This window comes from Sediminicola arcticus, from assembly GCF_040566695.1.
Lineage (GTDB): Bacteria > Bacteroidota > Bacteroidia > Flavobacteriales > Flavobacteriaceae > Sediminicola > Sediminicola arcticus.
In genome coordinates, this window is record NZ_JBEXAE010000001.1 from 1 (window position 1) to 57,671 (window position 57,671).

Consider the following 57,671-nt stretch of genomic DNA (forward strand, 5'->3'; position numbering starts at 1 on the left):
GCAGTGTAGCTGTCGTTGTCTGTGATTGTTACCGTCGCAGTGTTCGGAGTACCCAACGCATAGCCCGTGCCCGAAGCAAGGGTCAGGATCACCGTCTCATTACCCTCCACCAACGCATCGTCGACAGGGGTAACCGGTATCGTATTGGTCTGTTGCCCATCGGCTATCGATACACTCGTGCCAAGGGTTGTATAATCTGTAGTATTGGTAGCGTTCGAACCACCGGTAGAGATCGCATAGTTCACCACTATAGCACTACCCGTGGTATTCACCGTACCTAGGTCGACCGTGAATTCACCCGCCGTGGTCCCGGCCTCAGTGGCAGTAGCAACCGTCGCAGAGATAGAAGCAGTGTAGCTGTCGTTGTCTGTGATTGTTACCGTCGCAGTGTTCGGAGTACCCAGATCATATGCGGCATCAGCTGTAAGTTCCACAATAACCGTTTCATCCCCTTCAACTAAAACATCATCTAAAACATCAACGGCAATATTTGAAGAACCCCCTGATGTAGTGGTGTACACAACTGTTACCGTACCTGATAAAGCAGTATAATCCGACCCAGAAGTTGCCGTACTAGATCCTAAGACTGAATAATTTACATCAACTATTCCATCAGTTCCAGCTCCGGAAGCTACAGTAACTGTAAAACTTGAAGATAATGGACCCGTCTCAAAACCATTGCCATTTTGAGCAATAGTAACGGAAGGAAGCTGTCCAAACCCCTGAAATCCTAAAATTAAAAATGCTCCCACTAAAAGAGCTCTTTTTAAAATGTTTCCATTAAGACTACTCGTAAGGAAACTATATACTTTTTTTAATATCATAACCCTGTTCAATAAATTCATCAAAATTAAAGCCACGGCATAGCGGCATTATTTCGAAAAATAAAGAATGTAATATTACGAAAAAAGGAGCCTATCCTCTAACTATCAGGGTTAAATAAGAAAATATTAGATAACTAGCAGGAATTATCGTTCAGCCCGTTTTTAAGACAGTTCCGCAGACTTAGTTTCCGCTTCTGAATGAATTTTTTTAACCAACCCTTGCAAAACTTTTCCAGGGCCTACCTCCGTAAACAAAATAGCCCCATCTTTTACCATGTTTTGCACGCTTTGGGTCCATTTTACGGGAGCCGTCAACTGGGATATTAGGTTCTTTTTAATTTCCTCGGCACTGGTTACGGCCGTAGTGGTTACATTCTGATAAATTGGACAGGTAGGCGCACTAAAGGTGGTGTTTTCAATGGCAGCGGCCAATTCTTCCCTCGCAGGCTCCATCAATGGGGAATGAAAAGCACCACCCACAGGTAATACAAAGGCCCGTTTTGCACCAGCTTCTTTCAATTTATCACAAGCCATAGTAATCGCTTCTACTTCTCCGGAAATTACCAATTGTCCTGGGCAATTATAATTGGCAGGAACTACTACCCCTTCAATTTCTGAACATATTTTCTCTACTACAGCATCGTCCAATCCCAAAACTGCTGCCATGGTACTTGGCTGAAAATCGCAGGCCTTTTGCATGGCCATGGCTCGTTGTGAAACCAATTTCAATCCATCTTCAAAGGTCAAAACCCCATTGGCCACTAATGCAGAGAACTCTCCCAAAGAATGCCCCGCCACCATATCTGGTTTAAAGCTATCCCCCATCACCTTGCTTAAAATTACCGAGTGTAAAAATATTGCTGGCTGTGTTACTTTGGTCTCCTTTAAATCCTCGGGACTCCCTTGGAACATAATATCCGTAATGGAAAACCCTAAAATAGCATTGGCTTTTTCAAAGAGCTCTTGGGCTAGGGGATACTTTTCATAAAGATCTAACCCCATTCCTACAAATTGTGCTCCCTGACCTGGAAATATATATGCGTTCATTTTGTCTAAAGTTTAAGTTGTGGCAAAAATAAGATTATTTGAATTAATGAGAAGTATTTGCGCCGAGGTTATGGACATCAATTAATCCTTTAGCTAAAACAATTAATTGACTACTCTATACCCGATATGGATTCCTATTTAGGAGGCGTGACCTCAACAACTATGCTGAACTCAACACCACATTTGGAAGTGAAAAAATGGCCTATTCCTCCTTGTACCAACCAGAGTATTTCACGTACGCCTCCGCGATCCTATCGATCTCACCTGCACTCAATTCCGGACTGATATCTTTTATTTTTTTTGCAGGCATTCCCGCAAAAATTGTTCCCGCCGGTACATGCGTCCCTTTAGTAAGAACCGCTCCTGCTGCAATAATACTATTGCTCTCTACCACACAATCATCCATTACAATACTCCCCATCCCAATAAGCACATTATCGTGAATTGTGCATCCGTGGACCAGAGCGTTGTGCCCTATGGATACATTGTTCCCTATGGTAGTAGAAGCCTTTAAATACGTACAGTGTATAACTGCCCCATCCTGTACATTTACCTTGTTCCCCATTTTTATAAAGTTTACATCCCCCCTTAAAACGGCATTGAACCATATACTGCACTGGCTGCCCATGGTGACATCTCCTACTATGACCGCATTATCGGCGATAAAGCAATCTTCACCTATTATTGGTGTTTTTCCTCTTATAGTTTTTATGATCATGATTTTATAGTATTAGTGCTAATTTTTATGACCTATCTTAAGAGTTTAGGGCATATTCATTATTGGTCGTTACAAAAATAGGCTCAAAAGTCCAATCGGACAATTCAATCCACAGTGAAATATCCCAATATATAGATTCACAATGAGGGAAAGAGACAAAATTCAAAAAGAAATTCAGGAACTCAATACCAAGCGCGAAGTATATTTGGCCAAAAACCAAAAGAATGCTTTTAAAGGAGAATTGGAGAATGCCCTATTGTAGGGAATCCAAAAACAGGCACTAAAGAAAAATTATACTTGGAAATATGATAGGCTACAAGCGTATTGTATATATGTACCAAGCTTGCTATTTAATTGACGGCAGGACATTTACAGTCGTACCGCTTTTCTGTCTGACCAAAGTCGTACCCTAAAGTAATCTGATGAAAACCACCATTATCAAATCTAATATCACCCATCTGATAGGAATAGTTATAAGACACCAAAAACTGTCCTATATTGGCACCAACGATTGGGGTTACCAATTGTAAACGCTGTTCTCCAAAGGTCCCATTGGTCTGAAATTGTGCCCCATCAAAACTTCTTCGGTAGGAGAGTCCGCCCCAAATTGTACCAAAAGGAACACTCTTGTATACCTTTGCATTGATATCCATAGTTTTTTCTTTAGTAAAATCGGTCATCTGAAATAATACTGATGGTTCCAATTGTATTTCTCCTTTTCCGAAAACATAGCCTACAGAAAGCAAATATCTCCTCAGGTTATCAAACTCATTGGCGGTGTACAAATCCCTGCCACTACCTAAGGCGTTCAATACTGCTGTGTGCGCATAGAATTCTAAAAAGTTGTAGGAAAATCCTAAATCCACATTAAAGTAGGCTGCCGTATTTTTGACTCCTGTAATTACCGGATCTGGAATAATGGACCTAAACTCTGTTTCATCCAAACTACTTAAAATTACTCCAATACTTGTGCCAAAGGACAATTGGTTTAAAAAGCGTTCATCACCTCCTAATTTCAAATGATGTGCATAGGTTCCCTTAAAGCCTGTTTGCGAATGATACCCGTTAGCGTCATTGAACAAAATAAAACCCAAACCACTGTTTTCACCAACCCTAAAATTGGCGTTGAAGGTCTGCAGACTTGGTGCCTCTTCCACATTAAACCACTGCTTTCTTGCGGTTAGTCGTATTTTACCCCCATCACTAATACCGGCCATAGATGGGTACACTAAATAATAATTATCCGCTAGGTAATCAAAATAAACTGGAATACCTTCCTGTGCAGCGGCTGGCGTACTAAATGCAAATAGAGCCATTAAAGCCAAAAGAAGTCGTTTCATCTAAAATATGGGGTAAAAATTTCTAAACCTTTTAAATATAAAATATAACGGATGAAATACTACATTAGTATAAAGTGGGTTAAATAGGAATTCCTTCGTACTTTTGCACAAAATATTATTCCCATGAAAGAATATACAATCACCATATACGAAACTACCAATCCAAACATACTTAAATTTGAAACTAATCATTTCATAACCAAGAACAACAATTACGAATTTAAGGATATAGATCAGGCCAAAAATTCTCCTTTGGCACAACAACTTTTCTACCTTCCGTTTGTAAAAACTGTTTATATCTCTGGTAATTTTATTGCTTTAGAACGCTATGATATCGTAGAATGGTCCGATGTTAGGGATGACGTGGCTCAGCAAATTGTAGAGTACTTGAACACTGGGGGTCCAATCGTCCATGAAGAACTAGATCAGAAGAAAGTACCTGCTACGGTTTACGCGGAAAACACGCCAAATCCGGCAGCAATGCGTTTTGTAGCAAATAAATTATTAGTGCCTACAGCTTTTGAATTCAAAAACATTGACGAAGCTAAGGATTCAGCTTTGGCCACAGACCTATTTAAATTTCCTTTTGTAAAAGAAGTATTTTTTGATGAGAACTATGTGTCTGTTACCAAATATGAAGTTGCTGATTGGAATGATATTACCTTTGAAATAAGGGAATTTATTAGAAATTTCATTGCAGATGGTAAAGAAGTGGTCTCTGCCAATAGTGTGGCCAAGCAAAAGGCGGAAGCACCATCTAGCCAAGTGCATTCCGATAGCCTAGATGATACTTCAAAAAAAATTATAGATATTTTGGAAGAATACGTTAAGCCAGCTGTTGCCAGTGATGGTGGTAATATTCTTTTCAAATCCTATGATGAAGAAAGCAAAACGGTAAACGTTATACTTCAGGGAGCTTGTAGCGGCTGTCCTTCCTCTACCTTTACATTAAAAAATGGTATTGAGAACATGTTAAAAGAAATGATGGGCGATAAGATCAACCAAGTTGTTGCCCTTAACGGTTAGTCTAAGGAAAGTTCCTAAACCAAAAGATAATCTCAAAAGCTCCCATTAAGGGAGCTTTTTTTATGCTGGATAAATACCTCTTTTGTACCTTCATAAACTCAAAGAAGTTACAATCCTTATTATATTCTATAAATTTCAAACATGACCCACAAACATACCAATAGCCTAATACATGAGAGCAGTCCTTATCTTTTACAGCATGCCCATAACCCTGTTAACTGGGAAGCGTGGAGCTCAGGACTCATGGAACGTGCAAAAAAGGAAAACAAATTGATCTTGGTAAGTATAGGCTATGCTGCATGCCACTGGTGTCATGTTATGGAACACGAATGTTTTGAGGATGAAGCTGTAGCTGCAGTAATGAATGCTCATTTTATCTGTGTTAAGATAGACAGAGAAGAACGCCCAGATATTGACCATATTTATATGGATGCCCTACAAATGATGACAGGTAGTGGCGGGTGGCCCTTAAATGTAGTAACTCTCCCCGATGGGAGGCCTTTTTGGGGCGCCACCTACGTAAAAAAACAGGATTGGATGACCGTGCTCCAACAACTTTCCGACCTATATAGCAAGGATTCAAAAAAGGTTATTGAATACGCTGAAAATTTGGCTGAAGGAATCCGGAGTATCAATTTGGTGGAAAAGAACGAAAAATCCCCCCTATTTTCGATGGCGCAATTAGATGAATCCATAGTGCACTGGTCTTCTTATTTTGATACCTTTTTAGGCGGACACAAACGGGCTCCAAAATTTATGATGCCATGTAACCTAGATTTTCTATTGCACTACGGCACCGTAAAAAATGACCAAGCCATTAACGACTATGTGAATGTCACCTTGACCCGCATGGCCTATGGGGGAATTTTTGATCATGTCGGCGGTGGATTTTCCAGATATGCCGTAGACACTAAATGGCATGTTCCCCATTTTGAAAAAATGCTCTACGATAATGGGCAAATGGTAAGTTTATATGCCAAAGCATTTGCCACCACAAAAAATAGCCTTTACAAAAAGACGGTAGAAGAAACGATAACCTTTGTGGCCAAAGAACTTATGGCAGAAAACTATGGATTTTATTCTTCCTTGGACGCTGATAGTCTAGATGCGGAAGGCAACTTGGAGGAAGGAGTCTATTATGTTTGGACGGTTAGTGAATTACAGAAATTATTGGGAGACCATTACTCCATTTTTAAAGACTATTATAATATAAACGATTATGGACATTGGGAGCATGGAAACTATGTCTTAATTATGGACGCCTCTAACACGGAAATTGCGACTAAACATACCATGACCAATTTGGAATTGAGCGCTATCATAGACGACTGTAAACATATTTTAAAAACGGAAAGGGAGAAAAGAAACCGACCCAGGCTAGATGATAAGATATTGACTTCATGGAACGGATTGATGCTAAAAGGATTGGTAGATGCCCATAGATATCTTAAGAATGATGGCTACTTGGATTTAGCCATCAAAAACGCCAATTTCATTTTGACCCATTTAACTACTCAAGAAGGAGGATTGTTCCACAACCACAAAAATGGAACAAGTAATATAAACGGATTCTTGGAAGATTATGCCACGGTGATAGAGGCTCTTCATGCACTCTATGAGGTTACCTTTGATGAGAATTGGCTGTTAAAAGCAAAGGAGCTACTGGACTTTTGTATCAATAACTTTTATGATGAGGAAAGTACCTTATTCTTTTTTACGTCGAAAAGTGATGACTTCATAATTCGTAGGACCATAGAGGTGTCCGATAATGTAATACCGGCATCCAATAGTATCATGGCGCATTGTTTGTTAAAGTTTGGGAAACTCTACCCAAATGAAAGCTATAGTGATAAAGCCCAACAAATGATCCTGAATGTTCAGGAAAATTTTATCAAAAATGCCCAAGGATATGCCAACTGGTTACATTTGGTTCCGTACCACCAACTTGCCTTTTATGAAATCGCGATTGTTGGTGATGATGCCAAGGCCAAAGCAAAAAAAATGAACTCCCAGTATTTACCCCAGACGGTCATTACAGGGAGTGATAAAAAATCTAGCACCCTCTCTTTGGCGCAAAATAGGTACATAGAAAACAGGACCCCAATTTATATTTGTAAAGAAGGTAGTTGTAATTTACCTGTTGACACCAATGAGGAGGCGCTGGTTCAAATGGGCGTCCTAGTTGAGGATTAACACTTATTTATGCAGATAAACTTGAAAAGTGACTCTATTTTTTGTTTTTTTGTGTTACTATTTACAAAAGCATATGATAGAGATAGACCAAGTCGAGAAATATGTAAGTGATATGGCCCAATGGGCCTTGGATTCTTTACCAAGCATAATAGCAGCGATACTGATCCTATTTATAGGTTTATGGGTGGTTAAAATGATCAACAAACTGGTCCATAAATTCTTTGAAAGACAAGATTTTGATTTGGCCTTGGAATCCTTCCTACAAAGTTTTATTAGCCTTGCCTTAAAATTTCTATTATTTGTGCTTGTCATTACCCAATTGGGCGTAAAATCGTCCTCATTGGTAGCTATAGTGGGTGCTGCCGGACTTGCCGTCGGTTTGGCCCTACAAGGTTCTTTGGCGAATTTCGCTGGTGGGGTACTGATACTGATCTTTAAGCCTTTTAAAGTAGGGGATTGGATTTCTGCCCAAGGGGTTGATGGTACGGTTACGGATATTTCTATATTCAACACTAAACTGATCACCTTTGGAAATCAGGTTGCCATTATTCCAAATGGGCAACTCTCCAACAACAACATCATCAATTATAATGCACAGGACACCAGGAGGGATAAGATTACCTTGGGTATAGGGTACGGATCCAACATTAAGGAAGCAAGGGATATATTGCTGGAGATCTGCAAGGAAAATGAGGAAATTCTTAAGGATCCAGCACCGGTAGTCTATGTAGATGCCTTGGCCGACAGCTCCGTAAACCTATCTCTTCGTTTTTGGGCGAACAATCCAGATTTCTGGGAAGCCCATTTTTATGTTATGGAAGAAGCTAAAAATAGATTTGATGCGGCAGGAATTGAAATACCTTTTCCACAAAGGGTTATACACAACGCCTAAGTCTTTTTATTCTGCAGAATAAAATTCTTTAAATAGAAGGGTTCGAAGTAGGCAATATTTTCAAAATCGCTTGCTTCGAATTTTTTTTGGGATAAATGCGCCATTTCCCTCGCCGAAGGGACTACTGCTGTATCGAAAATCACGTTGGGGTGATCTAAAACTCCCCTACACTTTTCTGCTCCACTCCCTATTACATGTACTGTATTCGTGGCTATGTAGCTTTGGAAAGAAACCTCAGTGATGATTTCTGCCTCTGTAGATCGTATCTCTTGCCAATCCCTGTCATAGACTGCAGAGTAAACCTCCATTCTTCGAGCATCTAGTACTGGAATGATAAGGTGTTCCTGCGGCACATTCAGTTGACGGGCCATACTCTCTAGTGTAGGAATGGAAATAAGCCGTACATCCAAGGAAAAACATAACCCCTTAGCTGCTGAAACCCCAATACGAAGTCCCGTATAAGACCCTGGACCCTTACTTACCGCCACGGCAGCAATATCCTGTAATGAAAAGGAAGCCTCTCTCAAGACTTCCTTAATATAATTATGCAACTGTTCCGCATGGGAATAATTGGCACTGTCGAATTCTTTGATAGAAATTACCTTCCCATCTTTTGCCAAACTAACCGAACAATTTGTTGTTGCGGTCTCTAAATTTAATATCAAAGCCATAATGGCTACAAATATACTTTAGTTTACGGTTATAGGAATGCCAAAATAGAACTCTAATACCTTCAATCTGAAAATGTAGTCATATTTGGTCCGTATCAAATCTGCCTCTGCATTATCCACCCTAGATTGTGACTGGCTAAAATCAAAGGCATTGAGTAAACCAACCTCAAAACGGTCCCTAGAATACTGATACGCCAAACGCCTGGCTTCCAAACTCTTTTGAGCTGCTTCATAAGCCTTATAAGAACTTTTGACATCTACATAAACTTGGTTGACATTGGCTTCCAAAGCCAATTTGTCCTGTTCTAACTGAAGTCTTGATTTATCAACATTGATTTCTGACCGTTTAATGTTATTTTTTACACTAAAGCCATTGAAGATGGGAATGCTTAATTGTGCACCGTAGGAAATACCATCATTCATCCATAGTTGATCCCCAAAACTTGTGGTCATAAAAGTATTGGTGGTGGGATCAAAAGAAGGTTGATCTGAATATCGGGTATTGTAATTAAAAAATCCTCTTAGGGTAGGATAAAGGGCTCCTTTTGCGATATCTAGATCTTTTTCCGCAACATCTACATTGGATTCGGATAATTTAATATCATTCCTGAAAGTAAGTGCCTTATCAAAAATAGTCTTGGGCGAATTATCTAAAATAGTAGATGGTGGAACCATAAATTTTTGGTCTACAATATCAAAATTATCATAATCCGTGATCTGAAGCAATTGCGCTAAATTGATACGGGAAATAAACACAAGGTTCTCCGCGTTTACAATCTGTTGCTCCTGAGTTGCGGCAGTAGCTTCTACCTCTAATAAGTCCCCTTTTGGTACTACCCCAGAATCTACCAATTCTTTAGTGCGTTTTAAGTCCTGTTCTGTTACTGCATACTGTGCTTTGAACACAACCAGAGATTCCTTGTTTAATAAAATCTGCAAATAACCATTAGCCACTGCCAATCCTATATCATCCTTTAAATCATCCAATCTATATTGACTTGCCAAGGCCGATAGTTTGGCCCTATTCAGTCTATGGATGTTTCTAAGTCCGTCAAAAAGAACTACAGAAGATGACAATCCACCAGAGGCCGTAAGTATGGTTGTGGTTACAGGCTGGTTGTTGGTAGGATCAAAGGACAATCCAGTATTTCCAGATATTGTTGAAGATGCACTAAAACTTGGCAGTAAACCCCCAATGGCATCAGATTTATCAAGCTTTACGCTTTCCAAATCCAACTCAAACTGCTCAATACTTAAATTATTCTCATAGGCATATTCCACACACTCTTGTAATGTCCATTTCTTCATTTGTGCCGTAACCGATCCTATTGAAAAAAGAACCAGCACTATAATAAACTTAATTTTCATTGGTTACTGTTTTTGATGATTGAACTAGTTTAGTTTTTCTCTTTCTCTTCTTCAGTTCCAACTTTTATTGGTTCTGTCTTATTCCAAATCTTTACCTTATCGTCCTTGGTAAGTCCTTCTAAAATTTCTACGTTCACTCCGTCCGAAATTCCGATTTTAATATCCTTACGCTCAAATTTCTGATCTCCTGTTGACACTTCCACATAAGGCTCATCGGTTGTTTTATCAAACTGCAACAAGGCCTCTGGAATAACCAATACATTGTCTTTTTTATCCAGAACAAGAGAGGCATTGGCGCTGTAACCTGCTCGGATCAAAAACTCATCTTCAACGGTTACATCCCCTTCTATCTTAAACTGTACAGCTCCAGACTCTTCTATCCCTTTAGGCGCAATGAACCTTAGTTTGGCATCAAATTCTTTATCGCTTATAGCGCCCAAACTAATCTTTAACGGCATTCCCAATTGCAACTTTCCAACTTCCCCTTCATCTACCTTTCCTTCAAAGATCATGACACTTAAATCGGCAATGGTGGCGATCGTAGTCCCATCATTAAAATTGTTACTTTGGATCACTTGGTCTCCTTCCTTTACAGGAATCTCCAAAATGGTCCCTGCAACCAAGGCTCTAATATTGGTGTTGGCCGTTGAAGAGCCTCCGGCTGATCCCACACGGATGATCTGATAATCGGATTGTGCATTCTGAAGTTCTAATTTAGCCTGGTCGTACTGCAATTGTTGCGTGTTGAAATTCTGACTAGATACTACCCCTTTGTCAAATAGTATTTTATTCCTGTCATATTCAATTTTGGTATTGTTCAATGCTATTTCAGCATTTTTTACTCGCCCTTTAGCTTGGTTCAAGGCTTGCTCATTGGGAACCACCTTAATTTTTGCAATCAGATCGCCAGCCTTTACCTTGGCACCTTCTTTTAGATATATCTTATCTATAATTCCTGATACTTGAGGCTTTATCTGCACCTCATCCTCTGGCACCACTTTCCCTGTAGCCACAGTTTTCTTTTCTATACTGGCCGTAAAAGGGTTTTTTGTTTCGTATGTAATGGCGGATTTACTGTTCGATTTTATGAAAAATGCTGCAGCCCATAATGCTCCCAACACTACGACTCCTATCAATACGTATTTTAAAATTTTGTTCATTTTGATCGTCTTTATTTAATGATATAGTTTAGTTTATTCTTCTCTTAATGCGTCTATTGGTTTTATGCTTACCGCACGTTGTGCAGGAATTAATCCTATTAAAGTACCTAGAATGACCATAATGGCCAAGGCCCCCAATACATAAGGAATAGGCACTGTTGGGTTGGCATAGGGAAAATCGACATCCTTTGTGAGATAATTGATTAGACTTAACACACCTGCGCCCAGTATGATCCCTATAACTCCTGCTATCATGGTCAGTAGCACCGACTCTAGAATGATTAGAGCTCGCACCTCCCTTGGCGTTGCCCCAAGAGCACGTCTAACCCCCAATTCTTTGGTTCTTTCCTTAACAGAGATTAAAAGGATATTCCCGATTCCGATGACCCCAGCCAGAATAGTTGCTATTCCCACTACCAGGGACAAAAATGTCAATCCTTGGGCAAAACCAACAATCCTATTGAAAATCTCACCAAGGTTGAAGGACCCAAAGGCCCTTTCATCTTTGGGGTTTACATTATGAATAGTTTTCAAGAGGGTCTTAACATCTTCTTCCACCTTTATTACGTCTGCATCGTCATAAGCTGCAATGGTCAACCAAGAAACGTCTTCTCCGGTATTGTATAATTTTCTATAAGTACTAAACGGGATATAGATATCTGAATCGCTTTCAAATCCTCCCCCAGGCGTGAATTTATGAACCCCTACTACTTGAAAGAACACATTATCGATCCGAATATAACCTCCTATTGGATCCTCCCCTTTTTCAAATATCTCTTTTTGGGTACGTTCTCCAATGACACAGACCTTTCTTGTCTGGTCTATGTCTTCGTCATTGATGAACCTACCTCCATCAAATATCTTCTTAGTGGCTATTTTTGTCAATACCGGATAATCCCCATAGACCGCGTAATTACCAGATTTAGATCCTCTTATGATCTGAGCGGGAGAACTGCCAAAAATTCCCTTTACGTTTCTTGGGGCAATATATTGTATCTCGGGTATCCTATTTTGCAATACCGTGACATCCCCTAAGGTAAGCTGTAGTTGTCTTCCTGTTTTAAATCCTTTATAAGGCATAGAGGTGCTTTGTGCCCAGGCGAACATGCTGTTCATTGCTACATTTTCAAATTGTTTTTCAAAACCATTGTCCAATCCCTTTGCCGCACCGGACAGAACGATATAAATGAAAATCCCCCAGAAAACCCCAATCACCGTAATGATCGTGCGGGTCTTGTTCTTACTTATAGAACCGTATATTTCCTGCCACGTATTTCTGTCAAATAAAAATCGCATGTTATTCGTCTCTTAAAGCTACAATTGGTTTTATATCGGCCGCTTTTTTTGCAGGTAAATATCCTGCGAGTGCGCCAAAGAAAATCAATACAATAGTGGCTGATATCGCCATGGTTAAATTGATATATGGATTGGTAATAAAGTAATCTTTTAAGGTGTCGCCAAGGGATCCCAAAATGGCAATTCCCAGAATCATTCCTATAAAACCCGATACCGTAGTAATAAATACCGACTCCAACAAAATGGTGCCAATAACTGACTTAGGGGTAGCTCCCAGGGCTTTTCTGATCCCAAGCTCTTTCGTGCGTTCCTTGACCACAAACACCATGATATTACTGATTCCTATGATCCCGGCAATAATGGTCCCAAAGGCCACAAAAGCAACAATAAGCTGTAAAACCCTAGCGAACTGTTGGTTTTGCTGTAACTGATCGGCAATATTTCTTATAAAAACACCACTCTCATCATCGGGGCTAATATTTTTCTTGTCCTTTATAAACCTTGTCAAACTCCTGTCAAAAGCCATGGCTCCCGCGTACCCGATTTCTGGTCTAAAGCCAACTACAAGCTGGTCTATCTTATCAGTATTCTTTTCAATCAACTGTCTTGTGGTATAAGGGATGTAAATGGTCCTTTCCTCATTATCCCCACCTTCATCCTGAAATACTCCAATAACCATGAATGCACTTCCACCTATGTCAATATAACTACCCACAGAGTTTTCTATGCCAAATAAATCTCTTTCTACCAATCTCCCGATGACTGCATATTTAGTTTTATCGGCAATATCAGCTTCATTGATATATCTACCCTTCATCATTATAGTCTTCTCTGCATACTGATTGGCCGGACCAACAGCTCTATTGGAATAACTATTGGATTCGTTCTTATATTTTACAAGGCTACTCCTAGAAATTCTTGGCGTGGTGTACTCCAAAAACATAGGAAAATTCTTTTCTATATCCTCTAAATCGCTGTTTTCAAATTCTATTTGTCTATTGGCTTTATATCCTTTGTAAGGCTTGGTGGTCCTCCCTGGGAATATAAAAAACACATTGGTAGCATCATCCCCAAAAAAATCCTCAAAGGTGTTGATCAGTCCGTTTCCAAAACCGAAAAGAACCACAAAGATGAAGATTCCCAAGGCAACGGTAAAACCGGACAAAAAAGTCCTTAGTTTATTCTTTTGAATGGTCTGGAAAATCTCTTTCCAATTATCCCTACTAAACATATTGCGAAGCCCTTACCTGTTCAACCTTTTTATCTTCAATAATAACTCCATCCTTCAAATGAACAATACGCTTGCACATATTTGCAATGTCGGGTTCGTGAGTGACGATCAAAATAGTATTTCCCTTATCGTTTATTTTTTGAATCAGGTCCATTACCTCATAAGAGGTAGTACTATCCAAAGCACCAGTAGGTTCATCTGCCAACAATACTTTTGGTTCCGCTGCCATGGCTCTAGCAATTGCCACCCTTTGTTTTTGACCCCCAGACAGTTCACTTGGAAGGTGGCCGGCCCATTCTTTTAAGCCTACCTGTTCTAAATATTTCAACGCTTTTTCTTGTCTTTCCTTTCTACCCACTTTTTGATAATAAAGAGGTAACGCCACATTTTCCATTGCCGTCTTATAATTGATTAGGTTAAAGGATTGAAAAACAAAACCCAAAAACTTGTTTCTATAATTCGCTGCTTTGGTTTCATTAAGATTTATAATCGGGACTCCATCCAACGTATAAGAACCTTCATCAAGTTCATCCAACATTCCCAAAATATTCAGAAGCGTAGATTTACCAGAACCTGAAGATCCCATTATGGCGACTAATTCCCCTTCTTCCACTGAAAAATTGATTCCTTTAAGAACGTGAAGGGAATTGCTCCCCATTTTATAAGATTTATGAAGATCTTTAATTTCAATCATAACTAGTTCAATTGATGGATTACTTTACACTACGGCTATAAGACTTAATCATTCCTAAATTGTTACAGTTAAGAAGCACAAAATTTTTATAAATTAATAAGCAACTTAGTACAAACCAGTTAAGAAAAAAATATAGGTTAAAGCAAAAAAAGAACCTCTAGGATTAGAAGCTCTTTATCAGTATAATAGTGATTATAGTGTAGGTTTGTTCTGCTTTTTAGGCCCTCATTTTTCTGTAAATGACGTAAAACAGACCTGCAACAAGAATATAGGGGACAGCCATGAGGTAGATAATCCCGTTGTTGATTCCTTCTGCAGCAGAAGTATCGGCCTCGCTCTCCAAGACAGCTCTGCACATAGCACATTGGGCTTCCAACAATTGTGGAAGAAAAACCATTAAGAGCGTTAAAACAACAAGGATACTTTTATTTTTCAAAATGCCTACTTTAAATTATTAAATATAGTAAGGTGATATCATAAAATAAACCACGACACCTGTTACAGCAACGTAGAGCCATATTGGAAAGGTAATCTTTGCCAATTTTCTATGGGATTCAAATTTTTTTACATAGGCCCTTGCATACGTCTTTAATACCAAAGGAATTATAGCTATAGATAAAACAATATGTGTGAACAGTATAAAATAATACACCCATTTTATCCACCCTACGCCTCCGAATGCAGTAGAATCCGAGGTCATGTGATAGGCCACATACATAACTAAGAACGCCAAGGATAGTGCAATACAAGTGGTCATTACATTCTGGTGTAACTTGCGCTTACCATTTTTTATAGCCCAGACAGCCACGATCAACAATAGGGCGGTAAGTCCGTTGGTAGCGGCATAAATAGGAGGCAGAAAGGAAAGTGGCTCCACATTTGGCAATTTCACTCTAAACAAAATAGCAACAACTACAGGGATCACTATGGACACCAAGGTAATTAACTTATTAAATTTCTTCTCTTTTAAAGCAATAGCATCCATCTTATTCTTCCAATAATTTTTTAATATCTTCTTTCAAAATAGCAATCTGTTCCTTTTCTCCCTGATCGTTCTGACCTTCAGATTCTGAAATGGTCCCCCTATAATAAATAATTGGATTCCCAAATTGATCAACGCGAGATCGGATAAATCCTTTTTTATCAACCAAAGCAAAAAGACCTGAATGTTCAAAACCTCCTGGAGCATTTGGAATTTGGGCTGCAAAAATATTGAAACCATTATTTGCCAAGTCATAGATCTCCTCCATATTCCCTGTCAATAAATGCCAATCAATATTGCTTATGCCGTATGATTCCGCATATTTTTTTAACACTGAAGGGGTGTCGTTTTCAGGATTAATGGTAAAGGAGGCCACTCCGAAATTTTTAAGATCTTTAAATTCTTCCTGAATCTCCACTAAATTCTTGTTCATTATAGGACAAATACTAGGACAGGTAGTGAAGAAAAATTCCACAACATAAACTTTACCTCTATAATCCTTTTCAGTGATCACTAGGCTATCTTGGTTGACCAACGAGAAAGAAGGCACCCTTCTTTTTTCACCATTAAACTCAATATATGACAATGCGCCACTGTTATCCTTTACATTCATCCGATCATTTTCCACCACTGTACCGCTTTGTATGCGATCCACTATTCTAGGAATAAAGATGATTCCAAAAATCAGTACGATCAATGAAACCCAGACGTATGTATATTTATTTTTCATTACTTGCTTCTTTCGGCATTGTTCTTCTTTAAGGCCATGCGATATTCCGCAAAAATGATTTTCACATCATCCTCCATCTTATTGTTCAGATCTGCCACAGAGGTGGTATTAAAACCGTATTTGGTGCCATTCCCTTCATCATCTTTTCTTCCTCTAAGACTTTTGTCCTTATCCACTATAAATACAAAAGGGGTACTTAGGTTATCCTCTAAAGTAATATCAGTTTTTAGGCTTGCAAATAAAGCTCTTATTTCGTCTGGCTCTCCATAAATAAACTTCCATTTAGAAATGTCTCCTAAACTACCAAGCTCCGTCTTCAATTCCTCCACTTTGTCCTCTGTACCTTTAGGCATGACCATGACGAATTGAAAATCGTTGAATTCATAGAAAGGCTTATATATCTTTTGATTTAAATTAAAAGCGTTCCCTTTTTTAAGCTCTACTTCCTCACCCATAAAACCAAGTATAGTGATTTTATCCTGTAGGGTATAGTTTGGGTCTATCCCAGAAATATCGGAGACCTGTTGAGTAAGTATGGGGAGCTTTCCAAAATTATTTATGCCTGATGCAAAAAAGAGATAGGCAACAATGGGAAGTATAAATAAAACGACTAAAATGAATACTTTTTTCATACTGTAATGTAGGGTACAAAAATAAAAAAGACGGTATGAATACCGTCTTTTAATTCTGTTAATAATACGTTAGAAATTCCATTTTATGAAGCCTTCCTTATATACTTGAAAAATATAGTCCGCTTCGAACAACAAAATAAAGATTAGATAAGAGACCAAGAAAATTGGTGTCCACACTATGGTTCTTCTCAAAGAACTTTTTTCATCTCTCAAGTGCATAAAATCCCAAGCGATATAGTAGGCCTTTACTAAGGTTAAGATGATAAATATCCAGTTCAAAGCTTTCATTCCCAAAACGTAGGTCTTGGTCAAAATTTCTGGCTTGCTGATACCCAAGGCCACTTCTACTGCCGTCACCAAGGTTAAGAAAATCAATACTCCCCAAATTTTTTGGGTGTTCGACTTAAATTTTAAAAGACCTCTGAATATTTCTAATTTGTGTGCGTGTGCCATTTTATATGTTTTGTGTGGACCTTCAGGGTTCTAAGAAGAGCTCTTAAGGTTGTTTTGTATTATAATTAAACCAGATAAAAGAATGTGAATACGAATACCCAAACTAAATCCACAAAGTGCCAGTAAAGTCCAACTTTCTCTACCATCTCGTAATGACCTCTGCGCTCATAAGTACCTAAGATTACATTAAAAAAGATTATAAGGTTGATCAATACCCCTGAGAATACGTGGAATCCGTGAAACCCTGTAATAAAGAAAAAGAAATCGGCAAACAAACGGCTACCATATTCATTTCGAACCAAATTAGCCCCTTCTACCACATATTTGGCATTGTCCAAATACTTTAAAGATTCAGCCCTACTTAGAACTGTTTTCTCTCCTTTTTCGTTTAACAATTCTGTGCGAATCACAATATTGGAATTAGCCTTGAAACCTTCTACCACCTCATTTACAGAATAAGTAGGTAAAGTACCTTCATCATAAAACCAAAGTCCATTTCTATTTTCATGTGCCACTCTCTCTTCAGGTAGCTTTTCTGTAAAGTCACGCAAGGCAGCACGCTCACCGCTATCTACACTTACAAATTGCAGGATACGGCCTCCTTTGGTCTCAATTGCGCCATAATCCCCTTTAATAAAGGTAGCCCATTCCCAAGCTTGTGAACCAACGAAGATAGCACCACCGATAATGGTTAAAAACATGTACCAAATAACGCTGTTCTTTTTCATTTTATGACCAGCATCCACTGCCAATACCATCGTTACAGAAGACATAATCAGGATAAAGGTCATAAAAGCCACGTAGTACATGGGGAAATTCCCATGAAAGAAAGGAACGTGGGTAAATACCTCATCGGCAATTGGCCATATTTCTATAAACTTGAATCTGGAAAAGCCGTAAGCCGCCAAAAAGCCAGAAAAGGTCAAAGCATCCGATACAAGGAAGAACCACATCATCAGTTTACCATAACTTGCTCCTAAAGGCTCGTTACCGCCTCCCCAAACATTTTCTTCTGTACCCGTTGTTACCGTAGTATCCATATTTAAATTATCGTATTAATAAAATTTTCACAAATTTACATTTTTTTCGTCTACACAAAATTTTTGCCTTTTAAAATATGGTAAAAAAATCATGTATTTAGGGAAGTAGTTCTCATTTAAGCCACTATTTCCCAAAATTTATCTTTATTTAGTTTTAATAGAAATAAAAGAACATAATTAAATAGACCCATAAAAAGTCCAAAAAGTGCCAAAAAGTAGCCCCCAATTCTAATCCTAAGAATTCCTTTGAGGAATATTTGCCTTTTATTTGATTGTATAAAACCACCAAAAGAGAAATCAATCCAGCAACTACATGTAAGATATGTACCACGGCAATCAAAAAGATATAAGACAGGGTTATGCTGCTTGTTGGCCCTGTAAAATAATAGCCCTGGGCAATCATTTGGGAGAACCCGTTGAACTGCAAGAAGATAAAGCTAACACCCAATACCAAAGTAATCAACAACCATTTGGTACACGTCTTGGCATTATCGGTCTTAATGGCAGATTTCGCAAGCATATACGTTACACTACTCAGCACCAACACCAAGGTGCTATACAAAAAAGAAGAGGGCAACTGCAAATCGGTGAGCCAATCCTCCCTAGTACTACTAACAATATAGGCACTGGTCCAACCAGCAAAACCCATGATTAAACTTACTATCCCGAACCAGAGCATCATCTTCTTCGCCCTATCGTTCTTCTCTTTTGGAGTACCTGTTGTTAAATCCATAAATTATTAAATATATTTATCCACTACATAAACCACTTGCATCAACGTAATATAAGTGACACTCGCCAACATAAGATTCTTGGCAGACTTGTTATCCCTTCTTTCATAAAGCCGCATCGCAAAAAACAGCATCCCCAATCCCATTGCAAAAATAACGATTGCGGCCACAATGGACAATTGGAGTCTTCCTGTAATTCCAAAAACTGGAATAATAGAAATTACCATCATCCAAATGGTATACATAATGATCTGAAGTGCAGTGCCCTTATCTTTTTTACCGGTGGGCAACATCTTAAATCCTCCTTTTTTATAATCCTCATCTAGCATCCATCCTAAGGCCCAAAAATGTGGGAACTGCCAAAAGAACTGTATCATAAATAGCGTTCCTGGTTCAATTCCAAATTCATTAGTAGCTGCAACCCAACCTAACATAAATGGTATGGCCCCAGGAAAAGCCCCTACAAAAACCGAGAGCGGGGTCTTAGTCTTTAATGGGGTATAAACACTCGTATATAAAAAGATGGATATAGCACCGAACATAGCCGTCTTTGGATTCAAAATATACAAAGACACCAAACCAATAATTGTTAAAACCACTGCGATGGCCATAGCTGTATTGACAGACATTCTTCCGGAAGGTATTGGCCTGTTTTTAGTACGGTTCATTAGGACATCCAAATCTTTTTCAATAATCTGATTAAAAGCGTTGGAAGCACCCACCATACAATACCCACCGAAAGACAACAAGAAAAGTGATACATAACTGATCTCTGTAGCACCAAGGAAGTATCCAGCAATAGAGGAAAAGACCACGCTTACCGCAAGCCTAGCTTTGGTAATTTCTTTAAAATCAGCAAAAATCAAAGACCATAAGGTGCTTTTTGCTGTATGAATCGCAGTCTTCATTTAGTTTTGTTAAAAGGAGTGCAAAGATAAGACCCAAATGATTTTTTTCCAACCTATTACAAGTATTTATGTTATTTTGAATACATATTCCCGTCTACGTCTCTAAAACTATCTATTATGAAGAAAAATAATATTCTTTTACCTCTTATTTTAGCACTATCTGCCCTACCACTTGGGGCTCAAGAAAAAGAAAATACCGTAACTGTTGACACCCTTTCCCAGCGCATTTTTATGCTTACCGGAAAAGGTGGTAATGTTGGCATCTTTGTGGGAGAAAGTAAAGCCTATATGATCGATAACCAATATGATTATATGAGCGATGCATTAAAAAAAACCATCAATGGACTAACCAACAAGCCTATTGCCTATTTATTCAACACTCATATGCATGGTGACCATACTGGCGGGAATTCCAATTTTAATTCAGAAGCAACAACTATCGTCGCTCACGATAATGTTAGGAAACGATTAAAGGACCAAATTAAAGTTGAACTAAAGAACAATCCTATACTGCCAGAGATCACCTTTTCTGAAGATCTCAACCTTTTTGATGGCGAAGAGACGATCATGGTTTTTCATGTACATAACGCCCATACAGACGGCGATGCAATGGTCTATTTTTTAAAGGACAATGTATTACACATGGGCGACACCTATTTTGCCTTGCGCTATCCCTTTATTGATCTCAGCAGCGGCGGATCCGTGGAAGGGTATATTAATGCACATAAAAAAGCGCTCCTATTAATTGATGAAACTACCCAAATAATACCTGGTCACGGAAGACCATCCAACAAAAAAGAATTAGAGGCATATGTCTTAATGTTGGAGAATTTAAAAACTAAGGTAATCCGAGAAATAAAAAAAGGTAAATCTTTGGAAGAAGTAAAGAACAACAATGAGCTTACTTCTGATTACGATGCGGTACACGGGGGTGGCTTTATTAAACCTGAAGTAATCCGGGAAACGTTTTATAGGAGCTTGAGCAAAAAGTAGTTCCTATACGTTAGATTATTTTAAAAGAGATAAAAACCCCGACCTAGGCCGGGGTTTTTATCTCTTTTAAAATAATCTTATCACTAAAAGAATATTTTTATGTTATAATTACTGTAGTTTAAAGGTAATTGGAATACTGAAAGGAACACGTACAGCTCTACCTCTTTGCTTTCCTGGAGTCATTTTAGGCAATTTGCTGATAATTCTTTGTGCTTCCTTTTCCAAGTTTTGGTCAGGTCCACGCATTCTCACGTTTCCGATACTACCGTCCTTTTGAATAACAAACATTACGCTAACCCTTCCTTGAACACCCATTTCTTGTGCTATTTCTGGGTATCGGAAATTCTTGCGAATGTGCTGCTGCATCATATCATTAAAACAGGCTCTTTTATCCTTTTCGTTTTCACAACCCGGGAATACAGGAACATCCTCAATAACAGCAAAGGGAACATCAATATCTTCCTCTACTTCGTCTACGGATATATCATCAACTTCAATGATTTCTTCCTCTTGGGAAGTTTCAGTGGATTTAATAACTGTCTCCTCTACCTCAACCTCATCTTCAACAACCGTAATGATCTCCGGTGCTGCTGGCGGTGGTGGAGGGGGTGGAGTTTTTATCTGCTCTGTCATTGGAACTTCTTCATCCAACATATCTTCTACATTCAAAGAAGTGTCGTACGTAGTTTGTTCATCGTAAGTCCTCCATTCCAAAGCACGCCATATAATTAACATCACAACAGCTAAGCCTATAACAAAGTACATGCTGCTGTTTTTTGTTAAATCTGCTTTTGGATTCTTTTTTGGTTCCATATCGTTAGTTTTAAGGTTTGCTAATTTAAATATTAATTTAGTAAAAAAACAATTAATTTTTCCATTTTAACTGCCTTTTCCCAGAAAATAGGACTTTTATGGCCAGAGCCCCTATCAAAGCACCAAAAGTGTTTGCTATAACATCAAAAATATCTCCTTCTCTGGCAACAGTAAACACACTTTGCATTATCTCAATAACTATACCATAAAGTATAACTGCCGCTAAAATCATTAGAATTGTTTTCTTTAAACCACTTTTACCTAGGGTTCTTTCCCTAACGGACAAAACGCCCAGTAAGGCAGCCATAAAATAAAAGTTGAAATGCACCAGTTTATCCATATAGGGAATTTCAAAATCTGGTAAGTCCCCTTCTGAAAACGAAAATAAGCTGAGCAGTGTTATGAACACCATCCAGCTTATAAATGCAATTGTAAAGATGCTTTTTTTAAGCACCAATCAATTCTTTGTAATCCGCATCACTTAAAAGACTATCAACTTCCGTTAAGTCGCTTAGTTTTATTTTTATCATCCATCCGTCTCCGTAAGGATCTGTGTTTACTTTTTCTGGTTCATCTTCTAACATTGAATTGAACTCAACTATTTCACCGCTCAAAGGCAGGAAAAGATCCGATACTGTTTTAACAGCCTCTACCGTTCCAAATATTTCTTCCTTACCCAAAGTTTCATCCAAGGTCTCCACTTCTACGTAAACGATATCTCCCAATTCTCCTTGGGCAAAATCTGTAATCCCTACTGTTGCAATATCCCCTTCAATCTTAACCCACTCGTGGTCTTTGGTATACTTTAATTCGGATGGTACGCTCATATCTTTTAATTAATTGTTAGCCCCACAAATGTATGGGATTTTGGTAATCTATTCAAAAAAAGTAATTCATTATTAACAATTCACTAAGAAGCGCTATACTTGCCACAAACATAGGTTCCTAACTGTTTAGTTCCCAAAATTGTACCGGATTGTAAACCCTGTATTGATGGTTGATTGTGGAAATGCCGTAGAAACCGCAAATTTGGAAAAAGAATAATCATAAAAGAATAAGGCATTCAAGGTTTTACTCAAAGCGTAATCTGCAGTGAATTTAACCGATAGCAGGTTTTGTCCAGAAGTAATTTGATTATTTGTAATGTCCAAATTTCTAATGATGGTTACATTATCCCTTAAGGTTGCATCTGCTTTCAAATTAAGATCCCCTTTGAAACGTTGTTTCTCACCCCCAATATTGGTTACCAATTTTACATCCTTAAACCTGTAACCCAACCCAACAGTAAATTCCTTACCCGTGATCTCAGTAAGTAGATCGTTGTCAAAACTCAAAGATAGTGTCCTATCAGTCCTCACTTCTGCCACCACACTCATTGAGTTTTTCATTTCAAAATCTACTCTCATCAAGGGGTTAAATGCATCTGTCAACAGCACATTATTTATAATATTATCCGGTAAAAAATCACCGTTCTCCGGGTCTATGGGAGAATTTTGCTTCTCTAAATTTGTCTGGAAGGAATTGATGCTATAAGCAGCTCTATAGCCATGACTCAAAGAAAAGCGTTTAAATTTCTTTTTAAACCATTTGTTCTGCATCAAGCCGGTATACTTTATATTCCAATTGGGAATTGGAATCTCCCTTAAGGCATCCAAGTTTACCCTATTTACATCTTGTCCTGTATAGGCTGCAAAAAACGCCGGCAACAATACTTCTTGTTGATTTTTACCATAGCGTTCCGGATAACCATCTGCATCAAATTGTCCCGTTCCCTGTCCCCGGTCTGCTGCTAATCTGTTGGCTATGGTGATTCTGTTATTTTTAAACTCCTCAAAGCTTTCTGAAGTAAATTCGTCGCTTTTTCCAAAAGAAGTTCCGATCATGATGGTGGAAATACTAAAATTCCCATAATTGTTCCCCAATAAATTTTGATACTCAAAAGAGCCATCTCCCAAATCATTCACTTTAAAATTTTCTTGATAGCTTTCGGAATATTGCCTATCCGCTATCAGATCTATAGTAAGATCTTTTATGGGTTGTGCCGTAGCTGTTATGTTCAGCTGCTTGTTGGTGCGTTCTATGAATTGTTGGTTGAATTCCGAAAATGTAGTTAACCATCCATTTCTGGCGGCCTCAAAACGCACATCTGCCTGACTCCCGAAAACAAATCCTATAGTTGGCTTGGCTGTACCAATAAACCCTATGGAATTTGTATATCCCGGCAAAACCTTCCCGTTGTTCTCACTATAGTTTATGTTTACTCTTTTTACCATGGTTAGGATATCCACTGCTGTATTGAAAAGACCACTGGTTTTCTTTTGAGCCTTTAGCTCTTCTTCAGCACTTTTAGAGAGGTTACCGGCTTTGTCCCTTCTAGAAGAATTGACGCTTACCGCTTCTTTGGAACTCCTCTTTTTTAATCCTAAATAATCATAAAGTTTCTGCATTCCCAAAGAGGCCGTAATTGTATGTGTATTGGCGTTTTGAATAGTATTGATGGACACATTTTCTTGACCTGGCTCTAATCTTGCTATTTCATTTAAGGCATCGCCTCCCCTTTGCCAATCGAAATTACTAGTATAACTGTATTGGGCATTGATAAAATCTAATGCTGGAATTTTATTGAAAGGCACTTCATAATTGAGTTGCATCTGTTGAGAGTGCCTATTTGGCTCCCCCAAATCCCAAAACCCATCCCATAGCCCAAGAGCGGGGTCTATGCCTGAATTTTCGTTGCCAGCTTCTTCAAAATAATTTCGGACAATACTGTTGTTGGAGGCCGTTAGATTTAAGCGCAAGGATTTGCTCAAACTATAGTTGAGCGCGTATTGCCAGTTAAAAAGATAATTCCTCTGCTGCAGCACAGGCAGCCCCAATGACTCTACCCCAGGCTCTAAAACATCCCTGAACCTTTGTTGGTTGAAGGACCTATTGATATTTGAATTGACAGCAATACTGGTTGGCAATAAATTAAAGTTTAAATCCTTTAACCATTTCAAATATCTCCCGTTAAATAAGGAGTCATTCTTGGCAAAAGGTGCCACAGAGGCAGGTTTAAAATTATGGTTGTAGACCATACCAGTTACCACGTTTTGATCGCGTAGTTCTGCTATCTCAAAATCCCTGTGGTTAGTTTCATTATAAGAATAGTTAAAGGTAAAATTTTCAACATCGTAGAAGTTCGCATCTGCTTCCTCACTTCGATTTTTTCGAACCCCTATAAGGTTAATACTTGTTCTTTTGGTATAATCTTCGGCCTGTTCCTTTATGGCATCCGCCTCAGCTTGTGAGTCCGCAACGGCAACTCTATCTTCTAATTTTAAATCATCATAAACTGGATCAAATTCAGGGATAACTAATTGTTCTGAAATCCCATAATTGAACGGCAACTGAATTCCCCATTTTTTTGGTAGCAATTGTCCTACGTTGATATTAGTAACAACATCATAAGAAACAGCGTCTTCCCTTGATCTTTCGTTCGGCATTTGATCAATACCTCCAAAACCGGAAGTGCTCTTACTCCCTGTCGCTGAGAAGTTGGCAAAATCGGCAATATTGCCATCAACAGCAGCTACGGCCGCCCATCCCCCATTATTATCTAATCCGGCTAGTCGCAATTCATTGAACCATACCTCACCACGAGCTGGTAAATTATCTATGTTTTTTACACCCACCATTAAACTTCTTAAACTCCCTAAGGATGGATTACCCCGTATTCCTATACGTATCCTTCCCGGTGTTCTTGGTGCAAATTCATCCACAGCTATTACCTCACCATCTACAATTTCATAGAAATTGACCGTGTTTAGGGATTGGCTGGATATACCCAAAGACTTCACTCTGGAAAGGTCATTTAAGGAAATATCGATCTCATTTACCTCTGGCCAAATGTCCGTGTCCAAGGAAGACCCGAATGGTGTAAACTGCAATGGAAGTTCTATTTGATAAAAGTTTTGCGTAAAATCTGTTCCCATTCTTAGGAAACCTACCAATGGTGTTTCGTCATTGGTATAATCACTATCTACAAGTTTCTCGGCATGCATGAACATCTTTAAACGCTCATACTGTCTTATATCTATATTGACATTCTTGAATACTCCCCTAGAATCCTCGGATTCTAAATTCTCCACCACAAAGGAAAGAGATTGTTCATTTTGCCGAATAATAGTGTTGTTATTGTTTAATTGTTCCCTAATGACCCCAGGAGGCAATACATAAGGTATAGGTGTCCTTGAATTGTTCTCTTCTATATTTACCGTATTTACATCTATAAAGGTGCCATCATCAGCAGGATTATTGTCCACATCTGGCTGAAGGGAATTTGTAAAGGTTCGCCAATCGCCACGCACAAGATCAAGTGTTGCGAAACGAAGGACCACATCATCAGAAAAATCAGTCAGGTACATACGCAGAAAGCTAATAGACCTAAAATCACTAATTCCACCAACCGCATCCGTAAAATCACTTAGTGGGATTTTATACTGTATCCAACGACGGCTCAGCGTTGTCCCATTGGGCAATTGAGGGGTGACCCCTTCTTTTATATCGGTTACATATTTATCATTGATAGTGGTATTGGGCTTAATATTTATCCGGTATTCATAGTAACTATTTACCGTATTCATAGTAAGGTCTCTATCCACATCTTCTACATCTGGCAAGGTTGTGGAACCCCTATTGGTATTGGTCACCTGGACGGGAGAGTTGCCTTGTGGGTTGTTAAAATCCAAATATCTATTCAAAATGTTCCCATCCCTATTCAGGTAATATTGGTAGTTGTCCAAAGCTGGATCGTTGGCAGAATTGTTTGTGTAAATAGAAGCTTCTGAGGCATCATCTAGACCATCAAAACCTAAATCTTGTAAACCCCTATTGGTTTCATTAGTATCAAAAGCATAAACTAAAGATTGGGTGGCAGGTACTTCTCCCCATACGGTAGAGGTTACCAAATCGTTGCTATTTACTCCTGGTAAGCCATTTTCATATTGTTTTCTTCCGTCTTTAAGGATGTCCTCTGAAATATTTCCCAAATTAAAAACCAACTGACCACTTGAAGTGGTATTGCCATCTACATAAGGGTCTAAAACCCAAAATTGAACAAACTCCACATTCGATTGCTCAAAGTTTGTACTGCTCAAGGAGCGCATGATACCTCCCCATTTATTGCTAGGTTGTTCCCCGGAAAAATTTGGGCTATCGTTATATGGCCCTTTTGCATTTGGATAGTAAGAAACATCCAAAGTGCTCTGCACTGTTGTTTGCCCTTGAGCTATATCTACCTGGGGGAAAACCTCATCTATAAAAACCCTTCTGGTTGGATTCGTAGAAACATCCGCGTCCGTAATTCCTGAAGGTCTTTGATTGGTATAAAATATAGGATCAATAGTATACCAAGCCATTTTCGCCCTTTGGTATCCAGTTTCCAATCCGTTCTTACCATCTGCAAACTCTAATGGGGTACTAGCCAAAGACCACCCCAAAGAAGAGCGGATATCTATGAGCGACTGGGCTCCTTCAAAATCATCAACATAGGTAGTAGTTTCTCCCTCAAAATCAGCATTTTTAGGTGATCCTGGTTGAAGCCATGCTATCTCCCCCCTGACGGATATATTAGAAGGAACATCGGTATCTATGTTTGGTAATTTATTGGCCAGCCTAGTAAGAAATGGTACTTCAGTAGAAAAATTACCATTAACTCCAAAAATACTGTTATTGACAGGCTCTACCCCATAATTCGATTTTTGGGTCAGGGGGCGTTCGTTAAGATTCAATAAGGTACCACCCAATAGAAAGTTTTTATTAAATTGGTGCTCTACATTTACTCCAGTAAACCTCCTACTCTGTTGACCGAAGACCGCATTATTCTCTACTGAGATATTAATCGGGGTATTTGAAGCTTCCAAACTTGGATCCAAAATCTGTACCGTTCCTGCTTGGTAGTTTACAGTATAATCTATTCCCTCTTGTAATTGACGACCTCCAGCTGTTACCCTAACCGATCCTTGGGGCACATTAAAGGCTCCGATAGGAATTCCGTTACTGCCTTCAGATTTGTACTGACCTTTTAAGATAAACTTATTTTTATCTGCATCCTGAAGTGCAGCAGCCTTGGTCAAAGCATACATATTCCTAAAGACATATTTTTGTTGGTTTACATTATATCCTTGACCATCATTTACATCATAAGTACCACCACCCAAAGTCTCAAATAAATATTCGCCAAAAGGCTCCACTTTGGTGAATATAATTCTTCCCGATTGGGTATCAACTGTAATGCCGGGGATAAAATCAAAAAAACCATCCCCACCACTTTGTACATCATTATAAGCGTTTAACCTATCCAAATTAAATACATCCAAAAGAATTCGCTCTTCCAGTGGCTTAGGTGTATTAGGCCATCCAGCACCAAGAGAGTTATCTACCGGAGAAATGTAATTTCTTGGCGTAGGATCTGAATATAAAATGTTTAATTTGAAATCGTCTTGACTCAACTGAAAGGCACCCGTAGAATAGATGTTTTTCATCATTAAGTCCCATATAGGATCTGCTACATTAGTAATATTACTCTTTAAAAGCTTTAATATCAATGTATTATTGTTTACCACCGGGTTTTGGGCTCCTGAAGAAACAGAGGTGGCATCTATGCCGCCATTGGCAAATTCACCAACCTGATAGACCTCCCCATTAAAAGTATATTGAAAAGCAACAGCTAAAACCTCATCATTGCTCAAACGTTGGTTGAGAGAAACATAACCCAATTGTGTATTGAATTGGTAGTCCCTTCCATTTTCCAACTTACGAGCATTTTCCAAAATGGCATAATCAAACCCTTGGTTAACGTCATAGCTTGGTACATTAAATCCGTTTTCAACGGTAGCAATATCTCTGACCTGAGGGGTTAAAGCACCTCCATTAGGAATTAGGGCAGGATCATAATCATTGGCATTGTTCCTAGGTAAATCACCAGCTGAAGAAGAATTAAAAAAACCTACTGGATCACCGTTAAGCCTGCCAATCCTTGTTTGAGATGGCGCAGCCTCCCCAAGATCCTGAAGGGCCACAACATTTCTCACATTCAATGTCTGCTGACTTCTATTAGTAACCCATACTTCTAGTCTTGTAATCTGTACCTGACTCCTGATAAAAGGATAATTTTCCAAGGCCCTATCATAGTTGTTTCTAAAATACTGGGATAGAAAAAAATGTTTATCCTCGTCATAGTCCAAAGAGGATAGGGAATAGTCATTCAATGTTCCTCCACCCTGGGCTACGACTGTATTGCTTTGTGAGCGTTGTTCTGAAAAAACAGCAGTCACGCTGGTCTTTCCAAATTGTAATTTCGTTTTAACACCAAACAAACTTTGAGCCCCAGTTATTAGGGAGCTATTTAATGGCATATTAACATTACCCACTTCAATGGACTGAATAATATCATCCTCCGTGGGAGTATAATCCAATTTTACAAGGTTTTGAAAATCGAAGGTAGCCTCTGTATCATAATTGGCGGTTACCTGAAGTCGCTCTCCAATTTTACCCAACATGCTCAAACTAATGCGTTGATCAAAATCAAAAGATAGGTTGGTACGGTTACGTGGGGAAAGGGCCGGGTTGTCATTCTTTTGCCAAATAACACCCAAATCCATGGCAACGGATCCTTGTGGGACAACCTCAATGGTATTCCCCCCAAAAATAGATTCGAAAAAAGTATTGTTAACGTAAAAATTAGGCAGTAGGTTTTTCCGAGCTTCCTCACTGCCAGCTTTCTTTCCGGAGTAGGCATCGATTTTATCCTTGAAATAAGATTTCATATCCTCCTTTTTTGCCAAATCTTGATACTGTTCAGGAGTTAAAATAATAGGATAGCTAATATCATATTTACCTACACTTTCCGTATAAATATAACGGTCCATTTTAGGGTCGTACGTGTATTTTGAAATTATACTATTGGGTTTTTTAAGCAAAAGTCTCCCTAGGGCAACTCCTGTTTTAGTAGAATCCACTTTCTGCTCTTCCGTTTCTTGGGCGGATGTAGTTTGTAGGGTCACCAGAAAAATGACACCAATTAGTGAAAGCTTAAATAGAAAAGATGTAACAAATGATTTAGCCCCTGTTTTCAAACTTTTTACAAATTTTTAAGCGCCAGTTTAATGATATTCTCGACGCTTAGCGAGGAATCTTGAGACAAAACTTTATCCACCACTCTTTCTGCTTGTTTACGGACAAATCCAAGAACCTCTAATGCTGATAACGCTTCATCTTTGTTTGTATTGTTTGAATTACTTGAAACTTCATCGATATCATAAATTTTGAGAATTTTGTCCTTCAAATCCAAGATCACCCTTTGAGCGGTTTTCACCCCAATCCCTTTTATTCCTTGTATCGTGGGGACATCACCAGTGGCAATTGCGTCCCTTATTTGACCCGGAGACAAGGAGGACAACATGGTCCTAGCCGTACTAGATCCTATTCCCGAAACGGACAATAAAAGTCTAAAGATTTCGCGCTCAGATTTTTCAGCGAAACCGAATAAGGTATGGGAGTCTTCCTTTACCTGTAAATGGGTGAAAAGCTGTATGCTTTCCGAATCTCCAATTTTTGAAAATGTATGTAAGGAAATATTAACAAAATATCCTACCCCTGAGCACTCAATGACTACGTGGGTAGGATTTTTCTCAACTAATTTCCCCTTAAGATGGGTCACCATAAATGTAAATTATTTAGTCTCTGATTTTGCTTTCTTCCTTCTTTCCCTCTCTTGGGCATCTACTACAGCAACTGCAGACATGTTGACTATTTCATCTACACTAGCTCCTAATTGCATGATATGGACAGATTTCCTCAACCCTACCATTATGGGGCCTATAGAATCCGATTTGTTTAATTCCTTTAATAGTTTATAGGTGATGTTCGCGGATTCCAAATTAGGAAAGACCAAAGTATTGACATTCTTTCCGGCCAATTTGGAAAACGGAAACTTGCTTTGATGCAATTCCTTGTTCAAGGCAAAATCAATCTGTACTTCTCCATCTACCACCAATTCAGGATTAGATTCATGCAAAATCTTGACTGCCTGTTTCACCTTAGATGCATGTGGATGGTTGGAAGAACCAAAATTAGCATAGGACAACATGGCCATCACTGGCTGGAATCCGAACGTTCTTGCAACATTAGCGGTCATCTTGGCTATTTCTGCCAATTCTTCCCCATTGGGATCTATATTGATGGCTGTATCTGCTAAAAACAAAGGTCCACGTTCCGTAATCATGATGTTTACTGTTGCAACTCTTTTTACGTCAGACGCCTTTCCTATCACTTCAAAAATAGGCTTAACCACTGTTGGATAAGCCCTAGAATATCCTGAGATCATACCATCTGCATCTCCTTCCCGAACCATCATGGCTCCAAAATAATTTCGCTCCCGCATTTTTATGCGTGCTCCATACATACCTACACCACTTCTGTTGCTTGTTTCACAAAACTTAACAGCATAATCATCTTTAGTAGTGTTAGATTCATCGCTGTTAGGATCTATAATTAGAATATCTGCATCAAATTCAAGCTCCTTTTTAAGCTCCAATATCACTTCTTTATTTCCCAATAGGATAGGAATGGCAATTCCTTCGTCATGGGCAATTTGTGCCGCTTTCAATACGTCTAAATGGTCCGCTTCAGCAAATACAATTTTCTTAGGATTAGATTTTGCTCTGTTATGGAGCAAGCGAACTACCTTATTATCATTACCCGATCGTTGTAAAAGTTCTTCCCTATATTTATCCCAATCTTCAATGGGCATTTTAGCAACGCCACTTTCCATAGCCGCCCTTGCTACTGCAGGTGGTATTTCTGAAATAAGCCTTGGGTCAAATGGTTTTGGAATTATATAATCCTTACCAAAAGCCAATCTAGTTTCTCCATAGGCAATATTTACCTGTTCAGGAACAGGAGCTTTGGTCAGTTCAGCCAAAGCCTTTACCGCAGCCATCTTCATTTCCTCATTAATCTTGGTAGCCCTTACATCCAAGGCCCCCCTAAAAATGAAGGGGAATCCAAGCACATTGTTAACTTGGTTAGGATGATCAGATCTTCCTGTAGCAATAATAATATCTTCCCTTGTTTTATATGCTATGTCATAAGCAATCTCAGGATCTGGATTGGCCATTGCAAAAACGATAGGATTATTAGCCATGGACAACAACATCTCTGGGCTTACGATATTAGCTACGGAAAGACCTACAAAAACGTCTGCATCTACCATCGCTTCTTCCAAGGTATCTATTTTTCTATCTGTTGCAAATTCTAGTTTCTCCACGGATAGATTATCCCTATCGCTACGGATTACCCCTTTGCTGTCTAACATTACTATGTTCTTACCATTGGCGCCGAATGCCTTATACAATTTAGTACAAGAAACTGCAGCCGCACCTGCTCCACTGATAACGATACGTACGTCCCCTATATTCTTTTTAGTAATCTCAAGTGCATTCAATAAAGCCGCAGCAGAAATTATTGCTGTTCCGTGCTGGTCGTCATGCATTACTGGTATATCCAGTTCCTCTTTCAATCTTCTTTCTATTTCAAACGCTTCTGGGGCCTTAATATCTTCCAGATTGATCCCTCCAAAAGTTGGAGCGATCATTTTAACGGTCTCTACAAATTTATCTACGTCCTTGGTATCAATCTCAATATCGATCCCATCTATGTCGGCAAAAATCTTAAACAAAAGACATTTTCCTTCCATGACTGGCTTTGAAGCTTCAGGTCCTATATCTCCCAACCCCAAAACAGCTGTTCCATTGGAAATAACCGCAACTATATTTCCTTTGGCAGTATACTTATAAACGTTATCCTTATCCTTTGCAATTTCCAAGCAAGGTTCCGCTACACCTGGGGAATATGCAAGTCCTAAATCTCGCTGTGTTGCATAAGGTTTCGTGGGTACTATCTTTATCTTGCCTGGTTGTGGCTTGGCATGATAGACCAAAGCTTCCCTTCTCCTTTTTTCTTTGCTCATATGTGTTTCATTTAAAAAAAACAAATTTAATGGTATTCTTTACATAAAGATACTCTGGAAGGATTAAAACAAAAAAAGCATCAACAATTGTGGATGCTTTTTTTGTTCCCATAAATTTCTTAAACGAAGCCCCAGTAAGGGATACATTCCTTCTGCTTTTTACATGAAATGAAAAACCAATAAATCAAACCTCAGTTTTTGATACTTTCAGTCTCAACGCCAAAAATGCCGCTATCATAAAAAATACACCTCCAAACAAAATTGCATTGATCGCGCTGTTGCCCAAGAGATATTTATAGATGGGACCAAATGTTAGGGTTTCTATCCCCATGGGAATAACGATCATCATGTTCAAAATACCCATGTAGACTCCCCGTCGTTCTTGTGGAACTACCTTAGAGACCATGGTATAGGGAATTCCCATCATCGCAGCCCATCCGATACCAAATAACACCATAGGAATAAGCACCAATTTAGGATCACCAATGAAAGGAATCATGAATAGTGCTAATGCTACACCCACCAGACTTAAGGAATACACGTTTTTACCCCCAAATCTCAAGGATAAAGGGACCAATGCCAAGGCTACGACCATAGTAACGATATTATAGGTCAAACTCATTTGGGCAGATTGTGAAGCAGCTTCAGAAATCCCATAATCCATAGTAAGCATAAATAAAGGAGTTATATACTGCCAGTATACGAATAACGCGTACCATTGAAAGAGATAGACTGCACCCAGTTTCCACATGAATTTCGGCATATCCTTTATAGCGTTTACGATTTCACCAAAAGGTTTTGCAATACGTTCTCCAATTGATTTTTCCCTAGTTTCATTGATTTCGGCCAATTCTTCTGCTGTCGGTGGAATCTCTGGAGTTTTTAATACGGACCATAATATGGTCGCAATAGAGAGCATTCCTCCAATATAAAACGAATAATAAATCCATTTAGGTATCGTTCCTGCAGCTTCAACCGTTTCTGCCCCAAAGAGATATTGAAACAAAACAATTGATCCCATGGCCAAAAGAATACCTGCACCAACAAATAGACTTTGCATTTGATAACCGAGACTCAATTGTTTTTCCGGTAATTTATCACCAACAAAAGCACGGTAGGGCTCCATGGCCATATTGTTCCCAACATCCAATATCCATAATAGGCCTACGGCGAACCATAATACCGGACTCGACGGAAATGCAAATAAACATAAACTACCAATTATGGCCCCAATCAAGAAAAACGGTTTTCTTCTTCCCCATCGCGGCGACCATGTTTTATCTGAAATGGCACCAATTATGGGTTGAACAATTAAACCTGTTATGGGACCCGCAATATTCAAAATTGGCAACATGTCCTCTGGTGCCCCCAAGAAAAGAAAGATAGGGTTGATGGCGGTCTGTTGTAATCCAAAACTGTACTGGATCCCTAAAAATCCAACGTTCATATTAAAGATCTGCCAAAAACTTAACTCCGGTTTTTTAATCATTTTCAATATCTCTTAAACATGTTAACTAAACAATGTTGCGTTTTTAACCTCATTTCTAGAAGATATAAAACGCTGCTATAATTTGGAATTGTTAAATTTCATTTAGTATTCTTAAGGAATTCACAAAACCTACAGCAACCGAATATAGTATATTTAGTTCCTTCTTAAAAAAATCTCAAATAGAAAATTAAAATATTAACAACAAAAACGATATAGTACTTTGCTGTTTTATTTCAAAAAATCAATATTTCGATTCAATCCCGAAAATTTGGTTCGCTTCACAGCTGATTTTTGAAATACCTTTTTGAAGACATCTTCTGTAATCTCTTCCCAGTCCTTTTTTGTCATGGACAAAAGATCGGGATGGGGATTAAATAGGGGCTCGTTGTGGGATTTAGAAAACTTGTTCCAAGGGCATACGTCTTGGCAAATATCACAACCAAACATCCAATCGTCCATTTTATCCTTAAATTCGGATGGTAACTGATTCTTTAATTCTATGGTAAGATACGAGATACACTTGCTTCCGTCTACCACATAAGGCTCAACAATAGCTTGGGTAGGACAGGCATCCAAACAAGCCGTACATGTACCGCAGTGGTCCGTTACCCTGTGGTCATATTCTAAATCTAAATCTACAATCAGCTCAGCTATAAAATAAAAAGACCCCACCTGTTGGGTTAATAAATTACTGTGCTTCCCAATCCATCCTAACCCGCTCTTTGCGGCCCACGCCTTATCTAAGACAGGTGCAGAATCTACGAAAGCCCTTCCATTCACCTCCCCAATTTCTTGGGTGATAAATTCCTGAAGCATTTTTAATTTGGCTTTTATGACATGATGGTAATCCTGTCCGTAGGCATATTTAGAGAGCTTATAACTGTCTTCGTTTTGTTCTTCTTGGGGATAATAATTGAGCAGTAATGAAATGACCGACTTCCCTCCATCTACCAGTAATCGCGGATCTAAGCGCTTGTCAAAATAGTTCTCCATATAGCCCATTTCGCCATGCATATTTTTGTTGAGCCACTTCTCCAATCTTGGAGCTTCCTCCTCTAAAAATTCAGCTTTTGAAACACCACAAGAGAGGAAACCAAGTCTTTTGGCCTCTGCTTTTATCTGTTCGGTATGTTTTTGAATGTTCTTCAATTCAATTATCGTTCTTCAAACAATAAGGGCACAGACTTTGGTTTCAAAGATATCAAAGGATTGATTTCCACCTTCTCCAATGAGGTTTTGATTTTATAGGTTCTTACGATTTCCGCAACCGCAAGGATCATTTCGAACATCGCAAAATTATTACCCACACACATTCTGGGACCTGCCCCAAAAGGATAGTAATAATCACTGTTATCCTTTTTATGTGTATCATTGAAACGACTGGGTATAAATTCTGATGGTTTCTCCCAAAATTCTGCATATCTATGCAGTTCATAAACAGACATCAAAATCAAAGTATCCTTTGGAAGGGAAATGCCTTCAAAAGAATCATTTTCTATTGCTATCCTATCTATTACATAGGCAGGCGGATACAATCTTAGGGCTTCTTCCAAGCACTGTTTAACCAATTGGAGTTGCATGACCCCCTGCATAAGGTCTATAGTAGAATCCTCAAAATTCACTTCAGATACTTGTTGAAATACCTGTTCCTGGATTTCTGGGTTCTTTGCCAATAGAAATAAGGTAAAGCTCAATACATTTGCTGTGGTCTCATGCCCTGCAGTAAAAAGAATCAATACCTCATCTATCAATTGTTTATCGGACATCGGTGAACCATCCTCATACCGCGCCTTAAGAAGCATATCCAAAAGGTCGTCTTTTTCCTGTCCCGAAGTTCTTCTTTCCTCTATAATTTCTAGAAGTAAGTTTTGCCCGTCCTTGGCCAATGCCAAGTGCTTGTCTATTTTGCCATTTAATCCATACCACCAACGCAAATACGGCTGCCTCATCTCTTTGATGAGCATTTTTTGATTCACTTCTGTAATATGCTGTAATTTGGACATTCTCTCCCTGATGTCGGCACTACTAAAGAGGGATTTTGCAACCACTTGAAAGGCGAGGTCTCCCATTAAGGGAAAAATGTCCTGTTCTATATTTGGTTTTATTCGCTGAAGCTCAAAGCGTATGGCCTCCCTTATGACCCCCATTAAATTATGCAACTTTTTCTTATGAAATGCAGGCTGCACCATTCTCCTATGGGTCCGCCAATGCTCTCCATTGGACGTGAGGATACCGTGCCCTATATATTTGGCCAAATCCACCGTTTGAAGGGGTGATTTTTCAAATTTTCTATGTGACTTTTGTAGAATATGTCTTATAAGTCCTGGACTTCTGGTAAAAATCACGGTTTCTTTGGTGGTTAATTGCACCTTAAAAGAATCCCCATGGGCTTCAAAATTTTCATGATGAAAGGGCAAGGGATTTTTTAAAATCCTCCGTGCATTCTTTAAGACTTGAAACCTGGATACTAACTTCAAATTGTTCTTTTGATTATGGGATTACCTATACAACTATTTTTAAATGAATAAGTTGAATAGTAACTAGAACAATCCTCCTTGGACGTTCCCCTTAATTCTCCCCAAATGTTTATATGCCAATTCTGTGACCTCTCTACCTCTGGGCGTGCGCATAATAAAGCCTTGTTGAATTAAAAAGGGCTCATATACCTCTTCTATAGTTTCCGCACTTTCAGAAACTGCAGTTGCCAAAGTGCTGATCCCCACAGGACCCCCTTTAAATTTATCTATTATAGTGGTCAATATCTTATTGTCCATTTCATCCAAGCCATGGGCATCTACATGTAATGCCTTTAGTCCAAAGCGTGAGATTTCCATATCAATCTTTCCATTACCCTTAATTTGTGCAAAATCTCGTACTCTTCTTAAAAGGGCATTACAAATTCTAGGAGTTCCCCTGCTTCTTCCCGCTATTTCTATAGCAGCATCCTGAGTGATTGGTGTCTTTAAAATTTCAGCACTGCGTTCTACAATGGTAGAAAGCAATTCAGTAGAATAGTATTGCAACCTACTTTGAATTCCAAAACGGGCACGCATGGGCGCTGTCAATAAACCTGACCGGGTGGTGGCACCTATTAGAGTAAAAGGATTTAAATTGATTTGGACCGATCTGGCATTGGGCCCAGATTCTATCATAATGTCTATTTTGTAATCTTCCATGGCGGAATACAAATACTCCTCTACGATAGGACTTAACCTGTGAATCTCATCTATAAATAGGACATCCCTTTCGTCCAAATTAGTCAACAATCCGGCCAAATCTCCAGGTTTGTCTAGAACAGGACCAGATGTCATTTTTATTCCAACCCCTAACTCATTAGCCAAGATGTGGGCTAATGTAGTCTTACCCAATCCTGGGGGACCATGAAACAAGGTATGGTCTAAAGCCTCACCTCTTAAATTAGCGGCTTGAACGAAAATTTTTAGGTTTTCAAGAACCTGTTCCTGACCTGTAAAATCGTCAAAGGAAATAGGTCTCAATGCCCTTTCAATATCAAATTCTTCGTTGGAAAGATTATCAGCTGTTGGATCTAGGTTCTCATTCATACACCAACAAAGATAATGGAAAATGCTACTACTTCTTTAGTGCAAGCGTCGTTAATTTAAACCATTAATCCTTTCTTTTGATCAACTCAGAGGTATCCAAAAACTCCATTATGGTAATTTTGGGATTGGCATAAATATAAGCCTTAGAGAAACCATTAGTAGTTAATTCCAACTCCTCTAGAGCCCTTAAATATGCATTGGTAGCATTTTCCAATGTAGCCTTAATGATTCTTGCTTCATACCTTTCTGCCTTAACGTCTGTTTTGTCTCGCGATTCCAATTGAAGGTTATCTACGGCACCCTCCAAACCCAAAGAAGCATTCGAATTTAATTCGATATAACTAGCCTGACCAACTGCATATATCCTAGCATCTGCCTTGTCTTTCATCATCACATTTAGGGAATCTGTTGAGAAATTAAAGTCCCCTGAACTATTCTCCTCCATTCTTAAACGCACCAATCCTGCACTTGCATTTACTTCCATTCTAGCAGAACCTAACACCTCAATAGTTAAGATATCAGAGGCTATAGACTCCTTAGACATCATCTTGCCATCTCGCTGAATAAGCTTTACCAAATCCGTATAATATACCGTAATCTCCAATTTCTTTCTAGATTGTATCTTATAAAAGGAAGAAATATAAAGGGTACTGTCTTCCACTTTAAACTTCAGAACGTCCAAAAGATTATCGTCTGCTACAACTTTATAGCCTTCTATAGGAGCTTTGACCAATTCAATTTCCAAATCATCTTTTAGCTCAATGGCATTAAATCCTGACAGCTCTTCCTTTACCTCGGTAACGGACCTATTGCCCTTTATTTTGGGCTTTCTCTGTGCTACAAGCCCTACATGACTCAATAGCAACAGAAGTATAACTAGTTTCTTCATTATTTTGATTTATGCCCTGAAGGATTTATATAATTACTATTATTAAAGATATTATAAAAAAGTGTAATCCCTATTTATAACCTGTGGATAATAAAAAGCCCCCAACTAAAAATAGTTGGGGGCTTTTTATATATCTTAAAACCTTAGTGGTTCATTTCTTCTTCGTTTTCCTGTAAAGGCGTGGTTTGTGGCACGAAATCCTGTCCAGGTAGTATGTACTCTCCATTTTCATAGGTCTTACTATAATCATAAGGCCAACGGTGTACTTCCGGAATCTTACCAGGCCAGTTACCGTGAATATGCTCTACAGGAGTAGTCCATTCCATCGTATTAGATTTCCATGGGTTTTGCTCCGCCTTCTTACCGTAGAATATACTGTGAATAAAGTTATATAAGAATACGATCTGTGCTGCACCCGCAATAAGAGCAAATGTAGTAATCAGTATTTGAACATCAGTAAGATCGTCAAACATTGGGAAAGCCGTATTTTGATAATAACGTCTTGGAACACCAGCCATCCCAACAAAGTGCATAGGGAAGAATACACCGTAGGCACAAATTGCCGTGATCCAGAAGTGTATATACCCTAAGTTCTTATTCATCATTTTTCCAAACATCTTTGGGAACCAATGGTAAACACCTGCAAATAATCCATAAAGTGCAGATATACCCATCACCAAATGAAAGTGAGCTACCACAAAATAAGTATCATGAACATTAATATCCAATGTACTATCCCCAAGAATGATTCCTGTTAAACCTCCACTAATAAAAGTAGACACCAAACCTATTGAGAAAAGCATGGCAGGATTCAACTGAAGGTTTCCCTTCCATAAGGTAGTGATATAGTTAAAAGCCTTTACCGCTGACGGTATGGCGATCAATAACGTGGTAAAAGTAAATACAGATCCAAGGAATGGGTTCATCCCAGAAATAAACATATGGTGACCCCAAACGATGGTGGACAAGAATGCAATGGCCAAAATAGAAGCCACCATCGCCCTATATCCAAAGATAGGCTTACGCGCATTGGTAGACATCACTTCAGAAGTTATACCCAATGCAGGTAAAAGAACAATATAAACCTCAGGGTGACCCAAGAACCAGAACAAATGTTCATAAAGTACAGGGGATCCACCTTGGTAATGCAACACTTCTCCTTGGATAAATATATCCGATAGGAAGAATGAAGTTCCAAAACTTCTATCCATAATCAGCAACAAAGCAGCTGCAAATAATACTGGGAATGATATGACACCTATAATAGCAGTTACAAAGAACGCCCAAATAGTCAATGGCAATCTTGTCATGGACATCCCCTTAGTACGCAAGTTAATAACGGTAACTATATAGTTCAAAGAACCAAGTAAAGAGGAAGCTATGAATATCGCCATAGAGGTCAACCACATCGTCATTCCCAATCCAGATCCTGATTGAGCCATCGGCAAGGCAGACAAAGGTGGATAAACCGTCCATCCCGCAGCTGCTGGTCCTGATTCCAAAAACAAGGAAGAAATCATGATCACGGAAGAAACGAAGAACAACCAATACGAAATCATGTTCAACAATCCCGAAGCCATATCCCTTGCACCAATCTGCAACGGAATTAATAAGTTACTAAACGTACCACTTAGTCCCGCCGTTAAAACGAAGAATACCATGATGGTACCATGAATGGTGACCAATGCCAAATAAACGTCGGCATCCATTACACCTCCAGGAGCCCATTTACCTAATAGTGCCTCGAAGATTGGAAAAGATTGACCTGGCCAAGCTAATTGCATCCTAAACAATAAGGACATTGCAATTCCAATAAAACCCATGATCAAACCAGTAATCAAATACTGCTTTGCAATCATTTTATGGTCTTGACTAAATACGTATTTAGTTATAAAGGTTTCTTTATGATGATGCCCATGATCATCTGCGTGACCCTCTACATGTGCGTGTGCGTGTGCTGTTGCAGACATAATCCAATTCTTATTTATATTAATTTTCTTTTTATAGCCTTATTCCTGAATTGAAGCTATTGTAGCCGCAAATGTCCGCTGTTCAGCCATCCATTTGTTGTAATCTTCTTCAGATTCTACAATAATCTTCATTTGCATATTGTAATGTGATTTTCCACATATCTTATTACATAGCAATATATAATCAAACTCCCAAGGATCCGAATCAGGCAAACCCTGAGCTGCTCTTTCAGCCCTGATACCGTTTACCCTTTTCACCTTATCTATCACGTCTGGGTTTAGACGCATTTCTTCTGTTGTAATGGTAGGTGTATAAGAGAATTGCGTAATCATACCTGGTACGCAGTTCATTTGTGCTCTAAAATGAGGCATATATGCAGAATGCAATACATCCTGAGATCTCATTTTAAAGTTTACCTTTCTTCCTACTGGTAAATGTAATTCCTTTACGATAATATCATCTACAGCATTTGGGTCGGCTTCATCCAATCCCATAACATTAGCTCTATCAATATCAATCATCCTAACGTTAGCCTCACCAAGAACATTATCCTCACCTCCGTATCTCGCTGTCCAATTAAATTGCTGTGCGTATAACTCTACAATCAAAGGATCATCCTCGTCATTGATATCCATTATATTGGTCCATGTATAAAGACCCCATAGTATCAATCCCGCAAGAACTATTACAGGGATAATGGTCCAAATGAACTCCAAACGATCGTTATCGGCATAAAACAAGGCCTTTTTGCCTTTTTCCCCTCTGTATTTATAAGAGAAGTAATGTAATAAAGCTTGTGTTAACGTTTGGACGATGAAAATAATGACGAATGATGTTACCATTAAACTATCATATTCCGATCCATGTTCAGATGCAGCTTCAGGAAGCAATACCTTGCTATATTTCCAGAAACTAAAAATGGTAATTCCGTAAAGGAATATCAAAAACGCAAACATGAGGTAACCATTATATTTGTTATCCTTATCGTTTGCTATTTGTGAATTATCTACCTTGATTTGGGATAATTCGAATATTTTGGTCATTTGCCAAATGGCAATTGCCACTAATACTAAAACAGCTATTGTTAATAATGCAGTCATTGTATAATATAATATTATTCTTTAAAACTAATTCTAATAATGAAAATTCTTACTTTCTTCTATAAACGGATTGCGCTTTGGTAGCATCGGAGCTTTTGTCATTGCCCTGAAAATCCAAAATATAAACAATCCAGCAAATAATAATACTGCTCCAATTTCAGGGATCCCGATATACCATTGATCTCCGACTGTAGATGGCATTATCATATTAAATATGTCAATGTAATGTCCGCATAGTATAACGACACCTGCCATTACAATAAACCAATTCATTCTTTTGAAATCACTGTTCATCAAAAGAAGAACAGGGAATAAAAAGTTCATGGCTACCATTCCGAAAAATATCATTTTGTAATCAGCAATTCGCGTTACAAAATAAGTTACTTCCTCTGGTATATTTGAGTACCATATCAACATAAACTGTGAAAACCAAAGGTATGTCCAAAATATACTGAAACCGAACATGAACTTAGCCAAATCATGGAGATGACTGTTGTTTACTTCTGGTAAGTAACCTCTAGACTTTAAATAGATAGTAACCATGGCAATCACCGTGATAGCAGATACGATCATACTTGCAAACACATACCACCCAAATAGCGTACTGAACCAATGTGGGTCAACACTCATAATCCAATCCCAAGACATCATGGATTCCGAGATCAAAAACAATACCAAAAAGGCAGCGGAAGCCCTAAAATTCTTTATAAAGTTACTGTTATCACTGGATTCATCTTGACGTAGTGACAATTTTCTTGAATATTCTCGATATCCAATCCAAATGGCCAAGTAGATAGCTGCCCTAATCAAGAAAAAGGTTGGATCCAAGTAACCAGCTTTTCCCTGTAACAACTTATCCTCTGCCACTACTTCCGGATCCATCCAAACAAATAGATGGTTGAGTTGCATAGTGGATAGCACTAAAATTACAAATACGATAATTCCTCCAGGAACAATGTATGCCGTAATTCCTTCCATTACTCTAAATAATAATGGCGACCAACCTGCCTGCGCTGCACGCTGTATTGCATAGAATGCCAAGGTACCTAAGGCCAACATCATAAAGAAAAAAGCAGCCACATAAAGCGCTGACCAAGGTCTGTTTTTTAATTGGTGCAACAAATGCTCGTCATGTGAGGAGTCATGGGTTCCATCAACTGCAGCAGCACCATGCTCACCCTCAGAAGCACGCATTGCTTCTTCTCCATGAGCACCTTCGCCCTCATCACCGTGGCTGGCAACCATAGCTTTTGCTTCTTCAACATTGGACGGCATTGAATAAAATCCAGCTCCAACACCTAGTGCGCCTACAACCATTAAAATAATTGAAGCAATTTTTAGTCTATTTGAAAAAGTGTACATACTTCTAAATCTATGTATTATTTTGTTAAGTCTTGTTTCAGTTTCATAACGTACTCTGATACCTGCCAACGCTCCTTAAAGTTAAGTTGACCTGCATAAGAACCCATGGAATTTAACCCATAATATATGGTATGATACGTTCCTCCTATACTAATGTTTCTTGCTGCATCGTCATAGCTTGGAACACCCAATATTTTCTCACGCTCTACCAAAATTCCTTTGCCGTTACCCTTTTCGCCATGGCAAATAGCACAGTAAATATCATACATCTCCATACCCACCTTCATGTTATCTTCCGTTTGTAAAGAATCTAAAGGGCTTGCCTGCAACTTAGCCAACTCTTTACCTTCAGGTCCATTCTCAAATTCATACGGCAACCAACCTCTAGGAATGGTATTGTCCGCCGGTAACTGAGCTTCCATTTGACGTGGTAGAAAATCTACTTTTTGATAGGTCTCATAACCAACAGGCATATACATGTTTGGCATGTACTGATAGTTTCGGCTATTCTTATCAGAACAAGATACCACTGATAAAACCAATCCTATAACAATTACTATTTTGCTAAAACTGCTCATAATATTATGACTACTTTTCTGTAATATTAATTTCTACTGCCCCTGTGCTCAGCAATAATTCTTTTAATTCATCTTCATTATCATGAATCTCTATCTCCATCAAGAAATGATCATCTGTTGTTCTTACATCTGGATTTTCAGCTGCTTTAAAGGGCCACAATTTACTTCTCATATAAAAAGTAATTACCATTAAGTGAGCTGCGAAAAAAACAGTAAGTTCAAACATAATTGGAACAAAAGCAGGCATGTTTTCCAAATAACTAAAACTTGGCTTACCTCCAATATCCTGAGGCCAATCTTGAATCATCATATAATTCATCATTACAATAGATACTGCCAAACCAATACATCCATACATAAAGGACATAATGGCAAGTCTTGTTGGAGCTAAGCCCATGGCTTTGTCCAAACCATGTACAGGAAAAGGACAATACACCTCTTCTATGTGATATTTGGCCGCCTTTACTTTTTTGACCGCGTGCATCAACACGTCGTCGTCATTATAAAATGCATGTATAACTTTAGATGACATAATTACTTCTTGTTATTTAAAATCTTAGCCTGTCCTGCCCAATCATCCCTTTGTGCTCTTCCTGGAAATGATCCAGTTATTGAGTCCAACAAGTCGTATTCTTTTTGGGTCATTCTACTTACCTGAGCAAAAGTATATACTCCTATCTGATTTAAGGTTGATTCCATTTGTGGGCCAATACCTTTTACCTGCTTCAGATCATCTGCAGTATCAACAGCACTATCAAAAAGTCCAATTGATGTTAATAAGGCCGATACTTTCTCTTTTGAATCCGCTTCCGGAAGCGACTTTTTCTCTACACTATTTTCCTTTATGACAGCAATCCTATTAATTTCATATAACGGCTTTCCTGCATCTCTAAGGGTTTTATATTTCTCTCCAGAAGATTTTAAGATAGACTTAACTTCTGCCTGTGCAATTACAGGGAAGGTTCTGGCGTACAATAAGAAAAGTACAAAGAAGAAACCAATTGTCCCTATAAATATTCCTATATCCACAAATGTTGGAGAGAACATAGTCCATGAAGATGGAAGATAATCCCTGTGCAATGAGGTAACAATAATTACAAAACGCTCAAACCACATTCCAATGTTTACCACAATGGAAATAAAGAAAGAGAACATAATACTTGTCCTTAACTTTTTGGACCACATAAATTGTGGCGAGAACACGTTACACGTCATCATTGCCCAGTATGCCCAAGCATAAGGACCAGTAGCTCTGTTCAAGAAGGCATATTGCTCATATTCCACACCGGAATACCAAGCCATAAACAACTCTGTAATATATGCACAACCTACTATAGAACCCGTAATCATAATTACTATGTTCATTAATTCTATGTGCTGTATTGTAATGTAAGCTTCTAAATTACTCACCTTTCTCATAATAATCAACAAGGTATTCACCATGGCGAATCCTGAGAAAACCGCTCCAGCAACAAAGTATGGTGGGAAAATGGTGGTGTGCCATCCTGGTATTACCGAGGTAGCAAAGTCAAAAGATACAATGGTGTGTACAGAAAGTACCAGTGGTGTAGCCAAACCAGCTAATACCAAGGAAACTTCCTCAAAACGTTGCCAGTCCTTTGCACGACCCGTCCAACCAAAACTCAATAAGCTGTATATTTTTTTCTGGAAAGGCTTTACGGCCCTATCACGGATCATCGCAAAATCAGGCAACAAACCTGTCCACCAGAACACCAATGAAACCGATAGGTAGGTTGATATCGCAAATACATCCCAAAGTAATGGGGAGTTAAAATTTACCCATAGGGATCCAAATTGATTTGGAATTGGCAATACCCAATACGCCAACCATGGTCTACCCATGTGGATGATTGGGAACAATCCGGCCTGAATTACAGAGAAGATTGTCATGGCCTCCGCTGAACGGTTGATGGCCATTCTCCATTTTTGTCTGAACAATAAAAGTACCGCAGAGATCAATGTACCAGCGTGACCGATACCTACCCACCAAACAAAGTTGGTAATATCCCAGGCCCAGCCCACAGTTTTGTTCAATCCCCAAGTACCAATACCTGTAGAAATAGTATAAATAATACAACCGATTCCCCAAAGGAATGCCATTAGAGCAATGGAAAATACAATCCACCATTGTTTGTTGGCTTTCCCTTCTACCGGAGCCGCAATATCAACGGTTACATCATGGTAACCTTTGTCTCCAAGTACTAGGGGTTTTCGTATAGGTGCTTCGTAATGCGACGCCATAATTTATAATATAGTTACTTTATTTTTTATTATGCTTCGGTTGTATTTCTCACTTTTACGTGATAGATCACATTTGGTTTTGTACCTACGTGCTCTAACAAGTGATACATACGGTCACTTTTTGTCAACTCAGCAACCTCACTTTCTGTATCATTAATATCTCCAAACACCATAGCTCCATTGCTACAAGCTGAGGAACAAGCGGTTTGGAATTCACTGTCTTTAACCGTGCGACCATCTCTTTTGGCATCCAATATACTCTTTTGTGTCTTTTGAATACACATAGAACATTTTTCCATTACCCCACGGGAACGTACATTCACATCAGGGTTAATTACCATCTTACCTAAATCATTATTCATATGGTAATCGAACTCGTCGTTATCATTGTATAAGAACCAGTTAAAACGACGTACTTTATAAGGACAGTTGTTAGCACAATACCTTGTGCCTACACATCTGTTATACGCCATATGGTTCTGACCTTGACGGCTATGTGATGTAGCAGCAACTGGACAAACCGTCTCACAAGGAGCGTGGTTACAATGCTGACACATTACAGGTTGGAAGGCTACCTGCGGATTAGTCGCTGGATCTTCCAACTCACCAAATCCACTTAAAGAACCTTTATCCCCTGATAAACCGGAAAAATCATCTTTTTTCTGATCATCCTGTGCAAAGGTATCCTCAGAAGAGTAGTATCTATCTATACGCAACCAGTGCATATCTCTTGATTTCCTCACTTCTTCTTTCCCAACAACAGGTACGTTGTTTTCTGCATGACAAGCTATCACACAAGCACCACAACCTGTACAGGCATTTAAATCTATAGATAGATTGAAGTGATGTCCTATGGATCGATCAAAGCTATCCCATAGATCAACCGAAGTAGCATCTACTTCTTGGTGATCCAAAGATACCTTTGGCACTTCGTTCCATTCATGAGAATCTTTAGTATTGAATATCTCCAAAGTGGTTTCCTTGATGATATCCCCCCTACCCATTAATGTTTTTTGCAATTGAACACATGCAAATTCATGCATTTCGGTAGATTTCTCAATGCTTACTGCCTGTTCTCCAGTAAAACCTTGATACAATGCATAGGCATTAACACCAGTCTGCATCTCCTCTTTCATTCCTGCTTTTCTTCCATATCCAAAAGAAAGACCTACTGAACCATTGGCCTGACCTGGTTGGATGATCACAGGAACTTTATCTATACTTACACCATTAACGGTTAATTTGGCATAACTACCATTTAAACCCCCATCTGCTACATTTTCATTGATCAGACCTAGCTTTTCAGCATCGGCTTTGGATACCGTTACATAATTATCCCAAGAAACTCTAGAAATCGGATCTGGAAACTCTTGCAACCAAGGGTTGTTGGCTTGCTGTCCATCCCCCATTCCAATTTTAGAATACAGGGCCAACTCCATCCCTGAAGATGTTGCAGATGCCAAACTATTAGCAGCTGACGCCAATGACACAAATGAGTTTTCAGTGGCATCAACCATAGAAGCAACGGCTTCTCCTTCAACTGCCGGAGCAGCTGTAGAAGCAAAAACACCATCGTGCAATGCCTTATTCCATTCTCCCGAACCTAAAATTCCAGCCCCCCAAGTTTCCCTGATATATTTATAATACGTCTTGTCGCTATCCATCCAATTTAAAAGAGCAGTTTGAAGCTGACGCGTATCAAACAATTCTTTTATTGTAGGCTGCATTAAGCTATAATGACCTTTTTTCATTTCTGTATCTCCCCACGCTTCCAAATAATGGGAAGAGGCACCTACATACTGCACTGAAGCAGCGGTCTCTGTATTATTTAAGGCGAAGGCAACTGACAAATCGACTTTCTTAAGTCCCTCTGCAAAATTTGCACTGTTTGGCAATGAATACATCGGGTTTACACCGTCAATGATCAAAGCACCTACCGTACCCGCATTCATATCGGCAATCAATTGATTAACCGCCGCTACATTTCCTTGCCTAACGTATTTAGGAGCTTTGGCATCAAACGCCTTGCTCTGCAACATTTCATTAATCGCCAAGATCAATGATTGTGCATTGACATCATCCAATCCTGTTACCACTACAGCGTCAGAACCAGCTTTTTGGATTTCCATAGCAGCAGCTTCCACAGCTTTAGCCATCTTTTCAGGTAGCTCTCCACCAACAGAGGTTCCGTTTAACTGACCGTATAATTTAGCCAAAGCCACTTTTTGTTGTGATGGCGTTAAAGCGATACGCTTATCAGCATTAGCACCGGCCAATGACATATTAGATTCAAATTGTATATGTCTGGACATTTTTCCACTCTTAGGAATACGTCCTTTAGAATATCCTCCATCATATCCTCCACCCTGCCAATCTCCTAAGAAATCAGCACCAAAGGATACTATTAGTCCTGCCTTTTCAAAATTATAATCAGCAAGAGCTCTTTCTCCATACTTGTCAGCGAAAGCATTTAAAGCAGCATCTTCAGAAACAGCATCATAAACTACATGGTTCACATTGCCAAACGCTTCTTTGAAATCCCCTACCAATCTTGTTGTAGAAGGACTCGCATAGGTTTGTGTTAGGATAGAAATCTGCTTTCCAGAGTTCTTCAAAGCACCTAATTTAGCTTTTACAGCATTATCAAGAACACTCCACTCAATAGGCTCCCCATTAAACATTGGACCCTGCAGCCTTGTGCTATCGTATAATGATAATACAGAAGCTTGAACACGTGCATTTGCACCTCCATTTACTTTGGCATCTGTATTATTCTCTACCTTGATAGGCCTACCCTCGCGGGTCTTAATTAAGATACTTGCAAAATCAAAACCATTAGCTATGGTTGTAGCATAATAGTTTGCCACACCTGGAATAATGCGTTCTGGTTGAACCACATAAGGTATGGACTTAATTACTGGTCCTTCACAGGCCGCCAAAGAGGCTGCGGCAGTACTAAAACCAACGTATTTTAGAAAGTCCCTTCTGTTTGTTGAAGTGGATGCCAAATTGTCCTTATTACCCAAAAACTCATCTACTGGGATATCTTGGACAAATTCATTTTGTCTTAGCGTCTCAACAATGGAATCGTTAGGGTTTAACTCCGCCTCGCTTTTCCAATATTTTTTGTTTGATGACATATGATATATCTGAAAATTATCTTCTTGTTAACCTAATATTAATAGTGACATTTACCACATTCCAATCCACCCATTTGAGCAGCAGTAAGTGTCTCAACACCGTACTTTTTGGAAAGTTCCTCATGTATCTTATCGTAGTACTCATTACCCTCAACTTTCACGTTGGTCTCCCGGTGACAGTTAATACACCATCCCATTGTTAATGGTGAATATTGGTACATTATCTCCATTTCCTCCACAGGACCATGACAAGTCTGACATTCAACTCCAGCTACAGAAACATGCTGTGAGTGGTTAAAGTAAGCAAAGTCTGGTAGATTGTGAATCCTTACCCATTCTACTGGCTGTGATTCCCCTGTATACTTCTGGTTTTGTTCGTCCCAACCAACAGCTTTATACAGCTTCTTTATTTCACCTGTATAAAAATCATTGGTGTATCCATTCGCTAAGTCTTCAGCGCTTGGGCCTTCAGGGTTTCCTTTGTATTCATAAATAGATTTGTGACAGTTCATACACACATTCAAAGCAGGAATACCTGAATGCTTAGACACCCTTGCAGAAGAATGACAGTACTTACATTCTATTTGATTATTACCTGCATGTATTCTATGTGAATAATGAATAGGCTGTACTGGAGCATACCCTTGATCGATACCTACCTGCATAAAATATCCATACACGTAATAGGCACTTCCTAAAAGAAGGAAGATTACTGTTACTAGTACCAAAAATTGATTCTTTGCGAATGCTTTCCAGATCGGCGTTCTTTTCTCTGCCTTGACTTTTTCAGCCACAACACCATTAGCCTCAGCTATGCGTCTCAAGGTCTGGTTCACCAATACAAGCATAACTGTCAACAATCCAAATACCAACACCAAAGCACCTAAGATAAGTTCATTGGAAATCCCAGAAGCAGCAGCTTGACCTGGAAGCGCAACAGCCGTTGCCGCGGCAGCAACTGGAGTGGATGGTGGCGCATCAGTATATGCAAGAATATTGTCAATATCCGCATTGCTCAATGTTGGGAAGGCCGTCATAGCCGCCTGATTGTACTCGTTGTAAATTTTTAAGGCAGCAGGATCACCAGACTTGACCATCCCTGCACTGTTCTTGATCCAACTATACAACCACTCCCTATCATGCCGGCCAGTGACACCAGCCAATGCTGGCCCAGTCATTTTTCTATTCAAAGCGTGACAAGCAGCACAATTCTGATTGAACAGTTGTTTTCCCTTCTCTGGATCACCCGCAGATGCAGTAGCCTCTGCAGCAACCTCCGTATCCTCTACAACAGCCTGCTCTTGAGAAAAAAGAGATGTTGAAAACAGTAGAAACGCTACTAAACTGATACCTAAAAACTTAGAAATTTGATTACGGTATGGAACCTTTTTCATATTAAAAATATTTCTATCGAAATCTTGGCACGATATTTACTCGTTGTTGTACAAGCTATACTTATCGCCGTTTAAATTGCGTACAAAAATACGACATAGACTTTATTTTGTAAATGTTAATGGATTGATAATTCACAATTTATAGCCATTCTAAATAGAACAAAATTTTACTTGTTTGAAGGATAAAAATTTACTTTTGCAAAAGTCATTAATACTAAGCTAGATACAAAATGAAAACTGTTTTTAACTCCCTAATATTGCTATTTTTTTCTACAATTAGCTTTGCACAACAAGGCACAATCACGATAGAACAAGATCCAAAAATTGATGCCCTAGTCCAGATTTACAAATCGAGCACAGACATAGCGGAAGCATATAGAATACAGATCTTTTTTGGGTCGCTCAATGACGCCAAGGACACAAAAATACAGGCGGAAGGAGATTACCCAGAATGGTATTCAAAGATAGATTTTATCTCCCCAAGTTACAGAGTGCGCATTGGACAATTTAAAACAAAGCTCGATGCCGAGCGCAATCTTATGGATGTTCGAAGGAAATATCCTAGTGCAATGCTCATACAACCTGGGAAAAATTAATTTTAGATTTTTTTGGTTCAAAACAAAAAAACCTGTCTTTCGACAGGTTTTTTTTATGCACTATTTTAAAAATTTAAACTTATTTAAGCTTCTTCTTAACTGCTACTTCTTGGAAAGCTTCTACGATATCTAATTCTCTAATATCATTGTAATTCTTAACCTGAAGACCACAATCGTACCCTTTTGCAACTTCCTTAACATCGTCCTTGAAACGTTTCAAAGAGGAAAATTCGCCAGTGTAAATTACAACACCATCACGGATCAAACGAATATTAGAGTTCCTAAATATCTTACCACTAGTCACCATACAACCTGCAATGGTACCAATTTTGGATATTTTAAATGTCTCCCTTATTTCAGCAGTACCACTAATTTCTTCCTTCATTTCTGGAGAAAGCATACCTTCCATGGCATCTTTTAAATCATTGATCGCGTCATAGATAATGGAATACATTCTGATATCTATTTCTTCTTTTTCGGCCATGGCTCTTGCATTACCCATTGGTCTTACATTAAATCCAATGATTACTGCATCTGAAGCCGAGGCTAATAACACATCTGATTCTGTGATAGGACCTACCGCTTTATGTATAATGTTCACCTGTATTTCAGGGGTGGACAATTTCTGGAAAGAATCTGTCAATGCTTCAACGGAACCATCCACATCACCTTTCAAGATAATATTCAACTCTTTAAACTCACCTAAAGCAATTCGTCTTCCAATTTCATCCAGAGTAATGTGTCGCTGTGTCCTTACAGACTGCTCTCTCATCAGCTGAGCTCTCTTAGCCGCTAATTGTTTGGCTTCTCTTTCATCTTCTAATACATTGAACTTATCTCCCGCTTGTGGGGCTCCATCCAATCCCAAAATTGAAATTGGCGTAGAAGGTCCTGCTTCTTTAATGATATTTCCTCTTTCGTCCTGCATGGCCTTAATTTTACCACTGCATGTTCCTGCCAAGACATAATCTCCTATCTTAAGCGTTCCCGATTGCACAAGGACAGTAGATACATATCCTCTACCCTTGTCCAAAAATGCCTCAACAACGGTTCCTGTTGCCAAACGATCTGGGTTAGCCTTTAATTCCAATATTTCAGCCTCTAACAATACTTTTTCTAAGAGTTCCTTAACCCCTGTTCCTACTTTAGCAGAGATATCATGGGATTGTATCTTACCTCCCCAATCTTCTACCAATAGATTCATTTGAGCTAAACCTTCCTTAATCTTATCAGGGTTAGATGTTGGCTTATCAATTTTATTGATCGCAAAAATAATAGGTACTCCAGCCGCTTGTGCGTGACTGATTGCCTCTTTTGTTTGAGGCATGATAGCGTCATCCGCAGCCACTACAATAATGGCTATATCGGTAACTTGTGCTCCACGAGCCCTCATTGCCGTAAACGCTTCGTGACCAGGAGTATCCAAGAATGCGATTTTTTGACCGCCATCCAAGGTTACACCGTATGCTCCGATATGCTGGGTAATACCCCCACTTTCACCGGCAATAACATTTTCTTTTCTAATATAATCCAATAATGAAGTCTTACCGTGATCCACGTGACCCATTACGGTAACAATTGGAGCTCTCGGTTTCAAATCCTCAGGCGCATCTTTCGATACCACTATAGTTTCCTCAATATCCGCTGAAACGAACTCTACTTCGTAACCAAACTCATCGGCAACAATAGATAGTGTTTCTGCATCCAACCTTTGGTTCATGGTTACCATGATACCCAAAGACATACAGGCAGATATAATTTTCGTGGTAGGAACATCCATCATCACCCCTACTTCGCTTGCTGTAACGAACTCAGTAACTTTAAGAATCTTGCTCTGCAATTCTTGCTGCTCAAGATCTTTCTCTGTTTGTTGACGGTGTTGGTCCCTTTTGTCTCTTCTATATTTTGCTCCTTTACCTTTTTTGGATTTCCCCTGTAATTTCTCTAGGGTTTCTCGTACTTGCTTTTGTACATCTTCCTCAGTAGGCTCTACTTTAGGACCTTGACCAAAACGCTGACCTGGTGCTTTTCTTAGACCTACTGGTGCATTTTTACCTCTTGGACCTGTTCCAGTAGGTCTTGGTCCTGTGTTTTGGGGTGTATTTTTGGCCGGAGTACTAACTATACGTTTTCTTCTTTTCTTTTTGTCGGAACTGTCACTAGCCTTAGAAACCTCTTTCTTCTTCTTTGGTTTCGCAAATTTTGACAAATCTATTTTGTCCCCGGTGATTTTTGGACCACTAAGTTTTTGGTATTGGGTAGTAAGAGTTTCAGATTCAGCTGTTTTTTCGACTTCTTCGGCTGGAACTTTTTCCTCTTCTTTCTTTTCTGATTTTACAGCCTCTTTCTTTTCAGCAGGTTTTTCAGTTACCACAGGTTTTTCAACCTCTACCTTTTTCACAGACTCCTCTGCCTTAACCTTGGGCTTCTCTACAACAGGTTCTTCTTTCTTTTCAACCTTTACCGGTAACGGCTCCACAGCTTTTACGGGAACCTCCTCCTTTATTGCTGGCTTTTCTTCCTTCTTTTTAGGAGAAAGATCAATTTTACCTACCGTTTTTGGCCCTGATAGCTCAGCTTTAGCTTTCACTACCTGTTCTGAAGCAGCTTTTTTCTCTCTAGCTACCCTTTTCTCCTCTTGCTCTTGCTCCAACTGTTGACGTAGTGCCTCCTTCTCCTTCTTCTTTTCCTCACCAACTTCCTTGGATGCAACTTTCTTGCTCATATCCGTTTGGAACTCATCCAAAAGAACTTGATACACCTCATTGGAAATTTTAGTTGTAGGCCTAGCTTCCACATCGTGACCTTTGGCCCCAAGGAAATCTACCGCCCTGTCCAGTGAAATATTAAGTTCCCGTAGAACTTTATTAAGCCTTATAGTTGCATTATCTGCCATAAATAGATATTCGTATTCTTATATTTTCCCGCTAATATATAGCTTAATCTTCTAATTCTTCTTTTAGCACCCGCACAACTTCTAAAATTGTCTCTTCTTCTAAATCCGTACGTTTAGCCAAATCCTTCACATCCTGTTCAAGGACACTCCTTGCCGTATCTAACCCGACTTTCTTCAACTCATCAATAACCCAGCCTTCAATTTCATCAGAAAATTCAGTCAATTCAACATCTTCTTCCACTCCTTCGCGGAATACATCAATTTCATAACCGGTCAATTGTCCGGCTAATCTTATATTATGACCTCCCCTACCAATAGCCTTAGAAACTTCCTCTGGCCTAAGGTATACTTGTGCGGTCATTTTTTCATCATCTAATTTAACCGAGGAAACTCTAGCAGGACTTAATGCTCTAGTCACCAATAACTGCGCATTACTGGTCCAATTGATAACGTCAATATTTTCATTACCCAATTCCCTAACGATACCATGAATACGAGAACCTTTCATTCCCACACATGCACCAACAGGATCAATCCTATCATCATAAGAATCTACAGCAACTTTTGCTTTCTCTCCTGGAATACGAACCGCTTTTTTAATAGTAATTAAACCATCAAAAACTTCTGGAATCTCTTGGAAGAATAATTGCTCTAAGAACAAAGGAGATGTTCTTGACATAATGATTACGGGCTTATTTCCTTTCAACTCAACACTCTCTATAATTCCGCGAACATTGTCACCTTTTCTGAAGAAGTCCGAAGGAATCTGTTTGTCTTTTGGCATGATGATCTCATTACCCTCGTCATCTAACAGAATGATAGCTTTATGCCTAATATGATGAACCTCTGCGGTATAAATTTCCCCTTCAAGGTCCTTAAACTGCTTATAGATGGTTGTATTATCGTGTTCATGAATTTTAGAAATAAGATTTTGACGCAACGCCAAAATTGCTCTTCTTCCCAAATCAATCAATTTCACCTCTTCAGAAACGTCCTCACCCACTTCAAAATCGGGCTCAATCTTACGCGCCGCTGTAAGTGATATCTCTTCATTAGGATCCTCAACTTCACCGTCTTCTACAACAACCCTATTTCTCCATATCTCCAAATCTCCCTTATCTGGGTTGATGATAATATCGAAGTTGTCATCAGAGCCAAACTTTTTCTTAAGAGCGTTTCTAAACACATCTTCCAAAATCGCCATCAGCGTCACCCTATCTATGAATTTGTCATCCTTAAACTCGGAGAAAGATTCTATCAGCGCAATATTTTCCATTCTGAACTACTAATTAAAATTTTAATACAACTTTTGCTTCTTGAATATCAGAAATTGCAATCTCTTGCTTTTTCTGAACTGTTACCTTACCCTTGCCCACAGGTTTGGGTTCTCGAGCCTTCCACTCTAAAGTGATGCTATCTTCCGTCGCCACCGTAAGTTTACCTTCAAAATTACTATCTTGAACCCTTACTTCCAATATTCTACCTATATTCTTTTTATATTGCCTTGGCAACACCAAAGGTGTGGTAGCTCCAGTCGATTCAACTTCTAAGGAAAAATCTTCCTCTTCCCTGTCCAAGTTGTGCTCAATGGTTCTACTTACCGCCATGCAGTCCTTTAACGTTACCCCGTTATCACCATCTAAGGTCACCTTAATCTTATGATCCGATGACATTTTAAAATCAATCAAAAAAAGCGATGGATTCTCCTCTAGGGCCTGCTTTAAAAGTTCTTTTACCTTTTCCTTCAACATAAATTTAAGTAATAAAAGAGGGGACTAATAGTCCCCTCATGAATACTTTATATTCTTTCAGCGGTGCAAATATACGAATTTTTATTTCACTTCCCAATCAATTTTGATCAGGGCTTTAAGGGAAACCCAAAAAGATATCAATTAATTCAACCACCCTGTATCAGCTGTTAACTCAACATCTCTTTTTTCAACGTTTCGTTTGTATTTAACATCATAAAAAATAATTGATAGAATGACGCTCTTATGCTCTCTTGAAAGACACTATTAAATTAAAAGAAAAGACTTTTAGAGTTAATTTTAATTAGAAATTCGTACAGTAAAACTAAACCACAACCCTACTTTAACTAAGTAATATACCTCTAATATCAAAGGCCATGAAAAACATCTCTTGGATGTTTATAATAGCACTATTTTTTATCTGGATCATTGGATTGTTTCTTTTACCTCAGGCAGGGAAATCATTCATATGCTCCCCCTTGTTTTAATTTATCTAGCCATCAACAATCTAATCACGGGGCCGCAGGTTTAAGGAATGCTTCCAATTGCAACCATACTTTTTCTTGTTCTTGTTCTTGTTCTTGTTCTTAACCTCAGAATAACCCAAATTCTTAAAATTATTAGGTAGGACAAAATATGAATTCCAGAACAAAAAGAAAACCTCAGTTAAAAAAGATTACCAGAAGCACTCATATATGACAGAGTCGGAGGTTTTCTTAGCCGTCACACTTTTAAATAAATAGCAAAAAAAATCCCGATACTTTTCAGTATCGGGACTTCAATTTTGGATGTTGGCCTACTAGGACTCGAACCTAGAACGACTGGACCAAAACCAGCTGTGTTACCAATTACACCATAGGCCAGCATTGCTTAAGAGCGTGCAAATTTAAAACAAAGTTTAATATGCGCAAATATTTTAGGCAACAATATTAAAAAAATGAATAAAAAGCCTGTTAAAGGTTTGCGAAAAATTTCAGTGCATATCTATTTTTATTAGTAAATTCGCCCCAACTGGTAAATTTGGCACACATGTTTTCTAAAGATTTTGAGAAATGGGACACCATCCTTGGATGGGTCGTTTTTTTTATAGCCCTAATCACTTATGGCATAACCGTTGAGCCTACGAGCAGTTATTGGGATGCAGGTGAGTATATTGCCACCTCGGCAAAACTTCAGGTGGGTCACCCTCCAGGAGCACCGCTACTTCAAATGCTGGGGGCGTTTATTTCCATGTTCGCCTTAGAGCCTGGCCAAGTTGCTAAGATGGTAAATTACCTTTCTGGAATTTCTAGCGCCTTTACCATTTTATTTCTTTTTTGGACAACCACCAACCTAGTAAAAAAATTGATAGGTAAAGATGAGTCAATCACAAATAGCAAGGCCATTGCCATCTTGGGAAGTGGTTTAATTGGCGCTTTGGCTTTTACTTATTCAGATAGTTTTTGGTTTAATGCTGTGGAAACAGAAGTGTATGCCATGGCTAGCTTAATTATGTCCCTTTTGCTTTGGTTAGGTCTTAAATGGACTGATGATTTGGACGATCCAAGAGGTAACAGATGGCTTATTCTTATGTCTTTTGTGGTTGGTCTAACCTTTGGAATACAATTTATGGGTTTTTTGACCATACCCTCCATTGGACTTCTATACTACTTTAAAACATACAAAAAAACCACCGTCAAGAATTTTCTAATTGCCAACATTCTAGTCGTGGCCCTGTTAATGTTGGTCTATAAATTCTCACTTACCTACGTGTTGGTAGCATTTGGTTGGAGTGAGATATTCTTTGTCAACACCATTGGTCTTCCCTTTAATTTTGGGACAGTGATTATGGGCCTTATTTTTATAGGGGTCTTTTATTATGGATTATACTACACCCGTAAAAACGATTTTAGAAAAGCAAATACCGTTGTACTATGCGCCATGTTCCTGT

Annotated in this window: 46 protein-coding genes and 1 tRNA gene (1 of these 47 running past the window's edge); 6 read left to right on the forward strand and 41 right to left on the reverse strand. The window is 38.8% G+C overall.

Annotated features, from left to right (window positions below; translation table 11 throughout):
- From ABXZ36_RS00005 to ABXZ36_RS00020, 4 genes are all read right to left on the reverse strand, one after another.
- Positions 1–845: Calx-beta domain-containing protein (locus ABXZ36_RS00005; RefSeq protein WP_354613395.1), on the reverse strand; the 845-nt coding region annotated here is incomplete at its 3' end.
- 141 nt (positions 846–986) lie between these two features.
- Positions 987–1,871: an ACP S-malonyltransferase gene (fabD, locus tag ABXZ36_RS00010; protein WP_354613396.1), complete on the reverse strand. Its 885-nt coding sequence runs from the start codon at positions 1,869–1,871 to the stop codon at positions 987–989.
- Between the two features lie 202 nt (positions 1,872–2,073).
- Complete coding sequence (locus tag ABXZ36_RS00015; RefSeq protein WP_354613397.1) at positions 2,074–2,589, reverse strand: gamma carbonic anhydrase family protein; 516 nt, start codon at positions 2,587–2,589, stop codon at positions 2,074–2,076.
- 350 nt (positions 2,590–2,939) lie between these two features.
- Positions 2,940–3,929 (reverse strand): PorP/SprF family type IX secretion system membrane protein, encoded by a 990-nt coding sequence (locus ABXZ36_RS00020; RefSeq protein ID WP_354613398.1) that lies wholly within the window; start codon positions 3,927–3,929, stop codon positions 2,940–2,942.
- Positions 3,930–4,052: 123 nt separating this feature from the next.
- Here ABXZ36_RS00020 and ABXZ36_RS00025 point away from each other — a divergent pair, with 123 nt between their 5' ends.
- The 3 genes from ABXZ36_RS00025 (at position 4,053) to ABXZ36_RS00035 (ending at position 8,040) form a co-directional block, all read left to right on the forward strand.
- A complete protein-coding gene (locus tag ABXZ36_RS00025) occupies positions 4,053–4,955 on the forward strand; it encodes a NifU family protein (protein ID WP_354613399.1) in 903 nt (300 codons plus the stop codon).
- A gap of 141 nt (positions 4,956–5,096) precedes the next feature.
- Positions 5,097–7,148, forward strand: a complete 2,052-nt coding sequence (locus ABXZ36_RS00030; RefSeq protein ID WP_354613400.1) for a thioredoxin domain-containing protein — start codon at positions 5,097–5,099, stop codon at positions 7,146–7,148.
- Positions 7,149–7,221: 73 nt separating this feature from the next.
- Positions 7,222–8,040: a mechanosensitive ion channel family protein gene (locus tag ABXZ36_RS00035; protein WP_354613401.1), complete on the forward strand. Its 819-nt coding sequence runs from the start codon at positions 7,222–7,224 to the stop codon at positions 8,038–8,040.
- On the opposite strand, the gene tsaB is transcribed toward ABXZ36_RS00035, so the two are convergent.
- From tsaB to cyoE, 14 genes are all read right to left on the reverse strand, one after another.
- Entirely contained in the window at positions 8,037–8,711 is a 675-nt protein-coding gene (tsaB, locus tag ABXZ36_RS00040; protein WP_354613402.1) for a tRNA (adenosine(37)-N6)-threonylcarbamoyltransferase complex dimerization subunit type 1 TsaB, read from the reverse strand. The two genes, ABXZ36_RS00035 and tsaB, sit on opposite strands and share 4 nt — an antisense overlap.
- Before the next feature lie 18 nt (positions 8,712–8,729).
- On the reverse strand, positions 8,730–10,079 hold the full coding sequence (locus tag ABXZ36_RS00045; RefSeq protein WP_354613403.1) for a TolC family protein: 1,350 nt from the start codon (positions 10,077–10,079) through the stop codon (positions 8,730–8,732).
- A gap of 29 nt (positions 10,080–10,108) precedes the next feature.
- Positions 10,109–11,239, reverse strand: a complete 1,131-nt coding sequence (locus tag ABXZ36_RS00050; protein ID WP_354613404.1) for an efflux RND transporter periplasmic adaptor subunit — start codon at positions 11,237–11,239, stop codon at positions 10,109–10,111.
- A gap of 33 nt (positions 11,240–11,272) precedes the next feature.
- On the reverse strand, positions 11,273–12,535 hold the full coding sequence (locus ABXZ36_RS00055) for an ABC transporter permease (RefSeq protein WP_354613405.1): 1,263 nt from the start codon (positions 12,533–12,535) through the stop codon (positions 11,273–11,275).
- A gap of 1 nt (position 12,536) precedes the next feature.
- Complete coding sequence (locus ABXZ36_RS00060) at positions 12,537–13,766, reverse strand: ABC transporter permease (RefSeq protein ID WP_354613406.1); 1,230 nt, start codon at positions 13,764–13,766, stop codon at positions 12,537–12,539.
- Positions 13,759–14,460, reverse strand: a complete 702-nt coding sequence (locus ABXZ36_RS00065) for an ABC transporter ATP-binding protein (RefSeq protein WP_354613407.1) — start codon at positions 14,458–14,460, stop codon at positions 13,759–13,761. Before ABXZ36_RS00065 ends, ABXZ36_RS00060 begins: the two co-directional genes overlap by 8 nt.
- Before the next feature lie 217 nt (positions 14,461–14,677).
- The gene (locus ABXZ36_RS00070) at positions 14,678–14,857 is read right to left on the reverse strand and encodes a hypothetical protein (RefSeq protein WP_435602035.1); all 180 of its coding nucleotides are present in this window, start codon (positions 14,855–14,857) and stop codon (positions 14,678–14,680) included.
- A gap of 57 nt (positions 14,858–14,914) precedes the next feature.
- Positions 14,915–15,445: a DUF420 domain-containing protein gene (locus tag ABXZ36_RS00075; RefSeq protein ID WP_354613409.1), complete on the reverse strand. Its 531-nt coding sequence runs from the start codon at positions 15,443–15,445 to the stop codon at positions 14,915–14,917.
- A gap of 1 nt (position 15,446) precedes the next feature.
- Positions 15,447–16,172, reverse strand: a complete 726-nt coding sequence (locus tag ABXZ36_RS00080) for an SCO family protein (RefSeq protein ID WP_354613410.1) — start codon at positions 16,170–16,172, stop codon at positions 15,447–15,449.
- Positions 16,172–16,804 carry a hypothetical protein gene (locus tag ABXZ36_RS00085; protein WP_354613411.1) on the reverse strand — a complete coding sequence of 211 codons (633 nt, stop codon included), beginning with the start codon at positions 16,802–16,804 and terminating at the stop codon, positions 16,172–16,174. The genes ABXZ36_RS00080 and ABXZ36_RS00085 overlap by 1 nt, the downstream gene beginning before the upstream one ends.
- Positions 16,805–16,873: 69 nt before the next feature.
- The gene (locus ABXZ36_RS00090; RefSeq protein WP_354613412.1) at positions 16,874–17,257 is read right to left on the reverse strand and encodes a cytochrome C oxidase subunit IV family protein; all 384 of its coding nucleotides are present in this window, start codon (positions 17,255–17,257) and stop codon (positions 16,874–16,876) included.
- Between the two features lie 65 nt (positions 17,258–17,322).
- On the reverse strand, positions 17,323–18,297 hold the full coding sequence (locus tag ABXZ36_RS00095; protein ID WP_354613413.1) for a cytochrome c oxidase subunit 3: 975 nt from the start codon (positions 18,295–18,297) through the stop codon (positions 17,323–17,325).
- Positions 18,298–18,451: 154 nt separating this feature from the next.
- The gene (locus tag ABXZ36_RS00100; RefSeq protein WP_354613414.1) at positions 18,452–19,030 is read right to left on the reverse strand and encodes a cytochrome c oxidase subunit 3; all 579 of its coding nucleotides are present in this window, start codon (positions 19,028–19,030) and stop codon (positions 18,452–18,454) included.
- Between the two features lie 6 nt (positions 19,031–19,036).
- Complete coding sequence (cyoE, locus tag ABXZ36_RS00105; protein WP_354613415.1) at positions 19,037–19,936, reverse strand: heme o synthase; 900 nt, start codon at positions 19,934–19,936, stop codon at positions 19,037–19,039.
- A gap of 117 nt (positions 19,937–20,053) precedes the next feature.
- On the opposite strand from cyoE, the gene ABXZ36_RS00110 reads away from it, so the two are divergent.
- Positions 20,054–20,929, forward strand: coding sequence for an MBL fold metallo-hydrolase (locus tag ABXZ36_RS00110; RefSeq protein ID WP_354613416.1), 876 nt, complete (start codon positions 20,054–20,056; stop codon positions 20,927–20,929).
- 108 nt (positions 20,930–21,037) lie between these two features.
- On the opposite strand, the gene ABXZ36_RS00115 is transcribed toward ABXZ36_RS00110, so the two are convergent.
- From ABXZ36_RS00115 to ABXZ36_RS00205, 19 genes are all read right to left on the reverse strand, one after another.
- The gene (locus ABXZ36_RS00115) at positions 21,038–21,742 is read right to left on the reverse strand and encodes an energy transducer TonB (RefSeq protein ID WP_354613417.1); all 705 of its coding nucleotides are present in this window, start codon (positions 21,740–21,742) and stop codon (positions 21,038–21,040) included.
- 52 nt (positions 21,743–21,794) lie between these two features.
- Positions 21,795–22,196, reverse strand: coding sequence for a VanZ family protein (locus tag ABXZ36_RS00120; protein ID WP_354613418.1), 402 nt, complete (start codon positions 22,194–22,196; stop codon positions 21,795–21,797).
- Positions 22,189–22,569 (reverse strand): glycine cleavage system protein GcvH, encoded by a 381-nt coding sequence (gene gcvH / locus ABXZ36_RS00125; protein WP_354613419.1) that lies wholly within the window; start codon positions 22,567–22,569, stop codon positions 22,189–22,191. Before gcvH ends, ABXZ36_RS00120 begins: the two co-directional genes overlap by 8 nt.
- A 126-nt stretch (positions 22,570–22,695) precedes the next feature.
- Positions 22,696–29,859 carry a T9SS outer membrane translocon Sov/SprA gene (gene sov, locus ABXZ36_RS00130; protein WP_354613420.1) on the reverse strand — a complete coding sequence of 2,388 codons (7,164 nt, stop codon included), beginning with the start codon at positions 29,857–29,859 and terminating at the stop codon, positions 22,696–22,698.
- A 5-nt stretch (positions 29,860–29,864) separates the two neighbouring features.
- On the reverse strand, positions 29,865–30,446 hold the full coding sequence (gene ruvA, locus ABXZ36_RS00135) for a Holliday junction branch migration protein RuvA (RefSeq protein ID WP_354613421.1): 582 nt from the start codon (positions 30,444–30,446) through the stop codon (positions 29,865–29,867).
- A 9-nt stretch (positions 30,447–30,455) separates the two neighbouring features.
- A complete protein-coding gene (locus tag ABXZ36_RS00140) occupies positions 30,456–32,753 on the reverse strand; it encodes an NADP-dependent malic enzyme (protein WP_354613422.1) in 2,298 nt (765 codons plus the stop codon).
- A gap of 184 nt (positions 32,754–32,937) precedes the next feature.
- Entirely contained in the window at positions 32,938–34,242 is a 1,305-nt protein-coding gene (locus ABXZ36_RS00145) for an MFS transporter (RefSeq protein ID WP_354613423.1), read from the reverse strand.
- A gap of 228 nt (positions 34,243–34,470) precedes the next feature.
- A complete protein-coding gene (gene queG / locus ABXZ36_RS00150) occupies positions 34,471–35,391 on the reverse strand; it encodes a tRNA epoxyqueuosine(34) reductase QueG (RefSeq protein WP_354613424.1) in 921 nt (306 codons plus the stop codon).
- A gap of 5 nt (positions 35,392–35,396) precedes the next feature.
- A complete protein-coding gene (locus ABXZ36_RS00155; protein ID WP_354613425.1) occupies positions 35,397–36,719 on the reverse strand; it encodes a cytochrome P450 in 1,323 nt (440 codons plus the stop codon).
- Positions 36,720–36,782: 63 nt separating this feature from the next.
- Positions 36,783–37,805: a Holliday junction branch migration DNA helicase RuvB gene (gene ruvB, locus ABXZ36_RS00160; protein ID WP_354613426.1), complete on the reverse strand. Its 1,023-nt coding sequence runs from the start codon at positions 37,803–37,805 to the stop codon at positions 36,783–36,785.
- 64 nt (positions 37,806–37,869) lie between these two features.
- Positions 37,870–38,694, reverse strand: a complete 825-nt coding sequence (locus ABXZ36_RS00165; RefSeq protein WP_354613427.1) for a GIN domain-containing protein — start codon at positions 38,692–38,694, stop codon at positions 37,870–37,872.
- Positions 38,695–38,837: 143 nt separating this feature from the next.
- Positions 38,838–40,664 carry a cytochrome c oxidase subunit I gene (locus tag ABXZ36_RS00170; RefSeq protein WP_354613428.1) on the reverse strand — a complete coding sequence of 609 codons (1,827 nt, stop codon included), beginning with the start codon at positions 40,662–40,664 and terminating at the stop codon, positions 38,838–38,840.
- Between the two features lie 39 nt (positions 40,665–40,703).
- Positions 40,704–41,765: a cytochrome c oxidase subunit II gene (locus ABXZ36_RS00175; protein WP_354613429.1), complete on the reverse strand. Its 1,062-nt coding sequence runs from the start codon at positions 41,763–41,765 to the stop codon at positions 40,704–40,706.
- 33 nt (positions 41,766–41,798) lie between these two features.
- Complete coding sequence (locus tag ABXZ36_RS00180) at positions 41,799–43,127, reverse strand: quinol:cytochrome C oxidoreductase (protein ID WP_354613430.1); 1,329 nt, start codon at positions 43,125–43,127, stop codon at positions 41,799–41,801.
- A gap of 17 nt (positions 43,128–43,144) precedes the next feature.
- Positions 43,145–43,705, reverse strand: a complete 561-nt coding sequence (locus ABXZ36_RS00185; RefSeq protein WP_354613431.1) for a c-type cytochrome — start codon at positions 43,703–43,705, stop codon at positions 43,145–43,147.
- 10 nt (positions 43,706–43,715) lie between these two features.
- Positions 43,716–44,237: a DUF3341 domain-containing protein gene (locus ABXZ36_RS00190; protein ID WP_354613432.1), complete on the reverse strand. Its 522-nt coding sequence runs from the start codon at positions 44,235–44,237 to the stop codon at positions 43,716–43,718.
- A 2-nt stretch (positions 44,238–44,239) separates the two neighbouring features.
- The gene (locus tag ABXZ36_RS00195) at positions 44,240–45,967 is read right to left on the reverse strand and encodes a helix-hairpin-helix domain-containing protein (RefSeq protein ID WP_354613433.1); all 1,728 of its coding nucleotides are present in this window, start codon (positions 45,965–45,967) and stop codon (positions 44,240–44,242) included.
- A gap of 29 nt (positions 45,968–45,996) precedes the next feature.
- Positions 45,997–49,107, reverse strand: a complete 3,111-nt coding sequence (locus tag ABXZ36_RS00200) for a TAT-variant-translocated molybdopterin oxidoreductase (RefSeq protein ID WP_354613434.1) — start codon at positions 49,105–49,107, stop codon at positions 45,997–45,999.
- 38 nt (positions 49,108–49,145) lie between these two features.
- Complete coding sequence (locus ABXZ36_RS00205; protein WP_354613435.1) at positions 49,146–50,501, reverse strand: c-type cytochrome; 1,356 nt, start codon at positions 50,499–50,501, stop codon at positions 49,146–49,148.
- A 230-nt stretch (positions 50,502–50,731) separates the two neighbouring features.
- Here ABXZ36_RS00205 and ABXZ36_RS00210 point away from each other — a divergent pair, with 230 nt between their 5' ends.
- A complete protein-coding gene (locus ABXZ36_RS00210) occupies positions 50,732–51,097 on the forward strand; it encodes an SPOR domain-containing protein (RefSeq protein ID WP_354613436.1) in 366 nt (121 codons plus the stop codon).
- Positions 51,098–51,176: 79 nt separating this feature from the next.
- Here the strand turns inward: ABXZ36_RS00210 and infB are convergent, their stop codons facing one another.
- The 4 genes from infB to ABXZ36_RS00230 all read right to left on the reverse strand — a co-directional run bounded on the left by infB (position 51,177) and on the right by ABXZ36_RS00230 (position 56,604).
- Positions 51,177–53,993, reverse strand: a complete 2,817-nt coding sequence (gene infB / locus ABXZ36_RS00215; protein WP_354613437.1) for a translation initiation factor IF-2 — start codon at positions 53,991–53,993, stop codon at positions 51,177–51,179.
- A 43-nt stretch (positions 53,994–54,036) separates the two neighbouring features.
- A complete protein-coding gene (nusA, locus tag ABXZ36_RS00220) occupies positions 54,037–55,269 on the reverse strand; it encodes a transcription termination factor NusA (protein ID WP_354613438.1) in 1,233 nt (410 codons plus the stop codon).
- Between the two features lie 13 nt (positions 55,270–55,282).
- The gene (gene rimP / locus ABXZ36_RS00225) at positions 55,283–55,744 is read right to left on the reverse strand and encodes a ribosome assembly cofactor RimP (protein WP_354613439.1); all 462 of its coding nucleotides are present in this window, start codon (positions 55,742–55,744) and stop codon (positions 55,283–55,285) included.
- 788 nt (positions 55,745–56,532) lie between these two features.
- Positions 56,533–56,604 (reverse strand) — tRNA-Gln (locus tag ABXZ36_RS00230).
- A 166-nt stretch (positions 56,605–56,770) separates the two neighbouring features.
- Here ABXZ36_RS00230 and ABXZ36_RS00235 point away from each other — a divergent pair.
- Positions 56,771–57,671: the 5' portion of a glycosyltransferase family 117 protein gene (locus ABXZ36_RS00235; protein ID WP_354613440.1), read on the forward strand. 2,435 nt of this gene lie beyond the right edge of the window; only the first 901 of its 3,336 coding nucleotides appear in the window; it begins with the start codon at positions 56,771–56,773; its stop codon lies off the right edge, out of view.

What these genes read in the sequence shown, in the direction of transcription:
- fabD (WP_354613396.1), bottom strand. Translation starts at nt 1,871, where the DNA reads ATGAACGCATATATATTTCCAGGTCAGGGAGCACAATTTGTAGGAATG.
- ABXZ36_RS00015 (WP_354613397.1), bottom strand. Translation starts at nt 2,589, where the DNA reads ATGATCATAAAAACTATAAGAGGAAAAACACCAATAATAGGTGAAGAT.
- ABXZ36_RS00020 (WP_354613398.1), bottom strand. Translation starts at nt 3,929, where the DNA reads ATGAAACGACTTCTTTTGGCTTTAATGGCTCTATTTGCATTTAGTACG.
- ABXZ36_RS00025 (WP_354613399.1), top strand. Translation starts at nt 4,053, where the DNA reads ATGAAAGAATATACAATCACCATATACGAAACTACCAATCCAAACATA.
- ABXZ36_RS00030 (WP_354613400.1), top strand. Translation starts at nt 5,097, where the DNA reads ATGACCCACAAACATACCAATAGCCTAATACATGAGAGCAGTCCTTAT.
- ABXZ36_RS00035 (WP_354613401.1), top strand. Translation starts at nt 7,222, where the DNA reads ATGATAGAGATAGACCAAGTCGAGAAATATGTAAGTGATATGGCCCAA.
- tsaB (WP_354613402.1), bottom strand. Translation starts at nt 8,711, where the DNA reads ATGGCTTTGATATTAAATTTAGAGACCGCAACAACAAATTGTTCGGTT.
- ABXZ36_RS00045 (WP_354613403.1), bottom strand. Translation starts at nt 10,079, where the DNA reads ATGAAAATTAAGTTTATTATAGTGCTGGTTCTTTTTTCAATAGGATCG.
- ABXZ36_RS00050 (WP_354613404.1), bottom strand. Translation starts at nt 11,239, where the DNA reads ATGAACAAAATTTTAAAATACGTATTGATAGGAGTCGTAGTGTTGGGA.
- ABXZ36_RS00055 (WP_354613405.1), bottom strand. Translation starts at nt 12,535, where the DNA reads ATGCGATTTTTATTTGACAGAAATACGTGGCAGGAAATATACGGTTCT.
- ABXZ36_RS00060 (WP_354613406.1), bottom strand. Translation starts at nt 13,766, where the DNA reads ATGTTTAGTAGGGATAATTGGAAAGAGATTTTCCAGACCATTCAAAAG.
- ABXZ36_RS00065 (WP_354613407.1), bottom strand. Translation starts at nt 14,460, where the DNA reads ATGATTGAAATTAAAGATCTTCATAAATCTTATAAAATGGGGAGCAAT.
- ABXZ36_RS00070 (WP_435602035.1), bottom strand. Translation starts at nt 14,857, where the DNA reads ATGGTTTTTCTTCCACAATTGTTGGAAGCCCAATGTGCTATGTGCAGA.
- ABXZ36_RS00075 (WP_354613409.1), bottom strand. Translation starts at nt 15,445, where the DNA reads ATGGATGCTATTGCTTTAAAAGAGAAGAAATTTAATAAGTTAATTACC.
- ABXZ36_RS00080 (WP_354613410.1), bottom strand. Translation starts at nt 16,172, where the DNA reads ATGAAAAATAAATATACATACGTCTGGGTTTCATTGATCGTACTGATT.
- ABXZ36_RS00085 (WP_354613411.1), bottom strand. Translation starts at nt 16,804, where the DNA reads ATGAAAAAAGTATTCATTTTAGTCGTTTTATTTATACTTCCCATTGTT.
- ABXZ36_RS00090 (WP_354613412.1), bottom strand. Translation starts at nt 17,257, where the DNA reads ATGGCACACGCACACAAATTAGAAATATTCAGAGGTCTTTTAAAATTT.
- ABXZ36_RS00095 (WP_354613413.1), bottom strand. Translation starts at nt 18,297, where the DNA reads ATGGATACTACGGTAACAACGGGTACAGAAGAAAATGTTTGGGGAGGC.
- ABXZ36_RS00100 (WP_354613414.1), bottom strand. Translation starts at nt 19,030, where the DNA reads ATGGATTTAACAACAGGTACTCCAAAAGAGAAGAACGATAGGGCGAAG.
- cyoE (WP_354613415.1), bottom strand. Translation starts at nt 19,936, where the DNA reads ATGAAGACTGCGATTCATACAGCAAAAAGCACCTTATGGTCTTTGATT.
- ABXZ36_RS00110 (WP_354613416.1), top strand. Translation starts at nt 20,054, where the DNA reads ATGAAGAAAAATAATATTCTTTTACCTCTTATTTTAGCACTATCTGCC.
- ABXZ36_RS00115 (WP_354613417.1), bottom strand. Translation starts at nt 21,742, where the DNA reads ATGGAACCAAAAAAGAATCCAAAAGCAGATTTAACAAAAAACAGCAGC.
- gcvH (WP_354613419.1), bottom strand. Translation starts at nt 22,569, where the DNA reads ATGAGCGTACCATCCGAATTAAAGTATACCAAAGACCACGAGTGGGTT.
- ruvA (WP_354613421.1), bottom strand. Translation starts at nt 30,446, where the DNA reads ATGGTGACCCATCTTAAGGGGAAATTAGTTGAGAAAAATCCTACCCAC.
- ABXZ36_RS00140 (WP_354613422.1), bottom strand. Translation starts at nt 32,753, where the DNA reads ATGAGCAAAGAAAAAAGGAGAAGGGAAGCTTTGGTCTATCATGCCAAG.
- ABXZ36_RS00145 (WP_354613423.1), bottom strand. Translation starts at nt 34,242, where the DNA reads ATGATTAAAAAACCGGAGTTAAGTTTTTGGCAGATCTTTAATATGAAC.
- ruvB (WP_354613426.1), bottom strand. Translation starts at nt 37,805, where the DNA reads ATGAATGAGAACCTAGATCCAACAGCTGATAATCTTTCCAACGAAGAA.
- ABXZ36_RS00165 (WP_354613427.1), bottom strand. Translation starts at nt 38,694, where the DNA reads ATGAAGAAACTAGTTATACTTCTGTTGCTATTGAGTCATGTAGGGCTT.
- ABXZ36_RS00170 (WP_354613428.1), bottom strand. Translation starts at nt 40,664, where the DNA reads ATGTCTGCAACAGCACACGCACACGCACATGTAGAGGGTCACGCAGAT.
- ABXZ36_RS00175 (WP_354613429.1), bottom strand. Translation starts at nt 41,765, where the DNA reads ATGACTGCATTATTAACAATAGCTGTTTTAGTATTAGTGGCAATTGCC.
- ABXZ36_RS00180 (WP_354613430.1), bottom strand. Translation starts at nt 43,127, where the DNA reads ATGTACACTTTTTCAAATAGACTAAAAATTGCTTCAATTATTTTAATG.
- ABXZ36_RS00185 (WP_354613431.1), bottom strand. Translation starts at nt 43,705, where the DNA reads ATGAGCAGTTTTAGCAAAATAGTAATTGTTATAGGATTGGTTTTATCA.
- ABXZ36_RS00190 (WP_354613432.1), bottom strand. Translation starts at nt 44,237, where the DNA reads ATGTCATCTAAAGTTATACATGCATTTTATAATGACGACGACGTGTTG.
- ABXZ36_RS00195 (WP_354613433.1), bottom strand. Translation starts at nt 45,967, where the DNA reads ATGGCGTCGCATTACGAAGCACCTATACGAAAACCCCTAGTACTTGGA.
- ABXZ36_RS00200 (WP_354613434.1), bottom strand. Translation starts at nt 49,107, where the DNA reads ATGTCATCAAACAAAAAATATTGGAAAAGCGAGGCGGAGTTAAACCCT.
- ABXZ36_RS00205 (WP_354613435.1), bottom strand. Translation starts at nt 50,501, where the DNA reads ATGAAAAAGGTTCCATACCGTAATCAAATTTCTAAGTTTTTAGGTATC.
- ABXZ36_RS00210 (WP_354613436.1), top strand. Translation starts at nt 50,732, where the DNA reads ATGAAAACTGTTTTTAACTCCCTAATATTGCTATTTTTTTCTACAATT.
- infB (WP_354613437.1), bottom strand. Translation starts at nt 53,993, where the DNA reads ATGGCAGATAATGCAACTATAAGGCTTAATAAAGTTCTACGGGAACTT.
- nusA (WP_354613438.1), bottom strand. Translation starts at nt 55,269, where the DNA reads ATGGAAAATATTGCGCTGATAGAATCTTTCTCCGAGTTTAAGGATGAC.
- rimP (WP_354613439.1), bottom strand. Translation starts at nt 55,744, where the DNA reads ATGTTGAAGGAAAAGGTAAAAGAACTTTTAAAGCAGGCCCTAGAGGAG.